Raw genomic sequence first — 57,671 nt, 5'->3', positions numbered from 1 at the left:
ATCCAATCTAGCTATTCGCCAGGTTGCCAAACCCTTAATGCAAGACCTAGCAAACTCCACCGGAACTGCTGTAGGGCTGTCTGACCGTGATCGACTCGATATGATATTTGTCGAGTTTTGTGCAGCCGCTAATGTTACGACTTTTCGCTACGAAATAGGTAACCGTGTTTCTTTAGTCACCAGTGGTTCAGGACGGGCTTTTCTGGCAGCACTACCTCAAGAGGAGCGCGAGTATTTTTATGGTCACCTGGAGAAAAGAAGTAGCGAGCGCTGGCCAAAGATTAAGGCTGGAATTGAAGAGGCGGTAACAAGCTATAAACAGCGCGGCTTTTGTTGCTCCTTTGGCGACTGGAACCGCGATGTTAATGGCATTGCTGTCCCTTTACAGCTAAGTCAGGGGCGAATCTATACTTTTAATGCCGGAGGGCCAGCCTACCGACTCAGTCCAGAATTTCTGGAAAACGAAGTCGCCCCTTTATTAAAAAATATGGTCGGGAATATTGAGGCTATGCTTATTCGCTACTAGATAACTAAACCCCAGGTTAGTAGCTCAATGCAACCAACCTGGGGAACAACTCATCACCTCACAGCTGCCTACCTCGCTAGTGCTCGGCAAATCGGCGGGTATGATAATCCGTACTACCAAACAAGTACTGGATTGTGGTTAAGCGTTTAAAATAATGGCTTACATCCAACTCCTCTGTAACCCCTATCCCGCCATGTAACTGAATTGCTTCCTGGCCGACTAACCGAGCAGCTTTTCCAATGCGGCTTTTTGCTGCAGAAATTGCCTTAGGGGCAAAGCCATTATTCACATCCAACTGTAACGCTGCCATTAATAGAATAGAGCGGGCCTGCTCATATTCGGTAAACATATCCACCATCCGGTGTTGCAAAGCCTGGAACTTACCAATGACAACGCCAAACTGCTCCCGGGTCTTTGTATATTCCACGGTCTTTTTATATATTTTCTCCATGGCCCCTACTGCCTCGGCACACAGCGCCAGTGTAGCCCGGTCAATTGTCTGTTCGATTACAGGTAAAGCGGCCCCCTCCTCTCCGACCCGATTTGCCACAGGAACCATCACGTTATTAAACTTTATTTCAGCCGCACGGTGTCCATCCACAGTGGCATACCCCTGACGTTGAACACCCTCAGTGTTGGCATCTATCAATAATAAAGTGATACCTTCACAATCATGTTGCCCGCCGCTAGTACGCACTGCCACCAATAGTTTATCTGCGGCTGAACCGTTCAAAACAACGGCTTTGTGGCCATTCACTGCGTAGCTGTCTCCGTTCCTTACAGCTTTAGTAGTAATATCAGACAGATTGAAACGGCTCTGGGGCTCAGCAAATGCAAATGCCAGTTGCAACTGGCCTTCCATCAACAAACTTATTAGCTCTCGCTTTTGCGCCTCATTGGCACCGCTTGCTATTAGTCCACCACTTAAAACTGCACTGGCCAGGAAGGGTTCCACCACTAGGCCACGACCAAACTCTTCCATCACTACCATCAGATCAACAGCAGAGCCACCCAAACCACCGTCTTCTGCACTAAATGGAACCATTAGCCAGCCCAGCTCGGCAAATAACTTCCAGTTATCCTCACTAAACCCAGTATCGCTGTCTAATAACTTGCCGCGACGATCAAAATCATAATCCTGGTGAATAAATTTGCTCACACTGCTTTGCAGCATCTGCTGCTCTTCGCTATAGGAAAAATCCATCGTCCCAATCCTCATCAAACGTCGCATTTACAGACCAAGTACCCACTTGCTGATAATATTTTTCTGAATTTCGTTACTGCCACCATAAATCGAGGATTTACGGTTATTTAAGTAACGGGGCACGCTGCTGGTAATAACGCCAGGGCCTACATGCTCGCCATCGAATCCGCTTTTAAATTGCTCCCGGACAAATGGCATTCCGTAGTAACCCGCAGTTTCCATGTAAAGTTCATCAATAAGTTGGGCGATTTCAGTTCCTTTAATTTTTAAAATGGAGGATTCCGGCCCCGGTGCATTACCGGTACTCACTGCCGCAAGTGCTCTTAGCTCAGTAAACTCCAAAGCTAAAAGATCTATTTCAACTTCTGCGAGCTTTTGTGCAAAGGCTGGATTTTCCAGGAGGCTGGCGTCACCATCACAAGTATCACCTGCCAGCTTTTTTAAAGTCTGTAAACGTTTTTTGGAAGTAGCAACCCTTGCAATGCCCGTGCGTTCATGGGTCAACAGTACCTTGGCATAGGTCCAACCGTGACCTTCCTCTCCAATACGGTTGGTCACGGGTACCCGAACATTGTTGAAATGCACCTCATTAACTTCATGATGGCCGCCCAAAGTCATAATGGGCGATACCGTAATGCCCGGGTGGTTCATTTCAATCAACAGGAAAGTGATAGCGGCCTGATTTTTGACTTCGGGGCCTCCGGTACGAACCAGGCAGAAAATCCATTCGGCCCAGTGCCCCAGAGTCGTCCAGGTTTTAGTGCCATTAACGATATACTCATCGCCATCTCGCACTGCAATGGTTTTTAACGATGCCAAATCAGAGCCCGCATTTGGCTCCGAATACCCCTGGCACCACCAAACATTACTTGCCAAAATATCCGGCAAAAACCGCTGCTTTTGCTCTTCACTGCCATAAGTGAAGATAACCGGCGCAACCATTTTTAAACCGAAGGGGATTACATCTGGTGCCCCAATGTCAGCGCATTCATTGGCCCAAATATACTTCTGAGTTGGCGTCCAACCAGTTCCACCATGTTCAACCGGCCAGTTCGTCGCGGCCCACCCCTGTTTATACAAAATTTTTTGCCAGCGAACAAAGTCCTCCTTGGTCAGGGGGATCTCTTTCAATGTTTTTTCTCGGATATCATCAGGCAATTTCTTCTGCAGGAATTGCTGGACTTCCAGTTGGAAAGTAGTTTCTTCAGGTGAAAAGTGTATATTCATTCTCCCGCTCCCATTTTAACCTTTGAATTAGTTACGCCTTTAGCCGATATCTTTTACCTAACTGAACAATCAACATTTACTAAAGTTTTAATTTCTAAAATTTAACGGAACATTTCATACTGAATTTTCTTCACTGGAGTCTACTCACTTATGAGAATAAGCCTAATAGCAGACAAAATCGGCTCTTATACTCTCCATAAGTGATTTCTCCACTAGAACCCTACAAAATAGATAGTGATTATTGGAAGTCGGTCTCTGAGAGGGGTTATCCGTAAAACCTTCCTGAATACTCTTGGTAGTGGCGCATTTTATTTTTTTATAAGTTATTTTCCGCCATTTTAAGTCGATGGTAAGTAAAACTATCATTCGACGCACAAAACACTATCATTCAATTCCGCAGAGTGGAATGCATAAATCACTTTTGATATGGTCGAGAGCATAATAACCATAGTGAGAGAATCCCCATGTCTATCACACTTACTCCACCCACCGCCCCAAAGTTGCAGACACTTGCAGAAATCCAAGCATATGAAAAAGTGCCACTTTTACAGCGCTATCCCTGGGAAAGCACCTTCGACCTCATTAGGGAGGCCGCTCGTCTTTACCAACATGATACGGCAATCGAATTCCTACCCACGGCCGCACCAAATGAAGAAAGTGTGTCAGTCAGTTTTTCTCAGCTATCGGAGAGAGTTCACCAGACTGCCAATCTGCTCTACTCCCTTGGGGTAAAATCGACAGATACCGTTTCTTTGCTACTACCAAATCTACTAGAAACTCACTTCAGCCTCTGGGGGGCTCAAGCCACGGGTATAGCCAGTCCAATCAATCCATTACTGGAACCAGAAAATATTATTGAGATCATGAATGCCACAAAGGCCAAAGTACTGGTCACTCTTGGGCAGGATCTTAGTGAAGAAATATGGGCCAAGGTGGTCCAAGTTATAGAACAGGTATCCACTCTGGAGACACTTCTGTTAATCGGTAGCGAGCCTACTAATGCAGTGTCTGCCCCTATAAATATTCGAGTGGAAAACTTTTCTCTAAGAATCGCCCAACAGCCTATGGATCACTTAATGAGTGAGCGTACTATCCAAGGTAGTGATATTGCCTGCTATTTTCATACTGGAGGTACTACTGGTCGACCAAAAATCGCACGGTTAACCCACAGCAATATCTCCTTTGTTGCCCAACTCAGTGTGGATATCACATCGAGCAAAGGGCGATTTACTACCCTAAGCGGTCTCCCACTTTTTCATATTTTTGGAACAGTTGTTGCTGGTATTGGCGCCCTACTCGCAGGTCGTACGATTGTCATAATGACCCCTGCCGGATTTCGCTCACCGAATGTACTTCCCAATTGGTGGCATCACATAGCCCGTTTCCGAGTGCAAGGCTTTGCCGCCGTGCCCACTATCCTCGGTGCCTTGCTTCACATACCCGTGGGAGATAATGACATCAGCTGTCTGAAAGATGTCGCTTGCGGTGCTTCCCCCCTGTCACCTACGCTAAAGAATGCTTTTGAGCAAAAATTCAAAGTAACTGTCAATAATGGTTATGGCATGACTGAATCCAGCTGCCTTTTGGCTCGTCCAGCCACTGATATGCAGGCTCCCCGGGGCAGTGTCGGTCGACGGCTGCCCTATATGGAAATGCAAGTTTCTGAATTAAATGGTAATCGGCTAGTTAGAACTAGTGACAATGGCGAAGTAGGTGTTGTGCTTGCACGTGGGCCACATATTTTTTCGGGATACCTTTCTGAAGAGGACAATTCCAAAGCCTGGGTAGATCATAGTTGGTTTAATACAGGGGATTTAGGTTATTTAGATGGAGATGGCAACCTTTTTCTGACAGGGCGAGCCAAAGATTTGATAATTCGCGGTGGTCATAATATTGACCCAGCTCTGATAGAGGAACCACTATCCCGTCACCCCGCCGTAGCCATGGCTGTCGCAGTTGGCCAACCCGATGCTTATGCCGGTGAAGTGCCTGTAGCCTATATCACCCTCTATCCAACCGAAAATCCTCCTACCGAAGAACAACTGATCGACTACTGCAGAACCAATATTTCTGAGCGTGCAGCGATCCCTAAGCGAGTAGAAATTATAGATGAAATGCCACTCACTGCTGTAGCCAAGGTTTTTAAACCAGCTTTACGTAATCACGCTGCCGAATTTGTCGTCAACCAAACTCTCCGCGCAAAAAATATTACAGCAGTTATTTCTGCCCAGTTTGATTCTACCCACGGCCAGATCGTGAAAATTCGTTTACAAAATAGATTATGGAAAAATGCTGCAAAAGAGGCATTAATAAATTTACCTATCAGCTTAGAATTCCATTAGACAAATAAAATTAAGGAAAATCTGCGCAAGACATTAGAAGTAAGCATCAATAACCATTAAATACCTGGAGATAAGCATGTCTATCGTAAACTACGAAGTCATTGGTGATATAGGGGTTATTAGATTAAATAATCCCCCTGTCAATGCCCTTTCAAATGGAGTGCGAGAAGGTATCTGGGGAGTTATCAAGAACGCTCAGAATGATGCATCTAAAGTACTGATATTACTATGCGATGGAGATACTTTTATCGCTGGTGCCGATATTACTGAATTTAGCAAACCTCCACAGCCACCAGCGCTATCTGAAGTTATTGCGGAAATAGAAAATTCAAATAAACCAGTGATTGCCGCTATACATGGTACCGCATTAGGAGGTGGCTTTGAGGTGGCACTGGCATGTCACTATCGCTGCGCTTTGGCATCTGCAAAAGTCGGCCTACCTGAAGTTAAATTGGGATTACTCCCAGGGGCCGGTGGTACACAACGTGTTCCACGCTTAGCCGGCGTTACCTCCGCATTGGAGCTTATCACTAATGGCACACCGGTTACGGCCATAAAAGCTGCTGAGATGAATCTAATTGACCAGGTAATCAATGATGATCTTTTAAATGGGGCCCTTTCCTTTGCTCGAGAACTCATTGATCACAATGCGCCCCTGCGGCGGGTTAGGGATATATCCATAGATACTACCAGCATCCCAAAAGGTATATTTGACGATTTTCGTAAGCGGCTGGAAATAGAAGCACACAGTCAGCTTGCCCCCCAACACATTGTCAGTTGTGTGGAAGCGGCAACTTTACTACCATTCGATGAGGGACTAACGAAAGAGCTAGATCTGTTTATTGAATGCCTGCTCTCCGATCAATCTGCAGCATTAAGACATTTGTTCTTTGCCGAGCGCAAAGCAAAAAAAATACAAGGATTACCTAAAGATACTTCCACCAGGGAGATTAATAGCGTCGGTATTATTGGCGGCGGCACTATGGGTGGAGGTATCGCTATGAGTTTCGCTAATGCCAATATTCCAGTCAAACTGCTAGAAATCAATCAGCCTTCTATTGAGAAGGCCATAAAGGCAGTAGAAAATAATTACAATTTAAGTGTTCAAAAGGGGAAACTTACAGTTGAACAAAAAATACACTGCCTCTCATTGATAAAAGGGATAACTGATTATTCAGAGCTAGCAGAGGTAGACTTGGTTATCGAGGCTGTATTTGAAAATATGGAGCTCAAACAGGAAATTTTTTCTGAGCTGGATCAAAACTGTAAACCCGGTACAATTCTCTCAACAAATACATCTTTCCAGGATATCGACCAGATTGCTGCAGCAACTAACAGGCCTCAAGATGTTATCGGTTTACATTTCTTCAGCCCCGCCAATGTTATGAAACTACTCGAAGTAGTTCGTGGCTCAAAAAGTTCCTACCAGGTAATTGCTACAGCGATGCAACTAGCAAAAACCATCAAGAAAATCCCTGTACTAGCTGGAAACTGTTATGGGTTTATCGGCAATCGTATGCTGCTTCCTTATGCCCGTGAAGCTCAGCTTTGCTTGATAGAGGGAGCAACTCCAGATCAAATTGATACTGCAATGCAATCTTGGGGCATGGCGATGGGCCCGATGGCTGTAGCTGACTTAGCTGGCTTGGATGTAGGCTATAAGGCTCGCCAGGGAATGAGTAAAGCTCAAAAGGGGGATCCTAAAACCTTTTGTATTGCAGATGCCTTGGTAGAAATGGGCCGTCTTGGTCAGAAAAGTGGGACCGGCTATTATCGCTACGATCCTGATACCCGTAAACGTAAGAACGACCCAGAAGTGCTGGAGATAATTGAGGCCCAAGCAAAGGCCCAAGGAGTCGTGCGACGGCCAATTCCTAACGATGAAATTGTTAATCGGCTTATATTCGCCATGATTAATGAAGGTGCTAAAATCTTGGAGGATGGTATAGCCCAACGCCCCAGCGATATAGATGTTGTATATGTTTATGGCTATGGTTTCCCAGCCCACCGGGGTGGCCCCATGCACTACGCTGACAGTATTGGGCTAGCAAAAGTCTACGATTCCCTTTGCGCACTTCGAAATCAACACGGTGAAGAAAACTGGACACCAGCGCCCTTACTTGTCCGGCTGGCACTTGAAGGCAGGACATTTACCAATTGGGCTAACGATCAAAGTTAGTTTTCTTCGCCAGAGGGAGAATCTGGCTAATGCGCCAATTCTCCCTTTTTAGTGAATTCACGCCATAGGAAAATTTAAAATCGGCTGGAGTATGAATAGGCCTGAAATTTCCACAGAAATACAAATCCAATCAAACCATACAAAGGCTAAAATGCAGCCAGCACTACAAAATCAACTTAGAGATTTCGAAGTCAATAATAATAATTGGAAGGGGGTAGGCTTCGCATTTGCTACTACCATAGTAGCCAGTAGTGCTGCCGCTGCAAATAAATGGATATCGCCAAGCGTACCCGTACCACTGATAGTCCTCAGCCAGTACAGTATTTGTCTATTCTTGTTAGCTCCATGGCTTGTGCGCCAAACAAAACAAGGGCTCAAGACACAATTTTGGAAAGCTCATCTATTGCGGGGAGTTGCAGGCTGGCTATGCTTCTTTACTTATTTTAGTGCACTTAGCCGTATTTCCCTGATGGAGGCAAGCTTACTGCGTAATGCCGCACCTATTTTTGTTCCAATTGTGGCCTGGCTTTGGACGCGCTCGCAAATACCGGTTTCACGCTGGTTTCCAATTTTAATCGGACTCCTAGGCATCACTTTAATTTTACAACCCGATATTAATGGCATCAATAGTGGCCATATCTTTGGACTATTATCTGGACTGACTCTTGCTACTTCCATGGTAGGCACACGTATTCTTTCACGTACAGACCGAGCCAGCCTGATATTATTTTACTATATCTTGATTTCCTTCATCTGTAGCCTGCCATTTGCTATCTACTATTGGCAACCAATACCAATGTGGACCCTACCCTACTTGGCTTTTAATGGCATATCCATGTTGCTGGCTATTTGGCTCTATACTAAAGCATATAGCTATGCGAAACCTAGTGTAGTGTCTCCAATCAATTATTTTAGTGTAGTAATTGCCGGTATTCTCGGTTGGTTAATTTGGCAGAACATTCCCAATACGACTGCGGTGGTGGGAACATTTGTCGTAATTACTGCAGGGCTCCTAACCGTATACGTCTCCACTAAAGAAACATTCCAAATAAATTACTCCTCTAAATAGTATCCACTAAGGTAATAGCGGATGATTTATCAGTATAAAAAGCAACCACCTTTTAATAATCATTTAGGCATACAAATAGATGAGTGGCAAGAAGGTCATGTAGTAATCAGCGCTACTGTACGAGCCGAACATATGAATAGTCAAGGATTGCCACATGGAGGCTTTATCACAACCTTAATAGATATCGCTGGCTCCTACTGCGGCCTCTATTGTCCAAAACCAAATCATCAAAGGAAATCCCTCACACTCTCTCTGACCACCAGCTTCACTGGTATGGCCAAAACTAATCAGTTAAGGGCCATAGGTAAGTTAACCAGCTCTGGAAGAAAAATATTTTATTCTTGTACTGAAGTGTATGACAGCGTAGGTACTCTAATCGCAATCGGTCAAATGACTATGCGTTATCGAACAGGTAGCGAACCATGACAAACCTAGAAAATATTCTGCATTAGTTTAGGGATTTGGTTATCTTTAAATAGACTTCAAAAAATAATACACCTTCGTCATCCACTCAAACTTTTGTTAGTTAATATTGGCAAGTAAAAGACACAATAAAATAAGTTACAGAAAATTAGCAAGTCCTTATGGAAGCGTCACCCATATCCACAAACATAGATTCAATATATGACTTCCATTAAAATGATATACCTTTTAGAAGCCATATATTAATTCTGTTTAAAATACCCTCAACCGTTATTTTTATTGGCTAACAATCAATCAATCAATCAATAACCTTTGAAAAAAATAAAAGTCATAAGTGCGGTTAAAGTGGATACCCATCCAAGAATATAACGCCTCATCGCTTTACTAGCTTTCTTTTTTTCAATCCAGGTTCTTGGGCTAACACCTTTAAACAGAAATACAGTTTTACTGGCCAAATTAACACAGACGATATTAATGGCAAGCAACAATCCTGCACCGCTAGCTAAATGCGTCTGCCCACTACCAATCATAATACCCATCGTTACTGCGGGTGGAAGTAGTGCCACTGCGACCATTACTCCAACTAAAACACCAGATAATCCTGTAGTTAAAGAGAGGGTAGCCGCTGCTCCAGATGCCAGTGCCAAAGCGATTGAATCTAAACTTGCACTCGTCCGAGACATGATTTCATGATTATCGAATTGCCCAGGCCACAGCAATCCAATCCACACAGACATTCCGATGGCAATAATAATTCCAATAGAGAGAGTTTTAATTGAATTCAGTATTAACTCGCCATCACCAAGAGCGGTACCAAGACTAAGAGCAAGGTTTGGCCCCAATAAAGGAGCAATTACCATAGCTCCTATAACAACTGCGACGTTATTCTCTATTAACCCTATAGCTGCTACCGTCGTCGCTAGAATAACTAATAGTAAATAATTGGAATCGAGACGCGCTCCTCTTTCAATGTCCTGATATAGAGATTCGCGAATAATACTTGCTGATACAATCTCTTTTTTTGTCTCCGCCTTATCTTTCGGTAGATCGGCATAGACCTGCAAAACTATTATACGAACACCTTGCTGTGCCCCCAAGATAGTTTGTAGTGTATCCAGGGTTTCTTGAAGCCTGTTATCGTCGACAAGCATGCGCATTTGCTGCATGCCATCATCCCCTATAACCCCGATACGGAAATCTACTGCCTTAACCTTTTTTGCAATTGCTGAGATAGTGTTATGACTTCCAGCATTAGCAATTATTTCAACATATTTCAATGGTGGCTCTTTTTTTAATACTACTTCCAGCTTTATGATAAAAAATCAATTCATATCGATACTTGCGTACAATCATAAATAAATAAATAAATCAAAAAAATCTAACAATTATCGAAATAGTTTACTTGAAATAACCTTTCCCGAAGAGATCGATCTGCAGCTAGGCAAAGCCTGGACAATGAAGTCACAAGAAAATATTATAATCATTAAAAATGCGGCGTCGTTAATATACTAAATTATATTTACTTTAAGGTTAACTGAACATTTTAAATTTCAAAAGAAATTATAACTTTTAACATGCAAATATTACCCAAAAGTTAGCGTCAAGATCAGCTAGATACACCGACAATACTGCTTAGAGAAAAGGGAACCCTCTTCCAGCCATAACATAATCACTACTCATCTTCAGAACTAATATGAATATTCGATTTGCTTCTAGATTAGATGCAGCCTGCCTTATATGGATAACACTTTAGTTATATTGGTAGAGTAAGAGCCTTCAATATGTAGTCACTTCTCACAAAAATAGAAACTAAGGAACCTCTGAATAATTCCCAGTCAATTTGGTAGTATTAGGCTATCCGTCAAGGCTACGATAGATCATGCACCAAGTCACCTTTGCCGAAGCAGAATACAAGCTCAAACGTCGTATAACTCGCCGAGAGAAGTTTCTTTCTTAGATGAATGCCCTCATCCCATGGCAGCGACTAGAAGCTCAAATAGCGCCTTGTTATCCACGGGGCAAGCATGGCCGGCAGCCTTATCCATTGAGTGTCATGCTGCGCATTCATTGTATGCAGTTGTTTTACAATCTCAGTGATCCGGCTATGGAAGATGCGCTATTTGAGATTGATTCTATGCGTAACTTTGCCGGGTTGACTCTGAGCGGTCCAATTCCCGATGAGACAACGATTCTTAACTTTCGCCACTTATTAGAGTCGAATCAGCTGAGTACAATTCTGTTTGGGGAAATTAATGAACACCTCGCTGAGAATGGCATGGCACTGCATGAAGGTACCAATGTAGATGCCACTATTATTTCCGCTCCAACTTCAACTAAGAACAAAAAGAAGAAGCGCGACCCAGAAATGCACCAAACTAAAAAAGGTAATCAGTGGCATTTCGGGATGAAGATGCATATCGGTACAGATGACACCCTCGGACTCATACATAGCCTCGACACAACAGCCGCTAACCAACATGACATTACTGCAACAGGCAAATTGCTGCATGGTAAAGAGAAGCGAGTTTGGGGGGATTCTGGCTACACGGGTGCAGAAAAGCGAGAGGAGCTAAAATCTAAAGATGTGGAGTGGCATATTGCAGAGAAGCGTAGTCGCCTGAAGCATCGCCCGTGCCGAACTGAGTTACGAAAGGTAGAAAAAATAAAGGCGCAAATTAGGGCAAAAGTAGAACACCCATTCCGATATATTAAAAATATCTTCGGGTATGGCAAAGTACGCTATCGAGGTTTAGAAAAAAACTCTCAGCGCTTATTTCTGCTGGCTGGCTTTACCAACATACTAATTGGGAAAAAGTATCTGCTGACCTAGGGTCAGTGTGCCTTAAATTCGCCAAACGCGGATCTAAGGCAGAAAAAATGGAGATAACTATGTATAGAAAGTAGAATTTCGAGTAAAAAATAGGCATTTTTAGCTATAGGAAGCTTGATGCAAGGCTAAAGGCTGATTTTTCAGAGGATCCCTAAATAGATCAGGACAAGAGAGATTAGTTTGGCTGATAGTTGATCTCCCTAAGATCCTTGCTGGCATCAGTTTCTCCAGAAAGAGGTTTATTATGGAGCTCAAATACTTCTCTATATTGATTAACGAGCCACTTATCCCAGTACTTTTGATCATAGAAATATGAAATTTTCTGTTTTCCAAGTCTACCAAGAACAGCAAGCCGCTCATCGTCATAGATTATTGAATTAATATCCCTATAAAGCTCACCACTTATATATCCTCGATCTCCAACGCCACCAAAATTCGAATAAGTACCCTTATACCAATTTTCCTCATCAATAATACCAATATATGCCTTAGAACCAATTGCAATTACAGGCCTATTACTTCCCAAGCCATCAAGGGCACTCCTACCTGGAGCTACTATCAAATCTGCAGACTGATAAATTTTATTAAGCTTATCCTCATCCTGCCAACCAAGGAAGGTTATACATTGCCGACCAAGATCTTTATTTAATTCAATTGCAACTGACTCTAATTGAGATCTTTCAGGCCCATCACCCGCAACTAGCCAATTCCAGGTTGTCAATCGATTCTTGACCTGATAAGCCCAGGTATCTATTACACAATTAAGAATAAATTCTTTATCTGGCCCCATACGGCAAGAAAAGACAATCATTCGATCCTTTGCTAGTATTCTAGTCGGAAAATTACTACTAATTGCCTTCACTCGATCTAATCGCTCACTATAGCCACCATAAAATACTTCTGTATTAACAGCATTTGGATAAATCAGAATCTTATGGAGATTTTTTACTCCCTTTTTGACAAGATGATCTCTCACACCAAGGCTCACACAAAAGATTCGGCTAAAATCATCGGAGTCTTCTTCTAAAGAGTCGATATATTTTCCATGTATCGTGAGCATAATTGGTATATTTAGTATTTTAGCGATTCTCTGACCTATTTCCCTAGAAGCAAATGGATGTGCATGTACAATATCAAATTTAAATGCATTGGTTATACAAGTTGCTGATCCAGAGGGATCTTTAAAATTATCCTCAATCACATCCAGACCATTATCACGACATTGCTGAGCGAAAATTCCAGGCTTACATAATATTGTGCAACGCCAACCTACTTTAGTGATTGCTCTTGCTTGTGCATATACATGCGAATGAAGACCACCAAGTGGAGCCTTGAAGAAAACCGGGATAAGGATATGCATAATTTTTCCTATAATTGACCATTGATTTAAAATCAACTAATTCAACCCAGCAACAAATATCTTTACATCACCCAAAGAAAGAAATCAGTTTAACAACGCATTATAAATACCTAATAAATAGTTTAATAAATATTCTTACTGATGGAATATTTATCGGTAACTAATTACGATCCGCTTTAGCAATCAATCACCTAATAACTCAAAATTGATAATCGTTAAGCAATGAACATCCTATCATAACCTTATAAAAATTATATATAGCTCCAACATCAGTTACTAGGGAGCCTCTGAACATTCAATGATACCTCTGACCTAAAGCCTGGTTCGCAATGAAGGTGCAGCTTCGCAAGAGTGTTCAGACCCATCAAAAAGTAGCAACGCAGAGTGTGAATCGCTCTGAAAGCCCCATAGAGCTGGATTTGAAAACTATAGCTGCTATGTTACATACTAAAAAGGGCTATGGGCGTTCTCTGCAAGTAATATCTGAAACCAAGCTTCATAGCCCGCAGAAACATTTCGGAAATATTCAGAGACTCCCTATATAAATGCATTTAAGTCAATCCTGAATCACAAGAATCAATTTGCCGGATTTGAAGTGTTTCTAATACTTCTCTTTTCCTTCTTGAGTATACGTTTTAAGGGATTCCCCATTGTACGCCCGGCATCAGAAGCATAGATACCTGCGCCCAAAACTATTACGGCTCCAATTAAGGTAAGATTATCCGGCAGATCACCAAAGATAATAAAACCAATCACTATAGCCCAAAATAACAGGGTATAACTAAAGGGCTGTAAAGTAGAAGCTGGTGCGAAGGTCAAGGCTTTGATCAATAAATAGTGTCCCGTTGCGCCAAGAAGCCCATTCAAAATCAGCAATTGCCAACCTGTCAATGTTGGTTCAATCCAATAAAAAGGCGCCAATGCCCCGAATACCAGAAGTCCAATCAAAGCGGTATAGAAGACCGTCGTATTGGAACTATCAAACTGGGCAACTCGGCGTGAAAGGACTTGATATGTTGCCCACAAGATCGCTCCGCTGACGGGGATAACAGTATGCCAACTCATAACCCCTAGCCCAGGCCGAATAATAACAAGTGCACCTATAAAGCCTATCGTCACCGCAACCCAGCTCCTTCTGTCTACCTTCTCGTTCAGATACCATCCAGCCATCAAAATAGCGAACAATGGTGCCAATGCTGCTATAGCATGTACATCAGCCAAAGGCATTAGACTAAAAGCAATGATGAAAACCGTAACCTCAACCACAAGCAACAATGACCGTATCACTTGGGTGCCAATAACGTTACTTCGAATTTTATTTAACTGACCCGTTAGGCCAGTTATAAGAATTACAATTAAGAAAAATATCGCAAAACGGATCACCATGATTTCAACAATAGGGTAGTTTTGTACGAGCAATTTTCCAGTAGCATCCATACCAGCAATACAGAGCATCGCTAAAATAGTTAGAATAATTCCTTGACCGAATTTTATATTCAATTTTTTTCTCCTGAAGATAGTATCCGAGCAAGCTTACTTAAGTTGGCCAGATTAACTACGACATTTACCTTTCTCACACTAACTTACTGTAATGGCAGTCTTTACACTCCTTGCTCGGATGTGCTATTAATTCATGACTCCAGTAATACCATGAGTTAAATATGAAATCCCGGCATCAATTAACTACTGAGCTATCCGAGGAGTAGCATAGCGAAATTTAAACTTTTCAAGAGTGTCTTTCGCTCACTCTATATCCTTATTTCCCCAGAAAACCATGAATTTTTTCTCTATATAATCGGCAATTATGGCCCGATGACAGCATTTCAAAACACTGACTCACCAAGCAAATTAAATACATATCATATGCCTCACCTATCCACATGCCTCACCTATCAGTGCGCACTTTACTCTTGGCGGTTGAGAAGTACGCAGCGGCTGAACTCACCGCTGCCTTTTTTGGAAGCTCAACCTTCTGACAGGACTCATGCACTCCCTCTTCAAGCAGAGTACTTAAGCGCTTTCTTGCCTGGATTAATTCACCCCCTTCAGTATTGTATTGCCTCTCTTTGAGCCGATTGATGGGAAAAAAGATTGTTCGGTTGAGAAAGCTTGGCTAGATTTTACATAGAGCCGCCTGCTATGAATGATTTTTAATCAGTTTTAATGGGGCACACAGGCAAATTATTTTTTCTATAGCCTGAACGTCTCGATAGCCGGCACAGGTTTGCTACATTCGGTATCGAGGCGTATAACTAACTGAATTATTATTTTATATTACCGGATCAAAGACTACTCATCAACTATGATCTCACACTTGTAAATAGGTCTATTCACTTGTGTAATTTCCGAGGCAATTTTAGGAAGTAGTTGTGACATTTTTTCGTAGAGTTTCCATGGGGGATTTATTACGATCATCCCTGAAGAAGTCATACCTCTATTATTTGAGTCATCAGATATGCCCACTTCAAATCTTTGGATATCCCTTATACCACTTTGAACTAATCCTCTCTCCATCTTGGCAATACATTGCCTGTCTACCACGGGGTACCAGATAGCATAAATGCCACGGCTAAATTTTTTGTGCATTTTAATAACACGGTCAATTACCATCTGGTATTCTGATTTAATCTCATAAGATGGATCGATTAATATCAAGCCCCGTCTACTGGGTGGTGGGACCAATGCCTTAAGCCCATCAAATCCGTCTTTATGGTGAACTCTCATATTTTTTGAGTGAGAAAAATTGCTCCGCAAAAGGTCAAAATCTTTTGGATGCAACTCAAACAACCACCCCCTATCTTGTTCCCGAAGGAAGAAATTTGCGATAGCAGGCGAACCTGGGTAAATATTTATAATGTCGGATTCATTGAAAGAGTGTATGACCTGATAGTATTTATCAATCTCTGGGAGTTTATCAAATTCCAATTTACCAACACCTTCGGTGTACTCCTGCAACTTCTGTGAATCAGGGCCCCTAAGGTCGTAAAGGCCTACTCCAGCATGAGTGTCGATATAATCAAAAGGGGAATCCTTTTTAACAAGATGCTCAAGTATTTCCACCAAAACTATATGCTTAATAAGATCAGCAAAATTTCCTGCATGAAATGAGTGACGATAACTTAACAATTGATGAGCCCTTTAAATATTAGGTTTCATTACTTACTTTTTGAAAACATTAATTCTTCAACATCGCACCAGTTATAGGCGCCGCCCACATACATGGAGCCCTCTGGCTCTGAATATGACTCTCGTGATAGATTGTCACTATGGAATCCTGCTGATTATCTAATTTCAACGCATTCCCGCCTAAAGCTATTTGGGTTGATATTGGTTGTTCTTCATATTCAAAGCCAGAATCAATTAACTCCGAGGCAATCTTTATGCGATGAAATAGGAATTTCTCTAATCCGATACTTTCGTTCTCGAACTAATAAACTTCAACCTTTGCGCTTTTAGCCATTGTCTTATTTTGTAGATCCATTTTATCCATAGTTTCAATTCTGATTCGGCTTAACGCCCACAATCAAGGCGACTCTGGCCGTATTATACGTGAATAGAGGAGCGAAGCCATTGCGTAAATGAGCAAAAAATAATACACCCCATGGAAGTAGCCGAAGCCTAGCAACCTATGATTGTTATGTGTCTCCTAGCTACGAGAGACATTTAGCTACCCACCTAAAAACCACTCTAACCAATACAGAAAACGATAGCACTAGAATTGAAACTGAGAACAGCATTTCAGGGCCAAAAATTCTACTTATATTAAGCGATGGCTCTTGATTTAGAAAATAGAAAATGGCTGCCCACAATGCGAGCCATGCTGAAATTGCCCCCAAAAAAAGAAGAATCCTTCCCCAAGGCAACGCGAGAAGGTGCATAGGTTGCAAAATAAAAAACCAAAATCAGCTTAACCTCTATTACTTACAGATAACACCTCAATATTCGGAAGCAAATACCCCCCCCAAATAAAAATAGCTAAAATAAAAGCCAACCTATTTCTCAAGATTAATTATATAACCCCAAAAGAATAGCGCTCAGAGTATGCGGCCGGCCAAAACAAAGTAAAGGGAAGCTCAATCCGAAATGTGAGTATAGCTGTGATTATTGATTGTTTTTCTCAACATGATCAGCAATACGCTTTAGCTCTTTTGCAATCTCAATATTGCTCCCCAATCACCTTTCGTTAATCTTTTTACCACCTTTGCTCATGGTGCACATAAATATTCAGAAGAAAAATATAATTATAAGAATAGGGAAGCTGGCTACAAATAAGCTTTCCCATACTGATTTTTTCCCGCCTCATGAGCGAAAGATAAAACTGGCATCAGCATTCCTAACAACACATGCATTATACTCTTCGTTATATCTCCTTTAACAGTTAACACCTTGCTCACCGGCACAAATGGCAGAGAGCGTTTTTTATTGAATGGAACGCAGCAACACACAAAATCGAGCGCAGCAGTACGTTTCCGTGTTCAGCGCACAGTAATTTGTTTGGATTTTTCCTCATAATCGACATTAAATTCTTTAACCCATGTTATTCCAGACCCGCTCATAATTTCATTACCAAGCTCGATATCCGCTATGTACAGATCTCGAGAAATCAAACCCTCTTGAATAGCATAATTCAAAAGCTCAAAACCAGGAATGCCTGCCTTTAGAGATGGATTTTTTGCCTTGAATGAAATATATATCCACTTGTTATCGTTTATACCCGACTTGTCTTCCCAGTCGCTCTGATACCAAACTTCCCACACTCTATCGCTGATAATTACTTCTGTATATTTACGGCCCGCAGGATCTAAATGTCCCCCAGTGTAATATGTCCAAAACATGATCTCAGCTGCAATCACAGATTTATTGGGTTCGCTACCTTTATATGCTTCTGTAATAAGCCACATGGTGGTTGAAGTATTATGCTCTCCGTCTGTAATAACTTCTATTTCATGTGAAATATCAATTTTTCCGAGGTCAGATATTTTAAGAGGAAATGGAACTATCGAATTTCGGTTCCGGCATCCACGGTGAAGAACCTATTTTTATTTGAGGCTGTGAATAAATTACTTTACGTCCAGATGGCCATGACCAAGACCATCCATATTGATATTCACCATCAACCAACCTTTTCTCTAAGCATTGATTCCAATCATCACCTCTTGCTGCATCTTTGTTCCATACGTTATTTGTTAATACGCCCTGATCTGTTGAAATCGTGGAATAATTTTCACAAGTGATAGTAATTGAATTTGGTTTTACCCATACATCCATTTCGCTTATACCGCGCTCACAAGCCACAAGAAATACGAAGGCAATCATCAACAGGAATCTCACCGACATCTCCTATTTTTAATGATTCGGCAACTCGAAAATTCTAATACTTAAATAGTGATCATCACGATCGCTATTTCTGATAAAGATTCTCATCATATCCCTAAGTTTCTCTCATTAATCAATCAGATAAAGCTACTTGATACCATTTACAAAATTACAAAAATGATCATCACAATCATTATTACAAATTTTTTTATCGCATCCAACCTATTGATTTCATAGAGCTTTCATCTCCAATCTGTCATTTCCAACAAATAATGGTCACGGTGACCGAAATCTTTGACCAGATTAGCTCAAAAAATGGAAATAAAACCAAAAATAAAAGTTGATAAGACTTAGAGACCATGTCCTACCCACTATCTAGAGGCATCTAAGAGTTCTTAAATTTAATTACACAACAAAGAAAAACCCCTTGCCCAGGCATCAAGCTCAGAGAAAGGGGTTTAAGATTTAACTTTAGCGCAGTGTGTTGGGCCGCTAGGCGATCCGCCCTGCGCGCAACCACTCAGACACGCAGAAAGCCAACTCTAATACTTGGTCGGCATTGAGTCTTGGGTCGCACTGAGTGCGGTAGCAGCTGGCAAGATCGGCTTCAGAAATTTTCCAGGCGCCGCCGGTACATTCGGTAACATGTTGTCCGGTCATTTCCAGGTGGATGCCACCGGGGTGGCTGCCTTCGGACCAGTGTACGGAGAAGAAGTCACGGATTTCTCGCAGGATCTTATCGAAATCGCGGGTTTTGTAGCCATTGCCGGCTTTTACGGTGTTGCCGTGCATGGGGTCCGTACTCCAAACCACGGAGCGCCCTTCTGCTTGTACTGCGCGTACCAGCGCGGGCAATTTATCGGCGAGGGTATCTGCTCCCATGCGGGTAATCAGGGTTAAGCGGCCGGCTTCATTCTCTGGGTTGAGTTTATCGATCAAACGCAGCAACTCATCAGGCTGCATGCCTGGGCCCACTTTTACACCAATGGGGTTGCATACCCCAGAGAGGAATTCCACATGGGCACCGTCCAGCTGGCGAGTGCGCTCGCCAATCCAGAGCATATGTGCGGAGCAGTCATACCATTTGCCGGTGAGGCTGTCGGTGCGGGTGAGTGCCTGTTCGTATTCCATCAACAGTGCTTCGTGAGAGGTGTAAAGCACTGTTTCGCGAATTGCCGGAGTATTCTCTGAAGTCACTCCGCAGACAGCCATAAATTCCAGCGCTTCCTGCAGTCGCTCGGCCAAGAGTGCATATTTTTCGCGCTGAGGATTGTTTTTCAGGAAGCTCAGATTCCAGCCATGCACCTGATGCAAATCGGCCAGGCCGCCCTGGGCGAAAGCGCGCAGTAGGTTGAGAGTCGCCGCCGATTGGTTATACGCGGTGACCATACGCTGGGGATCTGGCTGGCGGGCTTCGGCAGTAAAGTCGATGCCGTTGACAATATCGCCACGATAGCTAGGCAGCTCAACGCCATCGATCGTTTCTGTATCGGCGGAGCGAGGCTTGGCATATTGGCCTGCCATACGCGCGACTTTGACTACGGGCAGGTTACCGGCAAAGGTCAGTACCACCGCCATTTGTAGCAATACTTTAAAAGTGTCGCGAATGCGGTTGGCATTGAAGTCGGCAAAAGATTCGGCACAGTCACCACCCTGCAACAAAAACGCCTTACCTTCCGCTACCTGGGCCAGCTGACGACGTAATTCGCGCGCTTCGGCGGCAAACACCAGTGGCGGGTGGCCAGCAAGCTGCGTGGCAACTTGCGAAACTTCTTCGGCGGAGGTGTATTGGGGTTGTTGGTGTGCGGTGAAGTTTCGCCAGCTCTGCGGGGTCCAGATTTGGGAGGGGGATTCAGACACTGGGGCTCCTAGCTCAACTTCCATCTTTCACTCTTACTTCATTAGGTAACTGTTAAAGGGCGAGCTTTCCGCTCACCCCCAATTTGCCGAATTTACAGCACGCTGGCAACCGCCTTGCAGAAGTATTCCATATTGCTGGAGCTCAAGCCGGCAATACTGATGCGGCTGGAGTCCACCATATAGATGGAGTAGTCCTTCTGAAGTTGTTGTACCTGCTCTGGGCTAATCCCCAGGAAAGAGAACATCCCTTTCTGCTGTCGAATAAAGCCAAAGTCGCCTGCAGCTCCGGCAGCAGCCAGGCCCTCAACCAAGCCGGCGCGCAGTCCGTTGATACGCTCGCGCATCTCGGTCAGTTCTGCTTCCCAGTTCGCTTTCAGGCCCGCATCTGTAAGGATAGATTCCACAATCGCAGCACCGTGGGAAGGTGGCATGGAATAGTTCCCACGAATTGCGCTCAACATCTGGCTGTGGCCTTTATCGGCGCTCTCGCCATTGGCATAGATCACCATGGCCAGTCCAACGCGCTCACGGTAGAGACCAAAGTTTTTGGAACAGGAGGCCGCCACCAGCATTTCGGGAACCGACTCTGCCATCAGGCGCAAGCCGTAAGCATCATCTTCCAGGTTTTCGCCAAAGCCCTGGTAGGCCATATCAATAAATGGTGTAAAACCCTGTTTCTGCGCCATTTCTGCCAGTAATTTCCACTGCTCGCGGGACAGGTCCGCGCCACAGGGGTTGTGACAACAAGCGTGGAACAGGACCACATCACCCTCGCCCACATTTTTCAGAGTTTCGACCATTTTGTCGAACTGCAGGCTGCTGGTGGCACGGTCGTAATAGGGGTAGCTCTTGATGTTCAGGCCTGCATTGCCGAGAAGGGGCACATGGTTTGCCCAGGTGGGATCGCTCACCCAGATGGTAGCGCCGGCTTTAGCGCGATGAATTAGTTCAGCCAGCACGCGCAGGGCGCCACAGCCACCGGGAGTTTGCGCTGATCGCACGCGTCCTCCAACCAGCGCCGGGTGGCCGGTACCCAGCACCAGCTCCTGCATCACCGAATTAAAACCCGGAGTACCCGCAGGGCCGATATAGGCCTTGGTTTCCTCACATTGAAGCAGGCGTGTTTCGGCTTCTTTAACTGCTTGCAAAACCGCTGTGTGTCCGGCTTCATCCTTGTAGACCCCCACCCCTAGGTCAATTTTGCTGGGGTTTTCATCCGCACGGTAGCTGGCCAGCAGGCCGAGAATTGGATCTGGCGGTAGGCTGCTTAAATGCTCAAACATCTGAAAACTCCTCTATTTATCCTATTTATTGGTCAATCAAGCCGCGCTCGGACCATTCCTTAGCGCGAACCATCAGTTTTTCGATAATGCCATCCAATTGCTCTCTCTCCTCTGAGCTAAGTGAAGCAATCAGGTCACTTTCATATTGATGCGCGAGCGGCACTATGCGGGCATACACCTCGCGCCCCAGCTCAGACAGGTTCAAAACCTGGCGGCGGCGGTCCGCAGGATCTTCACTGCGGGTGATGTAATCGTTCTTCAGTAGTGAGGAAACCGCTCGGCTAATGGCCACTTTGTCCATGGCTGTCTGCTCTACCAGTTCTGCTGCGGAAAGATCGGGAAAGCGCCCAAGAATAGCCATTACCCGCCATGCGGGAATGGTGAGATGGAAGCGCGCACCATACGCTTGTGAGATGGCGTTACTCACACGGTTGGAGAGTACCGACAGGCGATATGGTAAGAACTTCTCCAGGCGCAGTTCATCCTGCTTTACCGCCGTCTCCGGCGCACTGTGGTCATTGGTCATGGCTGCTCTCACACCTGCCTATCTTCGAACCCCGGTTGTACCAGATGCCCAATTTATCTAACATTAGTTTCAATTGTAACCACCGTGCACACAAATGTTGCATGGGAGCACACTGGGATACCGGGCAAAATTGGTCGCACAGTATAGGGTTTTCAGCGCCATTTTTGTTAATACAATACCGCTTAAACGCAAAAAACATGCGCAGTAGTATTTGCGGATTGATCGATACTTCACCAGCCGCCCTGCCAGCAAGAAGCGAGGCCGCCCATGAACCAGTGGATCCGCTTTCCCCGCACTGAAGGGAAGACCAGCCGCCAGGCCCATGCAGATTTCCCAGCTAACACTTTTGAGAGGGAAATGGGCAAAGAGGGCTTTTTTGGTCCCTGCACCCACTTCTACCACAGCCACCCTCCTACCGGCTGGAGCCAATTTACCGGTCCGCTTCGACCGCACGCTTTCGATAGCACCAAAATCCTTCATGCAGGTAACAGTCCATGGGACCAGAAGCTCCTGTTACGCAATGAAAAAAGCTTGGTGGGCCTGTGGATCTGCCGGGAACCCATGGATCATTTAGTGCGCAATGCCGATGGCGACCAACTACTGTTCGTTCACAATGGCAGTGGTGAGTTGTTCTGTGATTTTGGACGGCTGAATATCCACGATGGTGACTACATCCTCCTGCCCCGAGGTACCATGTGGCGTCTCTCTCCCACAGAGAATGAGCCACTGGAATTACTACTGATTGAAGCAAGCGGCGGCCATTTCCAGCTTCCAGAGAAAGGCATCCTCGGCCCCAATGCCATCTTCGATGAGGCAATCCTGGATGTGCCAAAGATCGACGAAGCCTTTCTCGCCCAACAGGGGGATGCCCAGTGGCAAGTATTGGTCAAGGCACGCCAGCAACTCTCCAGTATCACCTACCCCTTTAATCCACTAGATGCTACCGGCTGGACCGGCGACAACCTGGCAGTGCGAATCAACTGGAGAGATATTCGTCCCATTATGAGCCATCGCTATCACCTGCCCCCCTCTGCCCACACCACCTTTGTGGGTCCGGGTTTTGTGGTAGCCACTTTTGTGCCGCGCCCCATCGAGAGTGATCCCGGCGCCCTTAAAGTGCCGTTTTTTCACAGCAATGACGACTACGATGAGCTGATCTTTTATCACCGCGGCAATTTTTTCAGCCGAGACAATATTCATCCCGGCATGCTCACACTGCACCCCATGGGATTCACCCACGGCCCCCACCCAAAGGCATTTGCTACCGGCGCAAAATATGCCCGCAAAGCAACTGATGAAGTGGCAGTCATGATCGATAGCCGCACTCCATGGGATATACTCCCCGATGCCCACGCAATAGAGTTTAAGGATTACGTCAACTCCTGGAAAACGCCATCATAACCGGGAAAAGAACCAATAAATTAATCGGCAGCTTTCCCTGCCGACCACCAAAGCGATTGATAAAAAAGGAAAGAGAATGGACCTTTACGGATATTTCCGATCCTCCGCAAGTTACCGGGTTCGCATAGGGCTTAATCTAAAAGGCTTGAGCTATAACTATCTTCCAGTTAACTTGCTGAAAGGCGATCAACACGGCGAGCACTATCGCAGCCTAAACCCTCAGGGGCTATTGCCAACGCTCAATGATGGCGATACCAGCTTGACCCAGTCTATGGCTATTTTGGAGTGGCTGGAAGAAACACACCCAGAACCAGCACTCTTACCAAAAGATACCGAAGCCCGAGCCCATATTCGCGCCCTTGCACAAAGCATTGCCAGCGATATTCAGCCCCTGCAAAACCTCCGCGTGCTCAAATATTTAGTCTCTGAATTCAAAATTACGGAAGAGCAGAAAATTCAGTGGATTCAGCACTGGATTCACTTAGGCTTCACCGCCCTGGAACAACAGTTAAAATTCGCTCCTTTTGCGGCTGGTGACACCCCCGGACTTTTTGAATGTTGCCTACTGCCGCAAGTGTACAACGCCGAGCGTTTTGGTATGGATATGAATCAATACCCCAAAATACAAAAAATCGCTGAGGCTTGTAACGAACTGCCGGCCTTTATTGAAGCCCACCCGGAGAGACAGCCGGACAGCACTGTATAACTTCTATAGAATTATTCGGGAGCCTTGGCAATCCGGGCTCCCAATAAGTTTGAATCGGCAGTCATGGGTATCAGCGCCACCCTAACTTTCTAAAATCGTTCAAAACCAACGGGATTATCAACGCCCAATCTTTACAAAACTCAACTTTCACAGCCCCTTTTACACTTGCCTGCCAGGCCTGGCTGTGGTTAATATCCCCTATATAAACAACAAGATCTGATTACCGCATATTAACTCGGCACCAAATAGCCCGACTTCTCCGAGATCAACAAGATGCAACCTGAGCAGCAAACTTCAGTAAAAGATAAAGAAGCCATTGAGCATGTAAGAAGACTCAAGGGTTTCTATCAACACCTGATCACCTACTTGGTGGTTATTGCTGGCCTTTTTATCGCTAATCTAATCCTCTCTCCCGACTACCTCTGGTCCCTGTGGGCTGCCCTGGGCTGGGGTATCGGAATCGCCTCCCACGCTCTGCGAACCTTTAAGCCTTTTACATTTTTTGGATCTGAGTGGGAGAAAAAACAGGTAGAGAAACGGATGAAAAAGAAACCTTAATTTAAGGTTGTGCCTTGGCAAACATCCCTGAAATTAAGCCTCCCTAAAAGTACTCATTCATTCAGGGAATCCCCACTTGCCAAGGTGAAACTGAAAGTTTCAATAGAAATTTATTTTCCACTAAGAAAAATAATAAAATTTTCAGCTTAAGTCTGCAATCATAAGATTAACGTTGAGAATTACATTCATCAAAGTGCCATCAAAGATTTAGCCATTCACTAAAAAAAACCCTTGAATTGGCAAGTGTCATATCATTTTCATACAACCGTACTAGTATTCCTCCCCTTTCATTCATGGCAGCCTCTATCATTAAAACCCTAGATGGAAACTCTTATGCCAAATAAAATCAGTTTTTCGTGTTTATTCTCGTTAATATTATTTTTCTCTGCAAACACACATGCGAGCACATCCCCCAGCCTCCAAATAATCGCAGACGCCCCACAGGAACAGCATCGCATCGACCAACTCTACTACCTCCAACCTCACAACAGCTACGAGCGCTTGGAAGCCGGTGAAACGCTCACAGACTGGTTGGATAAAGGCTTTCGTTCACTAGAGCTGGATGTTGTCGACCACGGTCCATGGCAGGGCAGCTCATATGGTCCCTATGTCGCCCATGGCCAGAGTGATATCGGCAATCATATGTGTAGCAGTAATGGTGCTGATGATCGGCTGGTTCACTGCCTGAACGACATCAAGGCCTGGCTTGCGAATAATGAGCTCAATGCCCCGCTAATGCTTTATATCGACATGAAACCCGATAGCAACTGGTTTGCTGCCTGGTATGCCGATGAGATCTACTTGTTAGATCAATATATCAAACAACAGCTGGGTGAATTGCAATTCAGTTATCAGGGCCTACTTGCGCACCTAGAGGCCAGCTCATCCTCCTCGGACTATCGCAGCACCCTGAAGAATATTGGCTGGCCTACCCTGGGCGAGCTTCTACCAAGGGGTAAAAAAGTCTTGGTTATGTTTACCGGTGGTCAAAGCGGAAACGTCAATAACCGCATGGAATCAGCACTAGACAACTACAATCTGCATGCATTCCTTTGCCCCGATATTGATACAGCAGATCCCGAAGAATTTTCTGGAAATATTGATTCGATAGATTCCAATAGCTCTAAGCGGATATTTTGCGGCAATGTGAAAGCTGGTGACCACTATCAAGTCACGGCTAATGAGGCGGCCAACACCAAACAGCTGATGCACTTATGGAATAGCTCGGGAGATTTCAACAATACAGACTTTGGCTATGCTTATCTCGCCGTTGCCCACGGAGCTAGCGCAATAGGCATGGACCCCAGCACTGTTGCTAATACGCCCAGCTATACAAGCCAAGCAATCCCTTTTGTCGGGGTTCGAAGAAGCCTGTCGGGTTATATGCGACTTCGCTCAGTCTCAAATAGTGATCTTTGTATGACGGTATCCCAGGGGTATAGTAATGGCTCAAACCTGACGCTATCCAACTGCAATACCAGCAACGAGCAGCAGTTTGTCTATACCGCCGAAGGCCAGCTCCGCCCCAAAGGTAATAATAAATACTGCGTAGACTATAATACCGGCTCTGCAGACAATGGCGATAGGATGCACTTGTGGGATTGTGATGGTGGCAACTCAGAAAAGTGGCAGATTCAACAGGATGGCACTATCCAAAACCGCGATAAGAACTGGAGTTACTGTATTGACGTACCAGGCAACTCTGCAGAAGAAGGCGAGCGCCTACAAATTTATAAATGCAGTAACAACGATATAAACCAGCAGTTTTTACTGGATTCTGTCCCAGATTGGGCTCAAACCAACTTTTAACAAGGTCCTTCCCTGGAGCTCTAAATAAGCACATTGAAGCATAGCAGGGGTATCCGGTAAAATCGGATGCCCTGATAAGGTCTTCTCAATAGCTCAACCTGAAATAAATGGCCCTTTAAGAATTAAAGGATTAAAACTACAAATCCTACAGCTTCTCTGCGAAGTTAAACTCCAATCCGTTTCATCCAGTCTTAGACACCTCAAATTTATCTCGACAAGAATCTATGGCTAGGCAACCGAAAAATTAGCCGATATAGTGTCTGCTCAGGGAATCTTTTGGAGATGGTGATGTACGATGTAGTATTGTTCTTACACCTTCTTGGAGCAACTATCTGGACGGGAGGACACTTAGTACTCGCCTGCACAATTCTTCCCAGTGTACTGAAAAACAACGATATTGAATTTATTTCGAAATTTGAGGGCTACTACGAGAAAATTGGTATCCCCGCCTTAGCCATACAGATTCTCTCGGGGCTCTATATGGCATACACTTTACTACCAAACCTAAGCCAATGGTTTGACTTTTCAAACCCATTATCCCGACTTATATCATTCAAGTTGATACTACTTGCGGGAACCTTTCTACTCGCTATAGATGCAAGACTGAGAGTCATCCCCAATCTCTCACCACAAAACCTAAGATCACTCGCTTATCATATAATACCGGTAACCCTTATTTCTGTTCTTTTTGTTTATGTAGGGGTCTCATTTAGAACTGGATGGCTTTATTAGGCCACTTGTCAACAAGGATTCCATTTAAAAATTTTTATTACTGGATAAATTGTCAAGATAATGATTAGGACTGTTAGCAACTTAGATGCACAGGCAATAGCTGCAATATACAACCACTATATAATAAACACTCCCATCACCTTCGAAGAGAAAGCTATTAGTTCTGTTGATATTGTCCGGCGAATCGAGTCCGTCCATAACTCAAACCTTCCCTGGCTGGTGAAAGAGCAAAGCGGAAAGGTTGTTGGTTACGCTTATGCCACACCGTGGAAGGAAAGAAGCGCTTATCGATTCTCTGTGGAAACAAGTGTATATATTGCCAACGATATGAAATCGAAGGGCTTGGGTACAGAGCTATACCTGGCTCTATTTTCCGAGCTAAGAAAGAGGAATATTCGTACCGCTATTGGCGGAATAACTTTACCCAACCCAGCAAGCGTCGCGCTACATGAAAAACTGGGCATGAAGAAGGTTGCACACTTTGAAAAGGTAGGATTCAAATTCGGCCAATGGCGCGATGTTGGGTATTGGCAGGCTCAGCTAGAGTACCTTAATCCTCCTGTGTAACAAGTTATTGACTTTCAAACCCATGAAGCCCCGCAAGGTAACTTAAAGCTACTATACTCCAGGTGAATAATGCGGCGCCGCCCTGAGGTGAGTACCTTATCGGATGAGTGCAAAATATGAGGACGCATAATCAGTATATCCCCAGCTTTAGCCTCACAATGAACAACCCCGCCCCTAGCAACATAGCGTTTAATCGCTTCAGTCCCCAAAATACCCTCACGTTGACTGTAAGGTAGAACTTTTAAGCAGCCATTATCAACACCAGTATCGTCAAGGTGCACACGCAATGTGACCATCTCCTTTAATACCTTTAGTGGAGGCTGCACGTGGTGGACTCCTTCTTTGATACTCCAAGGACCCCAACCATGCCTCTCAAATCGAGAGGAAACAGCCACGGTCTTATCCTGGTGCCAAGCTAAAGACCAATTATTATCAATTTTTTTGTCAAAAAAAATGGCTCTCACCAACCGGACAGGTTTTATCAAGTAGGTATCTACTAACTTTAAAATCTCTTCTGATTTTGCCAGAGAATCCACGGAAGGAAATCTTTTATCGGCATTGCGCACACCCCCTCTACCATTGGTAAGTGATACAGTTGCCAAATCGGTTTGAAGCGTCTTCAATTGATGTCCTGATAAAACATTACGAATCAATGCGTGGCCACATTCCAGATCATCCACCTTTATAAACCTCACACAATTAGCCTTAGTAAATTGAGTAAACTAATCACGAGCGTTCGCCTAACAGGTAAATTTTAAGCCGCTTCAGTACCTAAAGATGTATTAAATTTTCGGAAAGCACTTTTGTAAATAAAAAATTCCTGCCGATCACCATCATACGGTGGGCGTTTCTTCTTAGTCACAATTTACTCGCAAACTCCAGTAGCCTCATGCAAAAAACATAGCTTCCTGCAAGCCCAAGGTGCGAGCACATAACCGGCACCCAAGTAGCAATTAAAAGAAAATGGTGCTCTTGATCACACTTTTTGCGTGCAATCCGTGCTAAGTTTAACTTATTCAAGTCGAGGTCAGCTTGATTAATGGCCAAGCCGTTTAGTGGTGGCAGGCACGCTGTAAGAAGGTACACACCAACTCATCGATTATGAGCTCTATTGGACTCAATACCCATCAGCAGGCAATTTAGCAGTATGTCCTCCTTATTTGAAAGTGAATATTTACTTACTCTATTTACACTGAACTGAGTGCAAAGATATTAAAAGCTATTGCAAAAGTAGCTTGATTTCAGGCCTCAGGTTAATTTTTCTCCAGCTTAGCAATGTGGGGAAACCTAGATAAGTAACTTCACAAGAGAATGTTTCCGAAGCGCTCGACCAGTGAGATGGCTCATACAAAAGTGCTCAATTTTTATCAGGTAACTCATACCAGCCATCGCAGGAAAACTGTCAATGGCCAGAATGTTGGTGTTTTTTTGAGCTTAAAATATCACTTTTTACACCAATACACTTTCAACTATAGGTATGAGAGTAAGAGATTTTATAGCTGACTTTTACCACAAAGAAGAGATTTATTTCGATGAGCACTGACAAAAGTAATGATTCCACACCATTTCTAGCGGGCATGAGTGCTGGTGAACAGCAATCATCTCTCTCGAATTCAGGCGCCAAATCAGTGCTGGGCCAAGGAATCAATTTCCGTGGCGAGCTGATTGGTACCGAGGACCTTCACGTAGAAGGCACTGTCGATGGCACTGTGATTATGGTTGGACACAATCTTTCAGTGGGTACTGGCGGCGCAGTTACAGCAAATATTCACGCAAAAAATATTGTTGTAGAAGGCACCCTGGACGGCGACGCACTTGCCGATGAACTCATCGAAATTCGCAATACAGCACAAGTGAATGGAAACCTGATCGCGCCCAGAATCAAACTGGACGACGGTGGTAAATTCCGTGGCTCCATGGATATGGTAGATACCGATTCTGAAATGAAGGAACGTCACAAGGAGTTCTCTGATCGCCTGGTACACCCTGATCTGCCTGCGATAGAGGATAAGCCTGCAAATCGTGCACAGAGCAATTCTTCTTACTCTTCTAGTAACTCCACTGTGAATAGTTCTTCTAGTATATCCGATAGTAGTGATTACTTATTCGGCACCAAGGAAATCGAAGAGGAGGCCGAGGAAAGCTGAGCTGAAAACTTCTAGTAATCCTCATTACCAGCCCCGGCTATTGCCGGGGCTTTAGCTTTTGGTAAGGAAATATGTTGCAGCATCAATCTTTTGGCATTGCTGCCCTGGTGGAAGAAGTCATTCAACCAGGTGCAAAAGTGTTGGATTTGGGATGCCTCTCCTTCGGCACTACACAAACTTTCTTAGAACTTTCCTGCCAGACATTTATTGAAGATTTACGTAGCTTATTGCTTGAAATCAATGCGCTGGATGCACAAACCCGTGCTTCAAGGCTATCTGAACATCTGACCAAAAAACCACAGAGAATAAAAATTGATGTTGTTCTCTGCTGGGATTTATTTAACTTTATGGAGCCCGAGCTTATCACTCGGCTCATTGAGGAGATCCAGCCTCATTTAAAGTCTGGTACTATTTTTCATACCATGCTCTATACCGGCACAATGCCCACTGCACCCGCCGACTTTAAACGCCTATCCGGCTTCACCTTTAACTCTGAGCATCTTACGTTACAAGAACCGCTGCCCACCTATCGGTATTCATCCCTTAACTTGATGAAAACTATGGGAAACGTTTCTCTACGCGCCTCTCTCCTACACAGAAAGGGCATGCGTAAGGACCTTATCGAAATGATGTTCGAGTATGGCAATGTGAAGTCACAAAATGCTTTACAGGCTGCGGGTACCTCGGGCGCAATTTCTGCATTTAGACAAATAAGTCTAACGGAGCTGCCTTTAACCGCTTTCGACGCAGCAATGTCACATGTCAGCCGCTCCCCCATCAGCAAAGTGCTCGATGTCGGGAAGAAAGTCGGCAGAAATATGCAATTTCTTCAGCGCGAAGCCGGTGAGCTTTTTATATCAGACCTCTACTCCGCAATACTTTGGCAATGCAGCCGCAAGGAATCATTTGATGGGGCCGTGCATGCCGCCTTGAAACAGTCAAGCCTGCCAGAAAATCTGGATTGCATCTTACTTTGGGATCTACTCAACTTCTTTTCCGTTGAAGAAATTCAAATAATCACCAGTGCTTTATATCAGTTTCTGAGCGTTGCAGGAGTCATGCATTTTCTACTGTTCAAACAAGAGCGTCTTCCAGTCAACTGCGGTGTGTTCGAGATACAGCAGTCGGGCCTAGTAGGGACCTTTCTCCAGCCAGCTGGCAATAAGCCGGTCAAGTTTCGCACTATTACTGACGTAGTGAAGTCTCTACCACAAATGAAAGTACTTAGTCAGGGCACTGGGCGGATACCCGGCGGGCCCTCTTATCATGAAATAACAATGCAGAAAGTTGTAAAGGATCAATAATGACCCAGTTTTTCTATCACTGGTTGACTAAATTATCCGCCGAGCAAGTAACCGACACCTTTCTTATCGTTATGCTTGCCCTTGGTGCTATCGCTTTGGCCGTTTACCCCTTTGGTAAGTTTTCACGTTTTGTAAAAGAGGTGCCATCCCTTCTGACTGCTCTTGGCATCCTGGGAACGTTTATTGGCATAATTCTCGGTATCTATGGTTTTGACTTGGCTGATATCGATACTTCAATTTCAGAGCTGATGCAGGGCCTGGAAACGGCCTTTATGACGAGTATCCTGGGCTTGTTCCTGTCACTGGTTCTTCGCACTATCTTTCAATTATTCAGTAAAGAGCAGCCAGCCAAAGCCACCTCAGATGACATCTTGATGGCAATTAATGGTCAGCGGCAGGATCTTGCCAAATTCCAGCAGAGTATTAGTGAAGAAGTTCTTCAATCGCTCACCGCTGTTGTTGAAAAATTTAATCAGGGTTTAAATTCACAAATGGGTGACAACCTGCAGCAGTTTATTCAACAGCTACAAGCAGTATCCCCCGCCCTACAAGCTTTAATCGACCAGCATGAGCAACATGCCGAGTTGGCTGCCATCTACCGTGAACAAACCACGTCCCTGCTGGTTGAAATCAATGGTGCCCAGGAAAATCTTCTACAACTACATCAACGTATTACTGAACTGCCAGAAGTCTTTAATGCGATCCCTTCATTGGTGGAACAGCAACGCATTCACTCCGAACAAATCTCTGTGATGCTGAATGAACAGCAGGCATCCATTGAAATACTACAAAAATCGATCCCAGATATAGCGCCCAAATTCGAGTCTTTGACCAAAGGAATTGACAACGCCAACCAGCAACTGGGCACCCAAGTCAAACAACTGATATCCCTGAATGAAACCCAGACCAAGGTCTTTGAACAAAGAACCAATAGAGTTGTAGCTCTGGCCGATGTTCTCACCAACATCGACCCGAATCATTTCTCGAATATTATCCAAGAGACTGCAAACAATCATCGTGAGTCAATGGTTGAGCTTGCCCAGCTTATTGCCAAGACCCACCAGCAAATGATCACTGAATTGTCCCAGGTGATCACTCGTGATTTATCCAATGCTGACGTGAGCATCAAGAGGCAGTATGAATTACTGGATCAACGCTTACATAGCGAAGTAGAGAGCGTAATGACAGCAATGGGCGATGCACTGAGCACCTTGAGCGGCGAGTTCTCACGGGATTTTCGCCAGCTGATCCAACAAATGAAGAGAATCGACCATCAAGTGAAGCAGGTCGCTGGAGAGGAGCATGTTTGAGAGCGCTCATTCCAGCAGCGAATCCAGTGAAAGCCAATGGATCAGCCTATCTGACATGATGGCCGGCCTAATGATGGTCTTTCTCTGTATTTCGGTCTTCGTGATGCGCTCCTTAATAGATGAACGCGCCAAGATTCGAGAACTTGCGGAGTCTTATCGAGACACACAGTTGGCTATCTATCAAACTTTACAGCAGGAGTTCTCTCACGACCTGGAGCGCTGGGGTGCATCGCTAGATAAACAAACTCTGTCTATCTCCTTTAATAATAGTGATGCGTTGTTCAAGACCGGGGATTTTGCCTTAAGTGACAATGCCCGTGAAATTATGTCCTCATTTGTACCCCGGTATATTGCGGCACTGACCCCTTATATGGGCTCTATCGCAGCTATCCAAATTGAAGGGCACACAAGTTCTGAGTGGGGCGAGCAGTCGGCTCCTGAAGAGGGATACTTTCATAACCTGCGCCTATCCCAACAGAGATCACGGGCGGTGATGCAGTATGCACACTCGCTGCTACCGCCAGATCAAGCAGTAATGGTACGCGCAAAAGTTGCAGCTGTAGGCTATTCCTCTGCCCACCCTGTACTTAATGACAGTGGTATGGAGGATCCGGATCGTTCTCGTCGGGTTGCGTTTCGAGTAGTGAGGGATTCCGAAAGCCATATCCTGCAAATTCTTGAGGAGGCATTATGAAGCTAATCAATCTTCAGCCTATTCATAATCGCCAAACTCAAAAGATGTCGTGCATCCTCAGACCTATCCCTCAGCCATCAACTACCAATAAGCCAAGTCGAAACAGCCTTGCCAATGCTATTCGATCGGGTATTCAGCTGGACGTTTCAGACCTAGACAGGCTCACCTATGGTTGGCGTTACCGAGGCATCCCGGTATTCGCATTTGGCCTTGAGCCCACCTCTTTCACGCAGGCAGATTCTTTTGGGCTAATTCACGTTTCTCCCAAATGTCCTACAGTCAGCAACTATCAGGGACCTCTTTGGGTGAGTAGCGACTTCTCTGCTGCTCAAAAGGCCTTTCCGCAAGACGATCTAAAGCCCTGCCCTCACTGCTTGCGGCAACTTTATAGCCTGGACATTGCAGGCTTACTGTATAAAGACCGTTTTGGAAATGTTACCGATATCGACTGGTTAATTTATGCACGATATTTTGCCGGCCATTTTTTTGACACACAGCCCTTATTTTGGCGAAACGGTGAACGTCCGCAGAAAGTAAACTCTCTATTTAGCGCTGATATCCCAAAGTATGCTTGTTCAATATGCCAATGCCAGGTAAAGGCTAGCAACTGGGCTCTGAATCCAGAATTAGCCGTACGTAGTGAACTTCCAAGAGAAATTTGCCTGCTCTGCGCTGAACGGCGCGCCCGTGCCGTAATAATGGCATCTCCACAAGCCGCTTTGCGTGCAGCAACACTGCGCTATGAGTCCCTTATTAAACAGCTAGGCAGTGAACCCCAAGCATCTTGGGCAATCGCCGAGCAAGTAGTCCCCGCCGCTTGGCTGCCATTGGTACAGAAACTGAAAACTCTGATGGGCCCACCCAAGGTATTTCAACTAATCGCCCCTCAGGTGCTTGCCGTTTTGTGCTGGCCCAGTATGAAACGTGCCATCATTGCTGATACCCCCAAAGAAGCAATACTCCCTTCAAACTATTCGGTATGGAGGAAAATCGAAATTGAGCAAGAACTAGGCTTAGGCTGAGCAATTACTTCATAGTGCTGCCTTCGGGCAGCTGGCTTTTACAAACATCCGGCTTCCTCACTCTCAAAATCTATCAATAAGAAAAGTTCTAGAAGATTCTTAAAGTTGTACGCAGGTATTTCCTACTGCGGCTTATCTGGCTTAGATATAGCAGGCCATCAACAATTTACTATTTCCAATAATCTTATAAACGCATGACTCAAATGAATTATTTGATATTTTTTAAAAGACACTTCATCAAATGCCTTTTATCCTATTTATACTCTCAACTTCTTTTACAAGCTTTGTACAAGCAGCTACTTGGTATTGGAAGATTATAAATATCATGTTTGCGGTATAGATTACCGCCAATAATTTTCTGCATAGGATCCCCCCTCACAATTACATACTTTTTAGGAACTTAAACAAAACGATCCAGTCAGAAATCGAAGTAGTACGCCAATAACCTCGAAACTTCGTACCACTTATAGCGGCAACTAAGATCTGACTCAGTTTTCAAGTTACTTTTAATACAGGCTTATCATGATGCATAGTCGGCACACAAAAATTCTGTCAAAGATTTTTCTTACAATCGCACTCTTAGCAGTAACCGTTGCTGTACGTGCGGACCAAGCGCTGCAGACATTTCTCGAACAGACACTTACCACAGCACGTAACAAAAACGATCTTCCAGCCGTCGCCGCGCTGATTCAAATCGATGGCAAGACCGCTGCTATAGCTGCAGACGGTTTTCGTGCACATGGTCATATGGAACCAGCCACTATCGACGATCGTTGGCATATTGGATCGAATACCAAGGCGCTAACTGCAACAATGATCGCACGCTTAGTTGAGCAAGGTGTCATGCGATTTGAGGATACTCTCGCTGATTCTTTTCCCGCTTTCGCAAAAAATATGGACCCCGCTTACCGCAACATTACGATCACGCAATTGCTCAGTCATACCGCAGGCTTACCATCTCTGACCGACGATAAAGAATTTCCTCAATTTGAAGAGTTAATCGAGTCAGCACCCAGTATTCGGGCGCAACGTATTGCGGTTGCACGCAGTTACCTTGCAATGCCACCTACATCCGCAACTGGTTCATTTAAATACTCCAATCTCGGTTACGTTATCGCGGGTGCCATCGCCGAGGCACGAACAGGCAAGACTTGGGAGGATCTCATCAAGGAACAGATCTTTACTCCGCTCGGCATAAAAAATGCAGGATTTGCAGCGCCCGGATCCTCTGGAAATTTGGACCAACCGCGTGGTCATAAAAAAACCTGGTGGGGCAAGCTCGTACCACTCGATCCCGCTGACATACAAAGTGATAATCCTCAAGCGCTCGGCCCCGCAGGCACGGTCAATATTTCTCTTAAAGATTGGGTTCTCTTCGCAGAGGACCAACTCAATGGCGTACATGGCCGCGGTAAATTATTGAAGTCCGAAACTTATCGCAAACTACACTCACCCGTAGATGGTAATTACGCACTGGGTTGGGGGGCAGTGTACGATCCAGAGTTATTGCTGCTTACACACTCCGGTAGTAACCGCTATTGGCTCACCGACGCACGTATCATGCCAAAGCACAACATAATTTTTCTAATCGCGATGAACTCCGCTGATGATACTGCAAAAAAAACAATGAAAGATATCGGCAAGCTTCTTATGGAGCGCCTAAAACCATTTGAGTGAACCTAAAAAGCGGACTTGTCTTGACAAGTCCGCAATCCAGCGGCTACTGAAATATATACTTGATAATTAATAAAAGTCAGCAGCGCGAATCGGATAGTTATCAGAATCTAGCCTCCAAGATCCAAGCCCATGGCTCTGCAAATAAAGCGAATCAATTATATCCCTGACAGAATAATCTCACAGGCAACGCACACCATCACCCGCCACAAGAATTATATTTATCATGCATAACACCGGGCATTTTATTTTAAAAAAATATTCAAAAAAACACTGCAACTTTATTAAATTCTAATTTTCCTTAGAGAGAACTCTAAAAGGTGTAACTTAGAATTTCCATTCAAAGAAAAATCATAGATTTGCTGTCCACCTATTAAGCCACAAGCTCCAATCTAATTCATCCACGCCAGTCAACAGAAAAATAAGAAAAATTGGCCAGCAAAGCCTCACCAAACACCATAACCCCATCTCTATATTTATATAATTACTTCTTACCATGTCTTTAGGTGCACTACTCATCATTACTGTAGCATCAACCCCTATTATTTCTAAATAGATCAATCGCTAACCCCCCTCCGGCAGGCAAAAATCACGCCATTAGGCTTAGAGCAAAATGTACAAAATATTTTTGACTTCACATTTCCAAACTGAGATATTAAGCAACATCATTTAAGAAATATCTTAAGCAACTGAATGAAGCGCAATGAGCCTAATAAGCGCCCTTCAGTGGTTAAAAATATCGGTAACCTTAAGAAAACCGGGGACAAAACCCCTAAAAATAAACACTTATTATCGACAGAGACATTCTTGCGGAAATTTCATTGCCGTATGGCTTTATAAAATCCCCAACTTACCAAATTTACTTATGACAAGCGTCACGCCACTGAATAGAGGTCCAAGGATGAAGCTGGGAGTTTTACTTTTTGAGGAGTTTGAACTGCTTGACGTTTTTGGCCCCTTAGAAATGCTGGGCCAGATAGACAACCTTAGCATTGAGCTTATATCTAAAAATGCAGGGCCAGTATATTCAGCTCAAGGGCCCGCAACCATCACACAAAAAGGTTTTCGTGACAGTACTGAATACCAAATCATTTTGGTTCCTGGGGGCATTGGCACAAGAAAGGAAGTGCATAATTCGAGCATCATTAACTGGATCGCAAGAAAGGCTATAAGCGCCGACTATATTACTTCTGTTTGTACTGGCAGCGCCTTACTGGCCAAGGCGGGCATACTGAATGGCAAAAAGGCCACTACAAATAAATTAGCATTTTCTTGGGTGTGCTCACAAAGTGAGCAAACAGATTGGGTCGCAAAAGCACGCTGGGTTCAAGATGCCAATATTTTTACATCTTCTGGGGTATCCGCAGGCATTGATATGTCTCTAGCTCTCATCAAAGAAATTTGGGGTGAAAGTAAAGCGAACGAAATAGCAGATAGAGCGGAATATGAATGGAACCAAAATCCTGACATTGATCCATTTGCAGAGAAGTATGGACTAATATAAGGGCTATCACGCTTACGCTAGCATTCTTATAAAGCAAATCGAAACCAAAGCCAAATATGCAAAAGGAATCTATAGAAATATAGAAACTCCATATGAACAACCAAACTCTTAGAAAATTAAGATTTAGCATGATCAGAATATATTTAAGAGCTGCACTTAGAATACAAACCCAACACCATCTGCAATCGACTTAACTCTGGAGGCCCAAACTCTTAAAAAGAAAAATAAAAAGATAGATGAAATTTCTCATAATCCAGCCAGCAAAACCCACCAACAATCTCATGGATCTATCATGAAAAATCAAGAAATAAAAAAAATTGAAACCCTCCTTAAAGACTGGGTCGAGTCTACACGGCACGACCGAAAGGACAACATTTTAAGCAATCACTTACCAGATGCCATTATCTTCGATGTACTTGCACCACTGCAATATCAAGGTGCCAAAGCCTATAGAGAAAGTTTTGATGAATGGCAACCGCCTTTTGAAATCCCTTCTCTATTTGAGTTGAATGAGTTAAGAATTACCGTAGGGGATAAAACGGGATTTGCTCATTGCCTTATAAACTGTGGCGGCACCCTTCCTGATGGTAAGGAAGTTCGTGACACTGTTCGCGCAACCTTTTGTTTTATTAAGACTGAGGATTCCTGGCAAGTTGCGCATCATCATATTTCTATGCCAACTAAGCTTGGGTAATCAAGCCCACAATGGAAGATCGCCAGAGGCTACCTCACAACTTGAAATCACCTGTTTTCACGCAATTACATGGAGAAAATATCAATATTAATCATCCGATTCAAGTTGTGAAACAGCCTACAGAGAATAATAAGCCAATTAAGAATATCGATATATTGCACATCACAAATCACCATCACCCCAACAACATCGAGATAATTTGCAATCACCAGGAAATATTTTTACTTAACTTCACCCATCACATGGAGCTCAATTAAGATGAAGAAATGATACAACCAATCCATGATCTTAATATTTTTAATTCTTAACTTCCTGCTGCACTCTTTCAAGAGGCAAAAAATAAACGTCACTTCCTAGGTGATCAGTTATTTCTACCCAAAGAAATAGCAATCACACAACTCCTGATTGTTTTTCAAGAAAATGGCCTAACCTTTCAAGATTTAAAAATTTTCCAACATCCATCTCAAGAACATTCTATATAATGGGGTTTATCCTTCATTAAGGATTTCGCTTATTATAGAGTACTGCTGATGACCCCCTCTGCACCGAAAAACATAATGAACATGGTCGTACAAATAACATCCCTCCCTACACCTTTCATCAATTGGATACGAAATCAAAGCAGGTATATTAGCCCACAAAAGAAACCAATAAACAATTCCCTTTCATTTGGCATGTTTCTTATGGTATATAGTTTTTTTGCAAGCTCATTGATACTACGAGGCAGGAAGCTTCTTTTGTTATGATTCAAAAAGCCACAATCTCGACGCTTATTGACTTACCCTATCAAAAGACCTACCTCTCAATTTTTCCACAACACTTCAAAAGGAACTTTGTTTTGACGAGAAGCCCAAGCTTTTTATTTGACAGCATGTAAAAACCAGTTAGGTAATTTCGATTTAGATAATTATACGTAACCTCTACAGTAACTGTTGAAAGCAGATGGATTGATTAGCAATAGGAAATAAAATGGAAGAAATTATAAAGATGGCTGTCTCTGCTTTAGTTGGCACATTAACCGTTTGGATTGTGACAGCTTTTCTATTACCCAAAATTGCAGGCATTTTATCCGGTGCAGCCAAGCTTCACTCCAGCTGGGATTATAAGGATTCTGAAACCGGTAATGTTGTTGGGACAGCGAAAATACACCAATTTGGAAATAGGGTAAAAGTGACTGCCACTCGAAAAATTGATCGGGAGGGGAAAAATACCAACCGAGAATTTGTTTATAAGGGGAACATAGCAGGAAGGTCCTTAGTGCTACCCTACGAACAAAAAGATGCTGGTGGAGCAGTGGCAGGTGCCCTTGTTTTAAGATTAGACGCAGACCTACATATGATGAAAGGTTCAACTTCGTATTTTTCAGATTCTGCTGGCAAGGTAATAACACACCCTATATTTTTTTATGCGGCTGTATAGTGCTAATAAATTGCGACCAGCCCTGTAGAGTCAGGAATCAAAAAACTTATTATGGCTCTGCTCGAATTAAAGTAAAGGTGGATCATAGTTTGCAATATCTCTAACATCGAAAGCGAAGTTAAAAAAATATTGATAATGATCTTATTGAATTTCACCTATTGTAGAAGCGCCCCAAAGGGGGGAGGACGACCTCAAATACGGTAACGGCCGGAAAAACATTGATTGGCCCACCCCTAGTACACTGCTAGAGGTGGGCAAGAATTGGATTCTTTATTGAGTATCGAAGTAATCAGCGGCGGGCAGCGAAAATACCACCGGCCATCACCGCCAGTGAGGAGAGCATCCCCACGCCGACCAAACTGTAAAGACTAATTGACTGACGAGCGGCTTCACTTAGCACCTCGCCGAATGGAAATTGCCAGGCAACGATGCCCGAGGCCGCCAGTACGGCGATATACTGGAACCGACTGGCGCGACGCTCATTATGCTTAGCGGGAGCGGGCAGCTTGGCCATGACGCTTTCACAAAAACCGTCATCGTCCAGGTAGGGTTCATCGAACTGCAGCTGCTCTGCCAGCCATGCATCGAATAGTGGGTCTTTGCCCTCTATAGCTAAATCGCCCAAGGCACTACCTTTCGTATTGCGCTGTTCAAAATTAACCATTAACCACCTCCTCGCGCCACGGTTGTAACAAGCTCTGTAGCTTTGCCCGTGCGCGGTTGACATGGGATTTTACCGTACCAAGCGGCAACTTCATAATGCTTGCCGCTTCCTCATGAGAGAAGCCCCTCTGCATGCACAAATGTATCGCCTGGCGCTGGGCATCGCTCAGGGAATCCATTGCCGAGTTCAGATCTCTAGCCATGCCCAAACGTTGGGACTCTTCCACTGTTTCTTCCGCCTGAGCCCTATCGACCGCTTCCTGGTCCACTTCGGGGGCGTTCTTGCGCTTGTGGCTCATGACGAGATTGTAGGCGATACGGTACAACCAGGTGCTAAACCGGGCATCTCCCCGAAATGCCGGCAGCGCCTTGTAGGCCTTAATAAAGGCTTCTTGCGCCATATCGTCTGCCAGGCCCTGGTCGCCATCGCACAGCTGACGGAGCGAGAATCGCAGCTGAGATTGATAGCGACGAACCAGCTGGGCATAAGCCCGCTGGTCCCCGTCTTCGACGGTGCGCCTGATCAAAGCCTCATCATTGAGGTCCATATTCCGGTCCTTACGCCTGCTTGTTATCGAGCTTCCAGTTGATAAAGCGGGCCAGGCCGATAAACAGCGGGATCAATCCCAGGCTACCTACCCCTACCCCAGCCAGAGCAGAAAGCCAGATAAACACCGCAGCCCCTACCGCAATCAGCGTAAAGCCTCTGTCTGCGGGATTGTTGGGAGTGTTGCCTTCCAGCATATCGAGCATTTCCGACGGCACATCACGACCTTCTGCCACCATGCGATTGATGTTTTCCATCACCAGCTGCTTCTTGCGGTAGCTGTTGCGGGTTACCAGCCACACAATCAGTACCGGCATACCGAACACACAAAGAAGAGCGATTATCGGCAAAATCGTCACATCGAAGCTTGCATCACTATCAGCCTCCTCCCAATGCCTGGATGGAGAGCCGTATTTTTGAGTCAGACCGATTTGGACATTATCAGGTACACCGTCGAGGGCTTCTTCAACCACCTGCCCGCGCTCATCGAGAATGCCCTTGCGTTCAAGCTTTTCTATAATGCGCTGACTCAAGGGGCCACCGAATTCCGCCCCCAGGTCCACTTGGACTTCGCTGCGCTCACCATCCTCTCCCTCGGTTTTGATCGTAAGCACACCCTTTTCATCACGCAGGATACGTACACGTGAATCTGGTTTGGGTGCCTCACTTTCCATGGCTGGTGGCTTTGGTGGCTCGGGGAAAGAGTTGTTACCATCCTGCGCCCAGCTGCCCATAGCGGCAAAAGTTGCTGCCAGTGCTGCCAACCAACAGGTAACTACCCGCAGGGATTGTGAATTTCTCGCTCTCATTAGTTACTCTCTAATCGTTGTCTTTTTGTACTGTTAAACCGTCGGCTCGGGGAAACCGTATAACGCTACATAACCGTAATGCGGCCTCGACTATAAGGCCCTGGGGTGGCGCCTTGGGGAGCTCTCTCCTCAGCAATCCGCACCTCGCCATCCTCAATCTCACTACCGGCTTTGCACTCATTGAGCTTTTGCAAAAAGTGCTGGTCCGTCTTCTCGGTAAGTTGTCGATGAATATCATCCACGGAGAATCCCAGCTCGGCCGCCTTGGCCTGACCGGCCTGCATGCCGCCAAGTGCCAATATCAGTACGGCGCAAAATTGTACCTTCTTAAATGATCCCGCAGTAAACATTGTGACCTCCAGATCGCTTTTCCTTGTACACCTCTATGACGGGGCCAGAAACGATTTTGGATGCAGGCGCAAAAACATTTTTTTGATTCCTCCTTTGGAAGGCTCCCTTCCTTATCCAGCTGGACCATCCAGTACAAATGTCGCAATAATCGTTCCATCATCGCTGAGGAGCCTATTGATGCCTGGTATTAAGGAAATACTGACCTTCTGGTTTGGTGATCCCTCTTTGGATCACCGCCCCACCGAGGAGCTGAAACAGCAGTGGTTTTCGGCAGATCCGAAACTGGACCGGCAAATGGCAGAAGATTTCGCTGAGATCACCAATATGGCCATAGAGGGTAAGCTGGATCACTGGCGCCAGAACCTAGAGGGTGAGCTGGCCCTATTGCTACTGTGCGATCAATTCGCCCGCAATATCCACCGCGGCACTCACCTCGCCTTCAATGGCGATGCCCTGGCTCTAGAAATCAGCGAGGCGATTCTGCAGCGGGGAGATCAGCAAAAGCTCGGGCTGTTTCAGCAGATTTTTGTCGGCATGCCCCTAGAGCACAGCGAAAAACACTCAATCCAGCAGCGCTCCGTGGCATACTTCGCGCAGTTGCAGAAGCAGTACGGGGATGATGAGTCCATCGCCCCTTATCTCGCCACCCACTACCGATATGCCCTGGCCCACCAGAAGGTTATCGAGCAGTTTGGTCGCTATCCGCATCGCAATGCGGCCTTAGGCCGCGATTCCACTGAAAAAGAAAAGCACTGGCTGGCACAAGGGGGCGGCTTTAAATAATGGATTTACTTGGATGGTTATCACTTGCAGGTATCTGCGCCCTCGGCGCCATGTCACCAGGTCCTAGCCTGTTAATCGTACTGCGTTGCTCGGCCTCCGGCCTGCAGCAGGGCCTCGCCAGTGCCATTGCCCATGGAGCCGGGGTCGCCATTTACGCCGCTCTGACTGCCTTCGGTCTCGCGGTCCTAATCACCCGCTCCCCCCTGCTATTCAGCATCCTACAATGGGGCGGCGCGGCTATGTTGGTATATCTGGGCTGGAAGGCTTTCAGAGCCCCGGCTCCCGGCTCGAGAGCCAACCAGTTGGAAGCTCCCCACTTAAGTGTTCGCCGCTCAATCGTTCAGGGTTTTGGGGTTGCCTTCTTTAACCCCAAAATTGCAGTATTCTTTACCGCCCTATTCAGCCAGTTCGTCTCAGAACAGCAGGCCCTCACCACCAAACTGGGGATGGCTGCCATGGTGTCTGGAGTGGACACTCTCTGGTATTGCATTGTTGCCCTGGCAGTCCATGCCAGCCGCAAACGCCAGCTGGTTAGCAAGCATCTCGGCCACCGTATCCAGCAGGTGTTTGGCTTACTTCTGATTGGCCTGGCCGCACGCCTGGTACTCACTATTTAATGGTTGGGGCGCTGTGCGCCCTCTTACTCGCTTCCCTTTCCTAGCTAGCCACCAAGCTCGCCTCATACCTCTCGCAATCAACGGTCAACAGCGCCTAAAAAAAGCAGGCCCGAAAACGGGCCTGTATAGTGCGGAGTTTGCAGCCTTGGATGCCTGGGGGGGTACATCCGGCTGCAGGTGTGCATTATGACAGTTGTGACACGTCCCCGTGGACAGGCCATCGCAATTGTGACTCTCTTGAACGCAATTAAATAGCCGCCACTTCGATCTCGGACACCATTGACACTGAATATTTATACAGTTACCGTATGGCCATACAAATAAACTGGAATGTCTGAAGGGCAATTGGGAGGCATATCATGGCCGTAGTAGCTGTTTGGAAATGCGATCGAGACGGAGCTATGTTCGACAACAAAAAAGATGCTGAAGAACACGATAAGATGCTGGAGCTTGCTGCCAACATTACCACGCTGATTGAGCGCAGTATTGAAGGCATTGATGAGCAGGTGAGCGAGGAAATCGGCCTACTGCTGGCCAAGCGTCGCGATTCACTGGCCAAAGCTTGTAAAGGCAGACCAGAAGTTCTGCTGGAAGATGAGGATAACAGCGAAGAGTCCTCAGACGAAACTGTTACCCCCTTTGCCGCGAACCAGTAAAAGCTACCTGAAGAAATTTTTCAGTAGAATTTTAAAGTTTCATCCCTGTACTCTGCCCGGCTCAACCGGGCTTTTTTGTTAGGCTTCAGAAATTTTCTGAAGCCTTTTATCAAGCAACAACCATAAATCAACAGAGATTTACATCTGGAATTCCCACTTGTGCCGCAGTTGCTTTTACAAAGATTTTACCGAAATCACGATATTGATCACCGCAAGGGCGAGTATCACCAGCCAACTGATCAATGTACCCCAAAAGCGCCCAGTATGGGTGCCGCCCTTACCTGCAGTCAGTCCATAAGCATGAAGAATTCGGGATAGCAAAAATGCTATTCCAAAAACATGCAACCACAAACCGGGCAATCCCCCCAGCTCCGCAAGCAGCAGAAGCAACAGCGCGATGGGTGTATATTCGACGGCATTCCCATGCACACGTACACGAATCTCATTATAACGATCATCGCCAGTACCGATACCCACCCGCTTGGCACGACGAAACTGAACCACGCGGCCCGCCAGGTAGATAATCAGGATTGCGCAGAGGCTCGCATACAGCGCTGTAATATTCACCATGGCCCTTTCCTTTTTCTTATTAATACGGGAAGTAAATATATATCTAATCTCCTTCAGCTCACCAAACCAATGCTAAGCAGGAGACTGGACCTTTTTGTTCATTTTTCATCAGGCAATAAAAGAGCGGGCTTAGCCCGCTCTCTATTTAATAGCCAGCCACTTGCAGCGAGTTAGTTGCGATAGCCAAAGTCGTGGCCCTTGGCAGGCTTCAGGTGACGATCGCGCAGACGAGTAGATCGGGTAACCAAAGATTGTGGTTCACCTTCGATTAGCACCTGCTCTGGATAACTAGTCACTTCCAGTGGATCGCCACTCCAAACCACGATATCAGCGGTGGCACCCTTCTCCAGGGTACCACCGCTGAGGCGGAAGATATCTGCCACATTAGTGCTGATTGACTTCAGCGCCTCCTCATAGGGCAATCCGTGGGCAACAGCATTGCCAGCCGATTGACGTGAGAGGTACACGTTATGGGTAGAGACATAGTCAGGGCCACTAATAGCCACTTTCACACCAGCCTTGGTTAACAAAGCGGCGTTATCCAGACGCGCACCAAGGCTGGAGAAGGAAATGGGCAGGTTGTTGATTGCATCAATCACAACAGGCACCTGGGCCTGAGCCAGCTGGTCGGCTACCATCCAGCCCTCAGCCGCCCCGAGCAGCACTAGCTTCACATCGAAGGCCTTGGCTAGTTCGATAACCGCAAGAATATCGCTGGCGCGATCAGCCGTGATCAGCAGAGGTTCGGTACCATTAATCACCGGCTGCAAGGCTTCCAGATCTGCGAGGCTGTAATTCAGCTCACGCCACTCTCCTCGGCGAATAGCCGCGCGGTTGTCCCGGTACTCTTTAGCCTCGCTCAGCGCATTTTCAACTTTGGCGTAGGCATTCGCACGGCTGCCACCTGCTAGCTGGGCACCGGTCTCACCCAAGTAGGCCTTCTGGGCAACGTCTTTAGCCTCAACGCTATTGAACTCGCCATTGAGCTTGATGGCAAATCCACGCCCGGCGAATACTCTCTGGGCCGCTACCGCAGCTTCATCCCAGGTGCTGATAGCTGGAAAGACCACCGCGCTGGTAACACCACCGGCCCGGTTGAAAGGAATCAGGGTAGATTTGGGGTTGTACGCGGGCACAGGATTAAACGCACTACCGATACTTTCCCCAGTTACCGCATTGTCATTAGTGCCACTTGCTGCACTGATTTCCACCAATCCCAGCTCAGAAATAGGTGCAATGACGCCAGGCGTTACCACCTTGCCTTTAGCATCAATGACTCTATCAGCCGAAACATCAAGAGCAGGAGCCACCTGCTCCACTTTGCCATCGACAACCAATACATCGGCAGATTCCAGGGAACCCATATCGGCCAGAGTATGCACCTTGCCTCCCTTGATCAGGATGCTCTCCGCCTGGGCTCCTGCGGTCAGCACCCCCAGGACCAGCGCATAGAATACCGCTATCTTTTTCACAGTCGCTCTCCCTCTGCATCAATAATACCCAATTCGAAATCACTGCGCGGTTGGCGCTTTTTATCGGAGCGGTCGTACATCAGTTCACCATCAATAAAAACTTGATCCACAAGGGTATAAACACTGAAAGGATTGCCGGACCAAACCACAACATCGGCCATTTTGCCCTTCTCGAGGCTGCCAGTTTGCGCTTCAATGCCCAACGCCTTAGCGGGGTTAGAGGTCATCCAGGCAACCGCATCTTTTGGCTGAATATCGAAACCAGCGCGCTGGCCAGCAGTCATCGCTTTTGCGACTTCCTCATTCAGGTGCTGTACGCCAATGCCGGAATCAGAGTGGATCATGGCACAGGCCTTGGCCTGATCAACGATAGCAATATTCGCCTCCGTCATATCAAAGGCTTCGTGCTTAAAGCCCCACCAATCGGCCCACATCGCCGCACAAACATTGTTTTCAGCCAATAGGTCGGCCACTTTGTAAGCCTCTACCGCATGGTGGAAAGTGGAGATCTGGAAATCAAACTCCTTGGCAATATCCATCATCACCGCCATTTCCTCACCGCGATAGCAGTGATTGTGTACCAGGATATCGCCATTCAGAACGCCTGCCAGGGTCTCGAGGCCGAGATCGCGCTCAGGTTCTTCTCCACCCTTCTCTAAAAAGTCTTCCCACTTTTTCTTGTAATTGCTGGCCTCGATCCAGGCGTTGCGGTAGCCGGCCACATTCCCCATTCGGGTTGAAGGGGCTGTGCCTTTGGTTCCATAAACTCGCTTGGGGTTTTCGCCACAGGCCATCTTCAGGCCATAGGGCGCACCGGGAAATTTCATATCCTGTACGCTGCGACCCGGCACATTTTTCAGAGTCACACTGCGCCCGCCAAACAGATTGGCAGAGCCGGGTAATATCTGCAGCGTGGTTACGCCACCGGCCAGGGCTAGAGGAAACTGTGGGTCCTGGGTCCACACGGAATGTTCAACCCAAACCTGCGCGGTATTGGGCGATGTCATCTCATTGCCATCCTGGGAAGACTCAATGGAGGGAGCCGGGTAATCTCCCAGGTGGGAGTGCACATCGATAATGCCTGGGGTCACCCACTTACCTTTGCCATTAACTACCAGAGCATCCTTGGGGGCCTTGAGCTCTTGACCGATCTGGGCAATTTTTCCACCTTTCAATAAGAGGTCAGTGTTCTCCAGTTGCTCGCCGGTACCGGTAAGCAAGGTGGCGCCCTGAATCAGTACCGGCCGGGACTGAGTGACGGAGTAAGTTGATGGGAAAGTATCCAGGCGAGCAAAATCCGGGGATCTCTGCTCACCCCCGGCTTTCTTCTCACCACAGGCGGACACCAACAGCGAGGCACAAAGCAAAGCCGCGATGCCACGCCCGAAAAATCGAGAGTGCAGCTGCATAGTAATTTATCCAATGGTCTTCAAGATGGCGGTGAATGCTATCAGGTTGCCTGGCTATAGCCACTGTTTAAAAAAGAAAAGTTTGCTTTTAAAGAGGAAAAATTAAGAAAAATACCAGCGCTTCGCTTAACACGGCAGTTGGATACACATCACATTTGTATAAACACACAATTACAAAAGGGTTTATAAATCACGGCCTGTCAGCAAAGACTGCAAACCTGATCAAAAAACCTATGGGTTCCCTATATACTTTTTTGTTTCCACATGATGCAATTTCTGGTGAAAAAATACTCAATAATAATTCCGGAGGAGAATAGGTGATCAAAGAGAACCGCTTGCCGGTATTCCCCTCATCCCCCATTGTCACTGGCAGCCAAAATCGGGACTCCCAGCAGGTATACGAAGCCCTGCGCAAAAGCGAAGAACGCTATCGCGAACTGGTTGAGCATGCGAACTCCATTATTATGCGCTGCGATAGACATGGGAAAGTCACCTCATTTAATGAGTATGCCCAGCAGCTTTTTGGCTACTCTGAGGCAGAAATCATTGGCCGACACCTGATAGGAACCATAGTACCCGCCAGCGAATCTAGTGGCCGGGACCTACGTCAACTCATCCAACACGTTTGTGATCACCCGCAGGAACACCGCTACAATATTAACGAGAACATCACCAAATCCGGCAAAAGAGTTTGGATTGCCTGGACCAATAAAATCCTTTCTGACGAGAATGGCAGCCCCACTGGTATTCTTAGTATCGGTACAGATATCACCAAGCAGCGCTTATTGGAAGAAGAGTTGCGCCAGGCTCAGAAAATGCAAGCCATCGGCGAGTTAGCCGGCGGTATCGCCCATGACTTCAACAATATGATCCACGGGATCAGCGGCTATGCTGAGGTTATTCAGCAAATTGCTGAAGATCCCCGAATCAGCGAGTACACCAACCATATCCTCACCACTGCACGCCATGCGGCTGAGCTGACCAAGCAGCTGCTAACTTTTGCCCGCAAAGGCAATTACCAGCTAAAAGATTGCAATACCCATGAAATTACCCGCGATGTCTGTGCCATGCTTGAGCGTACCATTGACCGGCGTATTCGTATCGAGCAGCAACTAGAAGCTGGCCGGCCTCATGTAGTAGGTGACCCGGCCCAGCTAAAGAGCGCATTATTAAATATCGGTATCAACGCCAAGGATGCCATGCCGGGCGGAGGTATTTTGCGTTTTTCCAGCAGCAATATCACCTTTGAAAGGACTACTACTATTGCTGATTTTGAAGTGCATCCAGGACATTATCTGCTCATCACTATTCACGATAGCGGAACCGGTATGCCCCCCGAGGTGCGCCGCAGAATTTTTGAGCCTTTCTTCACCACCAAGGAATGTGGCCGGGGTGCCGGACTGGGTCTTGCTGCAGTGCATGGCACCATCCATTTACATAAAGGCGCTATTCAGTGCCACAGCATTGAGGGAAAGGGTAGCACTTTTAACCTGTACTTACCGATTGCTGAGGCGAAGACAAGCAAACAACAAAATCAGGCCGAATCCCTATCTGCCAATCGCCAGCTTCGCATTATGGTGGTGGATGATGAGGCTATTGTCCGAAGCTATTCAAAAACGCTCTTCGAAATGAATGGCCACAAAGTGAACACTTTCGCGTCTGCGGAGCAGGCTATCACTTATTACCGACAACATTACGAACAAGTGGACCTGATAATCCTCGATATGATTATGCCGGGCATGGATGGCCAGGAATTATTCGCCTTCTTGCGACGTATCAACCCCAATGTAAAAGCATTACTCTCCACCGGTTTTAGTGTCGACAGTAAAGTTCAGGAGGTTATCGCCGATGGTGTGCTCGACTGCATTCAAAAACCTTTTACTTATGACAGGCTCAGTAAAAAAATTGAAGAATTGATTTTAAGTGGTCAATTGCTAACACCAGAGGCTTGAAAACAGAAGGGCTGCAAAGCTTGCCAGAGGTTCTCTGGCAAGCCTATTAAAGAATAATATGTGGAAGGTAGCGACTCATATCCTGAGTTATAAGATTGCTATCCTCACGAATTGAAATGCCCGCTGCCATATCATCAACCAACCAGCTGCCCACTAGGGTGAAATTTTGTCCAAACTTCGGCAAAGAATGCATAGCCTGGTAGATAAAGCCCTCTTCTCCATAGGGTCCATCAGACAGTGAATGCACATCCCCTCCACGCACTATCGAAATATTAGCCCCCTCGCGGGAAAAAATAGGTTTTTTAACTAATTCCGAATAGCCCTCGGCCTTATCCAGCTCATCTTCAAAAAATGAGGGCAACAAGTTGGGATGGCCCGGAAACAGTTTCCACAACATGGGCAAAAGTGCTTTATTCGATAATATCGCCTTCCAAGGAGGCTCTAACCAACGCACATTGTTGCCACCCAATAGAGAGCCAAACTCTTCGCGGAACATAAACTCCCAAGGATATAGCTTAAACATCCAAGTTATTACCTGATCATCTAAATCAGTAAAAGCTCCCTCAGCATCGCAGCCAATCTCCTCGATAAACACAAAGTGATTGGTGATACCGGCTTCACTGGCACAGTCTTGTAAATATTGCACCGTGCCGCGATCCTCTAAGGTATCTTTGCAGCAGGCAAAATGGAGTTCGCGGCCAGGAGTCAGAAATTGTAAATCGCGAAAGCGGTTAACCAGCTTTTCCTGCAGGCTGTTGAACTGGTCGGACTGCAGAGGCAGTGCACGCCTGTCAACATTGTCCTGGAGCCAGAGCCACTGCCAAAATCCTGTTTCATATAAGCTGGTGGGAGTGTCGGCATTATTCTCATAGAGTTTGGCCGGGCCCTGCCCAGAGTAGGCAAAATCCAGTCGGGAATAAAGGCTGGGATCACCGTTTTTCCAGGAATCACGGATAAAATCCCAGTGTTGTTCCGGTATGCGGAAGCGACGTAACAGCGTCTCATCCTCAAGCACCCTAGCGACAACATCCAGACACATTGCATGGATTTCTTCGGTGGGATCCTCGATATCCTGCTCTATCTGCTCCAGAGAGAACTGATAGAAGGCGCTTTCATCCCAGTAGGGTTCCCCATACATAGTGTGGAAATGAAAACCAAATTCTTGCGCCCGCTCTTTCCAGTGCGGACGCTCATTGATTGGTAACCTCAGCACCAATCACCCCCCCCAGCTTCCAGAGCGGCCGCTACTAGAACGCCCACCGCCCCAATTGGATTTGGCCGAGGCCACTGCGCCAAAACCTCCACGGGAAACCGTCTTGGTCACCTTGGGCTTGGGGTCCATCGCACTCTTATTCACGGTATAGGAGCTTTTGCCGTAACGACCGATAACCTGACCATCAGCGGTCATCAAACGATCGTAATAGCGGGAACCAGAAGCAGAATAGCGGTAAACTGGATTGTAATAACCGTAAGAGTGATAGCGTCGGTCATTATCATTCAGTAGGGAAGCGACCATAAAGCCGGTCATCAATGGCATCCAAAATCCACCGCTACTCTCACGGCAACTACCAAATTCTGACTCGCATTGGGACAATCTGGCATACTTGGGCCCGGTACGTTCGGCTTCAGCCAGAGCCTTCTGATAGGCCGCTTCACATTGGGCCTTATCGAGCTGTGTATTATTTACACAGTCCTCGACAGAGGAAACCACCTTAACCTCTTCATCGGAAGAGCAACCCATTAGAGCAACAGTGATACCCATGGCCAAAGGGCGCAAAACAAAACTTGCTCCCCTGCCCTTACGCATCCGCGCAAGGTTAATATTTTTACTACGCTTCATCCTCACCTCCGCTTAATAGCTCATACAAGCCGCGTTGAGGACACCAACAGAAATGGTGGTAGCAGCCAACATAATACCCGCGCTAACTTCACCATCTTCAATACGCTCAACAATACTCGGCATAAAGCCAAAACGAATAATCGCAAAAGCAATAAGCTGAGCAATTAAGGCAACAACTGCCCAAGTGGCAAAATCAATGAGAGAAACAGAGTTACTGGCCGCACCGCCGACTGCAATGGCAAACCCCAGTACCGCACCGCCAAAACCGATGGCAGCCGCTGCGTTTTTGTCCTCACGGATCAACTTCCATTCATCGTGAGGGGTCACCAGAGCGTAAAGAAATTTAAACGCGATTAAAAAAACCAGTGACAGGCCAAAATAGGCCGCAAAGTGGAGGATACCAGTCATTAAATCGTAGGGCTGGTCCATTAATACATCTCCTTATTATCCGTGTATAGTCAACTGTGATGGTGTCAAAGTTATACCGGTGCTGATCACCAGGCTACGACTTAAGTAACCCGCGTCTTCTTCTTTCTCTTCCGCCGAAAGGAACAGGGATTCGGTACGCTGATCGGACAAGTCACGCTCAAAAAGCATGGTGAATTGATCGGTGAGGGAATAATCCCCATCCTCATCATAAGTCTTCTCGGCCATATGCACCGGATTGTGATAGTCACCAGTGGCTGTCCAAACTCTGTTATAGCTACGGTCCTGCAGCTGATAATTGGCCGCACCGATTTCCTGCTTAAGGAGTCTGTCCCAAGCCTGCTGATTGGCAACATCGAGGGTATCGTAAAAGTGAAACAGCTTGACGTCCACTACATGCTCATCACTTTGCCCCCCCTCAGTCACGACTTGCAGCCAGGCATCGTCATCGGTATAAAATCGATATACCCAGGCTCCATCGAGTTCTACGATGCCTGCGGCCTTGATAATCTGTGTGGGGGAGCAGGATTCTATGGTGAGCTCATCCAGAATCAGGCGAATTGCCAATGGGTCCAGTTCAAAGCTTGCGCCAAGCCGCAACCCCATAATCTCCGGCGTCTTCACCTTTGGAATTTCTTTTCCTTTCAGTTTATCGATCAGCTTGGTAAACATGTGCCTACCCCCTCTCCTTCACTCATTTTTATATCGAAGCAGCGTTTTTCGGTTAGCCGCTTGGCTGAAATGTAATAGAGCATATCCCCCCTGTTAACCTCATCGGTTAACGCGGGGTTTACATCAATTTTTACGGCCCCTTGACGACGCACAGCAATCAAGGTTGCAGATAAGTTCTTTTTGAAGTGATCGAATAAGGCAGAAAATGGCAGCGACGGCTCACCATGATACTCAATACTGTACTGAGTCATTCCATAAGTGCTATCCAGCAGTTGCCGGTGCAGCCTGGCAGAACCAGGGTCTAGGGAGGATTTAGCCAACAATTCCACCGCTACCGAGGGAATACATTCAATGTTGGGGCAGTGTGAGCGCAACAACTCACCGACATTTTCATCCTGAAAATAGGCTGTTTTATGGCTATCAGGGCTGTGTTTATCACAGAACAGGGCAGTGGTGAGCGTTACATCATCCAGGGGGTTATCAATAATAATTCGCGCGGCATCCGCAATTGCGGCGCGCTGCATACTCTCGAGATGCGAAAAAGATTCCACCCGGACAAAATCAATTTTACCGGGCATCGGGTTTTCGATATCAGCTTCTACACAAAGCACTATCTCTGTTGCTGTGCCATTCGTCTTCGACAGCAATAACTCTATCAAGCGAAGGGTTCTGGTTCCATTCCAGCCGATGATGACTGTGTGATCTTCACGATTTGTCATACGCAACCCCCTCTTTCCTCTGTGAACAAACTCCGAAATAAAAAAGCCCGCCTTGGTTAACACCATGGCGAACAAACTCAAACCAAAGGGGATCACCCAGGTTGCCACTACCACTTTACCGGCGGATGTTACCGGCGAGAAATCGCCGTAGCCTACAGTGGATGCCGTAACGACCAACCAATAGAAAAAATTGGTCGGATCGACAATTTCACTCTCTCCAGCGGCACTGAGCAGCAGGTAGCTACCCATTACATAACCCAGGACACCGATAAGAATGGCTGCAGTGTTGGCTTTAACAAAAAGCGACGCCAGAAGGCGTCGCACTCGATAAAGTAGCACTGGATCAAGCCTTTTGACGGCTCGCCAGTAACTGAGCCAGCTTGTCACTGCCGCTGACCTGGCCACCGGGTTTGATACCCGCCGCCTTCAGCTTGGCATCCAGGCTGGAACCGCTTTCTTCACTCGCCAGCTCTTCTGCAGCTTCCAGCTCCGCGGCGCGCTCCTGCTGCTTGCTCTTAATGCGGTCGAGACTGTCCAGAGCCGTTTTGATTTTGCTGTTAGCACCCATATGGCGGGAGGAAACCGCTACCTGGGCCTTTTGAACTGACTCTGTGGCCTTGATCTGGTCGATCTGTTGTTCCATGCGGCGCACATTGATTTTCGCCTTGGAAATATTTCCCTTCAAAGAGCGCTCGGAATTGAAGAAGCCTTCCAGCAGGCTCTGTTCTGTTTCGAGCTGGGCTTCCAGCTCGGTAACGCGCTCTGCACACTCCAGGGCCAGGCTCTCATCGCCTTTCTCACTGGCGTTGATTGCGTGGGTGCTGTAAGTCTCAATATCGGCTTTCAGCGACTGTACTTTGTTTTCAGCCAGCTTGCGCTTGGCCATGATCTTAGTCAGGTTCTCATCACAAGCTTTCAATTCGGCCTTTGCCTCCCGCAGCTCTTGATCGAGAATACGAATAGACTGGCTATCCGCAACCGCTTCTGTGCCTTCGTTGACAGCGCCTTTCAAGGCAGTCCAGATTTTTCTCAGGCTCATGCTACACCCTCCATTTCAAAATGATCCGCATATAAATCCAGGAAGTCACCCACATTGGAAAACAGGGTTTCAACCTCTTCAATCACCACTTCGTCCTTACTGGACACAGACAGCGCGCCGAAGGCGACATAGTAACGCTCACCGCCAATCATCTTGATAGCGATCGCCGTCAGGGGAACCAGTTGATGAGTCTGGAGAATCATCTCGTTAAGGGCGACCACATCGGCCACCTGACTCACGGGGAATAAAATGCTCTCAACAACAATCTGCTTCTCACCGACATAAAGGAATGCATCGACTCCCTCATCGTTGGAGATGCTGAGGCACTCTCCCTCAGACTCCACCACCCATCCGGTGTGGTTTTCCGCCAACTGGCGTAGATTCTCATGGTTCCAGGTCATCTCGACTCCCTCGCTGTGGAATATTGGTCACAAATATAGCATCAAAAAAAAGGCGGTCAATAACTTATTTCAAACTTATGTTGCAAATAATACACACAAGGATAGTATTTACCACATAAGTGACATCAACTGTAACGGAGTAGAGCCCATGGACCACAAGCAAAGCCTCAGCAATCATCAAGCACTGGCTCCGTACAAGCAGGCCATCGCTCGCTATGTACGCGCCTCAATGGCTTTGCGGGGTATGCGTTACGGGGATCTCGCCCAGGCCCTGGCCGAAAGAGGAATTTCAATGACCACAGAAAACCTGCGCAGCAAGGTGAGCAAGTGCATGTTTTCGGCGGATCTGCTAGCGGCCATCATCGATGCATTATCGGTGGAAGACAGCGCTATGCCTGAAATCCTCAAGCAAGCGCGAGAACTGCAAGATCAAGGACTCAATACCGAGCAAGAGAGAAGCTAACACGCCCTCTCGTGGAGTACCAACTGGTGGATCACTGAACTGGTATACCGATGCTATCCACTTTAGCGGCAAGGGCCTGCCAGATAGCTAGTAGTGATAGAGCTTATATACCGGTTCACCATTGCCGCACTTACCGACAACCTCCGGCTCAGAGAGCTTTGCACCGGCCGGTATCACCTTATTGGTAGGCCACCAGACGAAGCAGGCATAGCGGAAATTGACGGCCCAGTTGCAGTAAAGACGCCCATCATCCTCCTCATAGAAACGCGCCTGGCAAAAGCTCAGAGTCGGGCTTCGCACCCCATATTGCTGCTGGGCATCGACAAAAATCACATCGACAGCTGCTACGGCAGATGCCCAAAAGCAGGGTATCAATAACCACCATTTCATAGGCGCTCTCAACGAAACTGCATACTGGACTCCTTTAAAGCTTAGCAGTCCCGGCGCAACTTTCATTGTCGAGCACTCTTGCTTTGATCTTAATAGCAGCGCTCTGCATTAACCGCTATTGTGACCCCTGCTTCAGTACCTCAAGAATACGCCTTAGGCAGTCATCTCGGTCACGCACCCAACTGATATAGGGCAAAGGCAACACTCTTACCCCCGCTCGGTGCAACACCTTGTAAGTCTGGGTAGTAAAGTGCTGCCGATATTCTCCCGGGTAACCAATCAAATCCACCCCCAGGATTCGTCCACGGTATTCACAAACCACATCAACACGCTGGCCGGCAATGGGGAATGCGACCCAATGCCTGATCTGCGCCCGCTGCAAGCATACACTCACCTCTCCGGCAAACTCACAGGGGAATACTTTTTGTTGATTGCTGGTGCCTGCCCCATGGCCAAATTCGATATAGCGGCGCAACAAATGCTCAGGTGGCAGGGACTCAGGACTAATGGAATAAGCCACCAACTGCCGCTCCTTGGCCCGGGTTACCGCCACATTAAACATATCGGCACGATTGAGATAAGTCGCCGCACGCAGGGACTGATTATCTGCCGCAAAAGACAAGAGCATAAGATCCCGCTCTTCTCCCTGAAAACCATAAGGCGTTGCAACTAATACAGAAAAGCGACGCAGTACATCTACTGGAAAAGCCCTGCTTACCTCAGAAGCGAGGTAGTCCGCCTGCTCCCTGTAGGGAGACAGGACTCCAACCGTTGGCTTTACAGGAGATTCGGCAAAGCAGTTAATGTGCTCACGCAGCTGCTCAATGACCCAATCCTTTTCGACCCGATTCCTGCCGTTTTTTGATCGCTTCCCCTCCAGGTAATGAAGAACCAAAGCCCCTTCACCGGACGCTACCGGTCTGGCCTGCATCACCTTCAGCCTATCGGCATAAAAAGCGTGATTACTAAAAGCGATAAGCTCTGGCTGGCTGCGGTAATGCTCATCCAACAGGGTAACCGCCTCCTGACTTTCCAGTGAGTCAGAGACAATATCCAGCAGGGACTGCTCCCGGTAACTAAACGCCACCGGCAATTCTTCTGGACCGTTCAAGCCCTCCCACAAACGTTGTTGCTGTTGCGCTGATAAAAAGGATACATGACGCAACTGCTTCCCATCGCCCACCACAACCGCACGATTTGCCCGGCACAGGGCCGGCAGAGCACTGGCGATATCACACTGGGTAGATTCATCAAAGATAACCAGATCAAACAAGCCCGGTGAAAGAGGTAATATCTCATTGAGCTCATCCAGGGTCGTAAGCCAAATAGGATAGGCCTGTAAAACAACCCGCATATTCGTTTGGGCAAAACGCTCTGCCTGGGTTTTGGAGGTCCTCGCCCTGAGAGCCTGATTGAAAAGGGATAAATGCCTTCTTTCTCGCTCTAAAAGGCTCAAAAGAGTCTCTTTACGATAGGCATTAATATATCGAGAAGCTTGCTGCTCGAAATTTTTTCGCAAATGCCCGATAGTCTCTTGGAACTCCCAAAGCGCTTCCGTATCCAATCGCCGACCAAAAATTCGCACCCCAAAAGCCGTCACCCAAGTGCCGAAACCTCCGGGGCCTAGCACTTGTGCAGTCTTTAAAGCCCTGCTAAAGCGTCGTTCAGCTTTTCTCAGAGACTTTAAAGTGGCCTTGAGGCGGCGCTTTAATTTGGCAACGCTCACATCGGGAGCTGCAACACCCTCTTTGAGTAGCGAGTCCAAATGGGATTTCAAACTGCGGACAAAACCCTGCTCCCCCGTGTGCACATAACCTTCTTGCAAACCGTAGGTCTCACGCAATTTTTGCCGCGCAACATTTATTGCCTGAGAGGTTTTAGAGACAACCAGAACAGTATTGCCATGCAGCATTTGATCAATCGCCATTGCCGCGATGGTAAAACTCTTGCCTGTACCTGGTGGTCCGGAAATAAGACTCAATGGTAAATTCGCAGCATTTCGCAACGCCCTCTCTTGAGTCTCACTTAGAAGGCCTGGCAACATCTCCGGCTCACTATCACTTCGCGGGAAATGGCCAACACGGTCCCCTAGTGGACCATGCGGTTAATTAGGTGACACATTTTTGGCTCGCTGCACTGAAGCCAGTATCGTGTCGGCGCTCTTTGTCCATTTAAATGGTTTGGCAAGATCGCGGTTATGAACACG

General features: G+C 46.2%; 53 protein-coding genes and 1 pseudogene (1 of these 54 running past the window's edge). 26 read left to right on the top strand and 28 right to left on the bottom strand.

Annotation, left to right across the window (positions count from 1 at the left end; genetic code table 11):
• Positions 1-526, top strand: the 3' portion of a protein-coding gene (locus LC073_RS17850; protein ID WP_226648676.1) for an IclR family transcriptional regulator. Its footprint begins 275 nt before the window's first position; only the last 526 of its 801 coding nucleotides appear in the window; its start codon lies beyond the left edge, outside the window; the stop codon is at positions 524-526.
• Between the two features lie 76 nt (positions 527-602).
• Here LC073_RS17850 and LC073_RS17845 read toward each other — a convergent pair whose 3' ends face one another.
• Entirely contained in the window at positions 603-1,730 is a 1,128-nt protein-coding gene (locus LC073_RS17845) for an acyl-CoA dehydrogenase family protein (RefSeq protein ID WP_226648675.1), read from the bottom strand.
• Between the two features lie 27 nt (positions 1,731-1,757).
• Positions 1,758-2,957 (bottom strand): acyl-CoA dehydrogenase family protein, encoded by a 1,200-nt coding sequence (locus LC073_RS17840; RefSeq protein ID WP_226648674.1) that lies wholly within the window; start codon positions 2,955-2,957, stop codon positions 1,758-1,760.
• 464 nt (positions 2,958-3,421) lie between these two features.
• Between LC073_RS17840 and LC073_RS17835 the strand changes: the two genes are divergently transcribed.
• The 4 genes from LC073_RS17835 (at position 3,422) to LC073_RS17820 (ending at position 8,973) form a co-directional block, all read left to right on the top strand.
• A complete protein-coding gene (locus LC073_RS17835) occupies positions 3,422-5,299 on the top strand; it encodes an acyl-CoA synthetase (RefSeq protein WP_226648673.1) in 1,878 nt (625 codons plus the stop codon).
• A gap of 76 nt (positions 5,300-5,375) precedes the next feature.
• On the top strand, positions 5,376-7,478 hold the full coding sequence (locus LC073_RS17830; RefSeq protein WP_226648672.1) for a 3-hydroxyacyl-CoA dehydrogenase NAD-binding domain-containing protein: 2,103 nt from the start codon (positions 5,376-5,378) through the stop codon (positions 7,476-7,478).
• A 91-nt stretch (positions 7,479-7,569) separates the two neighbouring features.
• Positions 7,570-8,547, top strand: coding sequence for a DMT family transporter (locus LC073_RS17825; RefSeq protein WP_226648671.1), 978 nt, complete (start codon positions 7,570-7,572; stop codon positions 8,545-8,547).
• A 21-nt stretch (positions 8,548-8,568) separates the two neighbouring features.
• The gene (locus tag LC073_RS17820; RefSeq protein ID WP_226648670.1) at positions 8,569-8,973 is read left to right on the top strand and encodes a PaaI family thioesterase; all 405 of its coding nucleotides are present in this window, start codon (positions 8,569-8,571) and stop codon (positions 8,971-8,973) included.
• 299 nt (positions 8,974-9,272) lie between these two features.
• Here the strand turns inward: LC073_RS17820 and LC073_RS17815 are convergent, their stop codons facing one another.
• On the bottom strand, positions 9,273-10,247 hold the full coding sequence (locus tag LC073_RS17815; protein WP_226648669.1) for a TIGR00341 family protein: 975 nt from the start codon (positions 10,245-10,247) through the stop codon (positions 9,273-9,275).
• A gap of 602 nt (positions 10,248-10,849) precedes the next feature.
• Here LC073_RS17815 and LC073_RS17810 point away from each other — a divergent pair.
• A pseudogene (locus LC073_RS17810) lies at positions 10,850-11,800 on the top strand (IS5 family transposase).
• A gap of 175 nt (positions 11,801-11,975) precedes the next feature.
• Here LC073_RS17810 and LC073_RS17805 read toward each other — a convergent pair.
• From LC073_RS17805 to LC073_RS17770, 8 genes are all read right to left on the bottom strand, one after another.
• A complete protein-coding gene (locus LC073_RS17805) occupies positions 11,976-13,160 on the bottom strand; it encodes a glycosyltransferase family 4 protein (RefSeq protein ID WP_226648668.1) in 1,185 nt (394 codons plus the stop codon).
• Between the two features lie 576 nt (positions 13,161-13,736).
• A complete protein-coding gene (locus tag LC073_RS17800) occupies positions 13,737-14,660 on the bottom strand; it encodes a DMT family transporter (protein WP_226648667.1) in 924 nt (307 codons plus the stop codon).
• A gap of 789 nt (positions 14,661-15,449) precedes the next feature.
• Positions 15,450-16,286, bottom strand: coding sequence for a 23S rRNA (adenine(2030)-N(6))-methyltransferase RlmJ (locus LC073_RS17795; protein ID WP_226648666.1), 837 nt, complete (start codon positions 16,284-16,286; stop codon positions 15,450-15,452).
• A 1,349-nt stretch (positions 16,287-17,635) separates the two neighbouring features.
• Positions 17,636-18,115, bottom strand: coding sequence for a GH12 family glycosyl hydrolase domain-containing protein (locus tag LC073_RS17790; RefSeq protein ID WP_319004741.1), 480 nt, complete (start codon positions 18,113-18,115; stop codon positions 17,636-17,638).
• 25 nt (positions 18,116-18,140) lie between these two features.
• Positions 18,141-18,491, bottom strand: coding sequence for a hypothetical protein (locus tag LC073_RS17785; RefSeq protein WP_226648665.1), 351 nt, complete (start codon positions 18,489-18,491; stop codon positions 18,141-18,143).
• Positions 18,492-18,968: 477 nt separating this feature from the next.
• Positions 18,969-20,360, bottom strand: coding sequence for a class II 3-deoxy-7-phosphoheptulonate synthase (locus tag LC073_RS17780; protein ID WP_226648664.1), 1,392 nt, complete (start codon positions 20,358-20,360; stop codon positions 18,969-18,971).
• A gap of 68 nt (positions 20,361-20,428) precedes the next feature.
• A complete protein-coding gene (locus LC073_RS17775) occupies positions 20,429-21,619 on the bottom strand; it encodes an aromatic amino acid transaminase (RefSeq protein ID WP_226648663.1) in 1,191 nt (396 codons plus the stop codon).
• A gap of 25 nt (positions 21,620-21,644) precedes the next feature.
• Positions 21,645-22,145 (bottom strand): MarR family winged helix-turn-helix transcriptional regulator, encoded by a 501-nt coding sequence (locus tag LC073_RS17770; protein WP_226648662.1) that lies wholly within the window; start codon positions 22,143-22,145, stop codon positions 21,645-21,647.
• A gap of 267 nt (positions 22,146-22,412) precedes the next feature.
• On the opposite strand from LC073_RS17770, the gene LC073_RS17765 reads away from it, so the two are divergent.
• From LC073_RS17765 to LC073_RS17740, 6 genes are all read left to right on the top strand, one after another.
• Entirely contained in the window at positions 22,413-23,546 is a 1,134-nt protein-coding gene (locus tag LC073_RS17765; protein WP_226648661.1) for a homogentisate 1,2-dioxygenase, read from the top strand.
• Between the two features lie 76 nt (positions 23,547-23,622).
• Entirely contained in the window at positions 23,623-24,252 is a 630-nt protein-coding gene (gene maiA / locus LC073_RS17760) for a maleylacetoacetate isomerase (RefSeq protein WP_226648660.1), read from the top strand.
• Positions 24,253-24,525: 273 nt separating this feature from the next.
• Positions 24,526-24,810, top strand: a complete 285-nt coding sequence (locus LC073_RS17755) for a 2TM domain-containing protein (RefSeq protein ID WP_226648659.1) — start codon at positions 24,526-24,528, stop codon at positions 24,808-24,810.
• A gap of 333 nt (positions 24,811-25,143) precedes the next feature.
• The gene (locus tag LC073_RS17750; RefSeq protein ID WP_226648658.1) at positions 25,144-26,619 is read left to right on the top strand and encodes a ricin-type beta-trefoil lectin domain protein; all 1,476 of its coding nucleotides are present in this window, start codon (positions 25,144-25,146) and stop codon (positions 26,617-26,619) included.
• A 288-nt stretch (positions 26,620-26,907) separates the two neighbouring features.
• Positions 26,908-27,351, top strand: a complete 444-nt coding sequence (locus LC073_RS17745) for a CopD family protein (RefSeq protein ID WP_226648657.1) — start codon at positions 26,908-26,910, stop codon at positions 27,349-27,351.
• A gap of 60 nt (positions 27,352-27,411) precedes the next feature.
• A complete protein-coding gene (locus tag LC073_RS17740; protein WP_226648656.1) occupies positions 27,412-27,918 on the top strand; it encodes an arsinothricin resistance N-acetyltransferase ArsN1 family B in 507 nt (168 codons plus the stop codon).
• Between the two features lie 14 nt (positions 27,919-27,932).
• Here the strand turns inward: LC073_RS17740 and LC073_RS17735 are convergent, their stop codons facing one another.
• Positions 27,933-28,598 carry a phytanoyl-CoA dioxygenase family protein gene (locus LC073_RS17735; protein ID WP_226648655.1) on the bottom strand — a complete coding sequence of 222 codons (666 nt, stop codon included), beginning with the start codon at positions 28,596-28,598 and terminating at the stop codon, positions 27,933-27,935.
• An 852-nt stretch (positions 28,599-29,450) separates the two neighbouring features.
• Between LC073_RS17735 and LC073_RS17730 the strand changes: the two genes are divergently transcribed.
• From LC073_RS17730 to LC073_RS17690, 9 genes are all read left to right on the top strand, one after another.
• Positions 29,451-30,065 (top strand): bactofilin family protein, encoded by a 615-nt coding sequence (locus LC073_RS17730; protein WP_226648654.1) that lies wholly within the window; start codon positions 29,451-29,453, stop codon positions 30,063-30,065.
• 71 nt (positions 30,066-30,136) lie between these two features.
• Positions 30,137-31,369 carry a hypothetical protein gene (locus tag LC073_RS17725; RefSeq protein ID WP_226648653.1) on the top strand — a complete coding sequence of 411 codons (1,233 nt, stop codon included), beginning with the start codon at positions 30,137-30,139 and terminating at the stop codon, positions 31,367-31,369.
• Positions 31,369-32,679 carry a MotA/TolQ/ExbB proton channel family protein gene (locus LC073_RS17720; protein ID WP_226648652.1) on the top strand — a complete coding sequence of 437 codons (1,311 nt, stop codon included), beginning with the start codon at positions 31,369-31,371 and terminating at the stop codon, positions 32,677-32,679. The genes LC073_RS17725 and LC073_RS17720 overlap by 1 nt, the downstream gene beginning before the upstream one ends.
• Positions 32,672-33,373 carry a flagellar motor protein MotB gene (locus tag LC073_RS17715; protein WP_226648651.1) on the top strand — a complete coding sequence of 234 codons (702 nt, stop codon included), beginning with the start codon at positions 32,672-32,674 and terminating at the stop codon, positions 33,371-33,373. Before LC073_RS17720 ends, LC073_RS17715 begins: the two co-directional genes overlap by 8 nt.
• On the top strand, positions 33,370-34,395 hold the full coding sequence (locus LC073_RS17710) for a hypothetical protein (RefSeq protein WP_226648650.1): 1,026 nt from the start codon (positions 33,370-33,372) through the stop codon (positions 34,393-34,395). Before LC073_RS17715 ends, LC073_RS17710 begins: the two co-directional genes overlap by 4 nt.
• Positions 34,396-34,917: 522 nt before the next feature.
• A complete protein-coding gene (locus LC073_RS17705; protein ID WP_226648649.1) occupies positions 34,918-36,072 on the top strand; it encodes a serine hydrolase domain-containing protein in 1,155 nt (384 codons plus the stop codon).
• An 898-nt stretch (positions 36,073-36,970) separates the two neighbouring features.
• On the top strand, positions 36,971-37,573 hold the full coding sequence (locus LC073_RS17700; protein WP_226648648.1) for a DJ-1/PfpI family protein: 603 nt from the start codon (positions 36,971-36,973) through the stop codon (positions 37,571-37,573).
• A 292-nt stretch (positions 37,574-37,865) separates the two neighbouring features.
• Positions 37,866-38,267 (top strand): YybH family protein, encoded by a 402-nt coding sequence (locus tag LC073_RS17695; RefSeq protein WP_226648647.1) that lies wholly within the window; start codon positions 37,866-37,868, stop codon positions 38,265-38,267.
• Between the two features lie 969 nt (positions 38,268-39,236).
• Complete coding sequence (locus tag LC073_RS17690) at positions 39,237-39,686, top strand: hypothetical protein (RefSeq protein ID WP_226648646.1); 450 nt, start codon at positions 39,237-39,239, stop codon at positions 39,684-39,686.
• A 289-nt stretch (positions 39,687-39,975) separates the two neighbouring features.
• Here LC073_RS17690 and LC073_RS17685 read toward each other — a convergent pair whose 3' ends face one another.
• The 4 genes from LC073_RS17685 to LC073_RS17670 all read right to left on the bottom strand — a co-directional run bounded on the left by LC073_RS17685 (position 39,976) and on the right by LC073_RS17670 (position 42,055).
• On the bottom strand, positions 39,976-40,350 hold the full coding sequence (locus LC073_RS17685; protein ID WP_226648645.1) for a hypothetical protein: 375 nt from the start codon (positions 40,348-40,350) through the stop codon (positions 39,976-39,978).
• Positions 40,343-40,897, bottom strand: a complete 555-nt coding sequence (locus LC073_RS17680; protein WP_226648644.1) for a sigma-70 family RNA polymerase sigma factor — start codon at positions 40,895-40,897, stop codon at positions 40,343-40,345. The genes LC073_RS17685 and LC073_RS17680 overlap by 8 nt, the downstream gene beginning before the upstream one ends.
• A 10-nt stretch (positions 40,898-40,907) precedes the next feature.
• Complete coding sequence (locus LC073_RS17675; protein WP_226648643.1) at positions 40,908-41,705, bottom strand: DUF6249 domain-containing protein; 798 nt, start codon at positions 41,703-41,705, stop codon at positions 40,908-40,910.
• 65 nt (positions 41,706-41,770) lie between these two features.
• Complete coding sequence (locus tag LC073_RS17670) at positions 41,771-42,055, bottom strand: hypothetical protein (RefSeq protein WP_226648642.1); 285 nt, start codon at positions 42,053-42,055, stop codon at positions 41,771-41,773.
• A 178-nt stretch (positions 42,056-42,233) separates the two neighbouring features.
• On the opposite strand from LC073_RS17670, the gene LC073_RS17665 reads away from it, so the two are divergent.
• The 3 genes from LC073_RS17665 (at position 42,234) to LC073_RS17655 (ending at position 44,112) form a co-directional block, all read left to right on the top strand.
• Positions 42,234-42,839: a DUF924 family protein gene (locus LC073_RS17665; RefSeq protein ID WP_226648641.1), complete on the top strand. Its 606-nt coding sequence runs from the start codon at positions 42,234-42,236 to the stop codon at positions 42,837-42,839.
• Positions 42,839-43,456 (top strand): LysE family translocator, encoded by a 618-nt coding sequence (locus LC073_RS17660; RefSeq protein ID WP_226648640.1) that lies wholly within the window; start codon positions 42,839-42,841, stop codon positions 43,454-43,456. The genes LC073_RS17665 and LC073_RS17660 overlap by 1 nt, the downstream gene beginning before the upstream one ends.
• Positions 43,457-43,815: 359 nt before the next feature.
• The gene (locus LC073_RS17655) at positions 43,816-44,112 is read left to right on the top strand and encodes a YebG family protein (RefSeq protein WP_226648639.1); all 297 of its coding nucleotides are present in this window, start codon (positions 43,816-43,818) and stop codon (positions 44,110-44,112) included.
• Positions 44,113-44,286: 174 nt separating this feature from the next.
• On the opposite strand, the gene LC073_RS17650 is transcribed toward LC073_RS17655, so the two are convergent.
• The 3 genes from LC073_RS17650 to LC073_RS17640 all read right to left on the bottom strand — a co-directional run bounded on the left by LC073_RS17650 (position 44,287) and on the right by LC073_RS17640 (position 47,563).
• A complete protein-coding gene (locus tag LC073_RS17650) occupies positions 44,287-44,682 on the bottom strand; it encodes an MAPEG family protein (RefSeq protein ID WP_226648638.1) in 396 nt (131 codons plus the stop codon).
• A gap of 170 nt (positions 44,683-44,852) precedes the next feature.
• Positions 44,853-46,154, bottom strand: coding sequence for an amidohydrolase family protein (locus LC073_RS17645; protein ID WP_226648637.1), 1,302 nt, complete (start codon positions 46,152-46,154; stop codon positions 44,853-44,855).
• Positions 46,151-47,563 carry an amidohydrolase gene (locus tag LC073_RS17640; RefSeq protein ID WP_226648636.1) on the bottom strand — a complete coding sequence of 471 codons (1,413 nt, stop codon included), beginning with the start codon at positions 47,561-47,563 and terminating at the stop codon, positions 46,151-46,153. Before LC073_RS17640 ends, LC073_RS17645 begins: the two co-directional genes overlap by 4 nt.
• A gap of 317 nt (positions 47,564-47,880) precedes the next feature.
• Here LC073_RS17640 and LC073_RS17635 point away from each other — a divergent pair, with 317 nt between their 5' ends.
• Positions 47,881-49,515, top strand: coding sequence for a PAS domain S-box protein (locus LC073_RS17635; protein ID WP_226648635.1), 1,635 nt, complete (start codon positions 47,881-47,883; stop codon positions 49,513-49,515).
• Between the two features lie 46 nt (positions 49,516-49,561).
• Here the strand turns inward: LC073_RS17635 and LC073_RS17630 are convergent, their stop codons facing one another.
• Genes LC073_RS17630 through LC073_RS17600 form a run of 7 tightly spaced genes read right to left on the bottom strand, consistent with a single transcriptional unit; the run spans position 49,562 to position 54,612 of the window.
• A complete protein-coding gene (locus tag LC073_RS17630) occupies positions 49,562-50,728 on the bottom strand; it encodes a glutathionylspermidine synthase family protein (RefSeq protein WP_226648634.1) in 1,167 nt (388 codons plus the stop codon).
• Positions 50,729-50,731: 3 nt separating this feature from the next.
• Positions 50,732-51,355, bottom strand: coding sequence for a DUF1190 domain-containing protein (locus tag LC073_RS17625; RefSeq protein WP_226648633.1), 624 nt, complete (start codon positions 51,353-51,355; stop codon positions 50,732-50,734).
• Between the two features lie 12 nt (positions 51,356-51,367).
• Entirely contained in the window at positions 51,368-51,784 is a 417-nt protein-coding gene (locus LC073_RS17620; RefSeq protein ID WP_226648632.1) for a DUF350 domain-containing protein, read from the bottom strand.
• 15 nt (positions 51,785-51,799) lie between these two features.
• A complete protein-coding gene (locus LC073_RS17615; RefSeq protein WP_226648631.1) occupies positions 51,800-52,453 on the bottom strand; it encodes a YjfK family protein in 654 nt (217 codons plus the stop codon).
• Entirely contained in the window at positions 52,438-53,511 is a 1,074-nt protein-coding gene (locus tag LC073_RS17610; RefSeq protein WP_226648630.1) for a potassium channel family protein, read from the bottom strand. Before LC073_RS17610 ends, LC073_RS17615 begins: the two co-directional genes overlap by 16 nt.
• A gap of 4 nt (positions 53,512-53,515) precedes the next feature.
• Positions 53,516-54,211, bottom strand: a complete 696-nt coding sequence (locus tag LC073_RS17605; protein WP_226648629.1) for a PspA/IM30 family protein — start codon at positions 54,209-54,211, stop codon at positions 53,516-53,518.
• On the bottom strand, positions 54,208-54,612 hold the full coding sequence (locus LC073_RS17600; protein ID WP_226648628.1) for a DUF2170 family protein: 405 nt from the start codon (positions 54,610-54,612) through the stop codon (positions 54,208-54,210). The genes LC073_RS17605 and LC073_RS17600 overlap by 4 nt, the downstream gene beginning before the upstream one ends.
• A 148-nt stretch (positions 54,613-54,760) precedes the next feature.
• Between LC073_RS17600 and LC073_RS17595 the strand changes: the two genes are divergently transcribed.
• Positions 54,761-55,075 (top strand): DUF6471 domain-containing protein, encoded by a 315-nt coding sequence (locus LC073_RS17595; protein WP_226648627.1) that lies wholly within the window; start codon positions 54,761-54,763, stop codon positions 55,073-55,075.
• Positions 55,076-55,162: 87 nt separating this feature from the next.
• Here LC073_RS17595 and LC073_RS17590 read toward each other — a convergent pair whose 3' ends face one another.
• Entirely contained in the window at positions 55,163-55,465 is a 303-nt protein-coding gene (locus tag LC073_RS17590) for a hypothetical protein (protein ID WP_226648626.1), read from the bottom strand.
• Between the two features lie 115 nt (positions 55,466-55,580).
• Entirely contained in the window at positions 55,581-57,509 is a 1,929-nt protein-coding gene (locus LC073_RS17585; RefSeq protein ID WP_226648625.1) for a DEAD/DEAH box helicase, read from the bottom strand.
• Between the last annotated feature and the right edge of the window lie 162 nt (positions 57,510-57,671).

The sequence above is a fragment of the Microbulbifer variabilis genome (assembly GCF_020524905.1).
Classification (GTDB): Bacteria; Pseudomonadota; Gammaproteobacteria; order Pseudomonadales; family Cellvibrionaceae; genus Microbulbifer; species Microbulbifer variabilis_A.
The sequence above is the reverse complement of the archived record's forward strand: the minus strand, read 5'-3'. Positions and strand labels throughout refer to the sequence as shown.

What these genes read in the sequence shown, in the direction of transcription:
- LC073_RS17845 (WP_226648675.1), bottom strand. Translation starts at nt 1,730, where the DNA reads ATGGATTTTTCCTATAGCGAAGAGCAGCAGATGCTGCAAAGCAGTGTG.
- LC073_RS17840 (WP_226648674.1), bottom strand. Translation starts at nt 2,957, where the DNA reads ATGAATATACACTTTTCACCTGAAGAAACTACTTTCCAACTGGAAGTC.
- LC073_RS17835 (WP_226648673.1), top strand. Translation starts at nt 3,422, where the DNA reads ATGTCTATCACACTTACTCCACCCACCGCCCCAAAGTTGCAGACACTT.
- LC073_RS17830 (WP_226648672.1), top strand. Translation starts at nt 5,376, where the DNA reads ATGTCTATCGTAAACTACGAAGTCATTGGTGATATAGGGGTTATTAGA.
- LC073_RS17825 (WP_226648671.1), top strand. Translation starts at nt 7,570, where the DNA reads ATGAATAGGCCTGAAATTTCCACAGAAATACAAATCCAATCAAACCAT.
- LC073_RS17820 (WP_226648670.1), top strand. Translation starts at nt 8,569, where the DNA reads ATGATTTATCAGTATAAAAAGCAACCACCTTTTAATAATCATTTAGGC.
- LC073_RS17805 (WP_226648668.1), bottom strand. Translation starts at nt 13,160, where the DNA reads ATGCATATCCTTATCCCGGTTTTCTTCAAGGCTCCACTTGGTGGTCTT.
- LC073_RS17780 (WP_226648664.1), bottom strand. Translation starts at nt 20,360, where the DNA reads ATGGAAGTTGAGCTAGGAGCCCCAGTGTCTGAATCCCCCTCCCAAATC.
- LC073_RS17775 (WP_226648663.1), bottom strand. Translation starts at nt 21,619, where the DNA reads ATGTTTGAGCATTTAAGCAGCCTACCGCCAGATCCAATTCTCGGCCTG.
- LC073_RS17770 (WP_226648662.1), bottom strand. Translation starts at nt 22,145, where the DNA reads ATGACCAATGACCACAGTGCGCCGGAGACGGCGGTAAAGCAGGATGAA.
- LC073_RS17765 (WP_226648661.1), top strand. Translation starts at nt 22,413, where the DNA reads ATGAACCAGTGGATCCGCTTTCCCCGCACTGAAGGGAAGACCAGCCGC.
- maiA (WP_226648660.1), top strand. Translation starts at nt 23,623, where the DNA reads ATGGACCTTTACGGATATTTCCGATCCTCCGCAAGTTACCGGGTTCGC.
- LC073_RS17755 (WP_226648659.1), top strand. Translation starts at nt 24,526, where the DNA reads ATGCAACCTGAGCAGCAAACTTCAGTAAAAGATAAAGAAGCCATTGAG.
- LC073_RS17750 (WP_226648658.1), top strand. Translation starts at nt 25,144, where the DNA reads ATGCCAAATAAAATCAGTTTTTCGTGTTTATTCTCGTTAATATTATTT.
- LC073_RS17745 (WP_226648657.1), top strand. Translation starts at nt 26,908, where the DNA reads ATGTACGATGTAGTATTGTTCTTACACCTTCTTGGAGCAACTATCTGG.
- LC073_RS17740 (WP_226648656.1), top strand. Translation starts at nt 27,412, where the DNA reads ATGATTAGGACTGTTAGCAACTTAGATGCACAGGCAATAGCTGCAATA.
- LC073_RS17730 (WP_226648654.1), top strand. Translation starts at nt 29,451, where the DNA reads ATGAGCACTGACAAAAGTAATGATTCCACACCATTTCTAGCGGGCATG.
- LC073_RS17725 (WP_226648653.1), top strand. Translation starts at nt 30,137, where the DNA reads ATGTTGCAGCATCAATCTTTTGGCATTGCTGCCCTGGTGGAAGAAGTC.
- LC073_RS17720 (WP_226648652.1), top strand. Translation starts at nt 31,369, where the DNA reads ATGACCCAGTTTTTCTATCACTGGTTGACTAAATTATCCGCCGAGCAA.
- LC073_RS17715 (WP_226648651.1), top strand. Translation starts at nt 32,672, where the DNA reads ATGTTTGAGAGCGCTCATTCCAGCAGCGAATCCAGTGAAAGCCAATGG.
- LC073_RS17710 (WP_226648650.1), top strand. Translation starts at nt 33,370, where the DNA reads ATGAAGCTAATCAATCTTCAGCCTATTCATAATCGCCAAACTCAAAAG.
- LC073_RS17705 (WP_226648649.1), top strand. Translation starts at nt 34,918, where the DNA reads ATGATGCATAGTCGGCACACAAAAATTCTGTCAAAGATTTTTCTTACA.
- LC073_RS17700 (WP_226648648.1), top strand. Translation starts at nt 36,971, where the DNA reads ATGAAGCTGGGAGTTTTACTTTTTGAGGAGTTTGAACTGCTTGACGTT.
- LC073_RS17695 (WP_226648647.1), top strand. Translation starts at nt 37,866, where the DNA reads ATGAAAAATCAAGAAATAAAAAAAATTGAAACCCTCCTTAAAGACTGG.
- LC073_RS17690 (WP_226648646.1), top strand. Translation starts at nt 39,237, where the DNA reads ATGGAAGAAATTATAAAGATGGCTGTCTCTGCTTTAGTTGGCACATTA.
- LC073_RS17685 (WP_226648645.1), bottom strand. Translation starts at nt 40,350, where the DNA reads ATGGTTAATTTTGAACAGCGCAATACGAAAGGTAGTGCCTTGGGCGAT.
- LC073_RS17680 (WP_226648644.1), bottom strand. Translation starts at nt 40,897, where the DNA reads ATGGACCTCAATGATGAGGCTTTGATCAGGCGCACCGTCGAAGACGGG.
- LC073_RS17675 (WP_226648643.1), bottom strand. Translation starts at nt 41,705, where the DNA reads ATGAGAGCGAGAAATTCACAATCCCTGCGGGTAGTTACCTGTTGGTTG.
- LC073_RS17670 (WP_226648642.1), bottom strand. Translation starts at nt 42,055, where the DNA reads ATGTTTACTGCGGGATCATTTAAGAAGGTACAATTTTGCGCCGTACTG.
- LC073_RS17665 (WP_226648641.1), top strand. Translation starts at nt 42,234, where the DNA reads ATGCCTGGTATTAAGGAAATACTGACCTTCTGGTTTGGTGATCCCTCT.
- LC073_RS17660 (WP_226648640.1), top strand. Translation starts at nt 42,839, where the DNA reads ATGGATTTACTTGGATGGTTATCACTTGCAGGTATCTGCGCCCTCGGC.
- LC073_RS17655 (WP_226648639.1), top strand. Translation starts at nt 43,816, where the DNA reads ATGGCCGTAGTAGCTGTTTGGAAATGCGATCGAGACGGAGCTATGTTC.
- LC073_RS17650 (WP_226648638.1), bottom strand. Translation starts at nt 44,682, where the DNA reads ATGGTGAATATTACAGCGCTGTATGCGAGCCTCTGCGCAATCCTGATT.
- LC073_RS17640 (WP_226648636.1), bottom strand. Translation starts at nt 47,563, where the DNA reads ATGCAGCTGCACTCTCGATTTTTCGGGCGTGGCATCGCGGCTTTGCTT.
- LC073_RS17625 (WP_226648633.1), bottom strand. Translation starts at nt 51,355, where the DNA reads ATGAAGCGTAGTAAAAATATTAACCTTGCGCGGATGCGTAAGGGCAGG.
- LC073_RS17620 (WP_226648632.1), bottom strand. Translation starts at nt 51,784, where the DNA reads ATGGACCAGCCCTACGATTTAATGACTGGTATCCTCCACTTTGCGGCC.
- LC073_RS17615 (WP_226648631.1), bottom strand. Translation starts at nt 52,453, where the DNA reads ATGTTTACCAAGCTGATCGATAAACTGAAAGGAAAAGAAATTCCAAAG.
- LC073_RS17605 (WP_226648629.1), bottom strand. Translation starts at nt 54,211, where the DNA reads ATGAGCCTGAGAAAAATCTGGACTGCCTTGAAAGGCGCTGTCAACGAA.
- LC073_RS17600 (WP_226648628.1), bottom strand. Translation starts at nt 54,612, where the DNA reads ATGACCTGGAACCATGAGAATCTACGCCAGTTGGCGGAAAACCACACC.
- LC073_RS17595 (WP_226648627.1), top strand. Translation starts at nt 54,761, where the DNA reads ATGGACCACAAGCAAAGCCTCAGCAATCATCAAGCACTGGCTCCGTAC.
- LC073_RS17590 (WP_226648626.1), bottom strand. Translation starts at nt 55,465, where the DNA reads ATGAAATGGTGGTTATTGATACCCTGCTTTTGGGCATCTGCCGTAGCA.
- LC073_RS17585 (WP_226648625.1), bottom strand. Translation starts at nt 57,509, where the DNA reads ATGTTGCCAGGCCTTCTAAGTGAGACTCAAGAGAGGGCGTTGCGAAAT.